Annotated in this window: 52 protein-coding genes, 3 pseudogenes and 1 riboswitch (2 of these 56 running past the window's edge); of the genes and pseudogenes, 45 read left to right on the top strand and 10 right to left on the bottom strand. The window is 66.8% G+C overall.

Features of this window, described 5'->3' with window-relative positions; all coding sequences use genetic code 11:
• From ccsB to msrQ, 3 genes are all read left to right on the top strand, one after another.
• A protein-coding gene (ccsB, locus tag U4Y88_RS33730) for a c-type cytochrome biogenesis protein CcsB (RefSeq protein WP_321789195.1) crosses the window boundary here: on the top strand, positions 1–913 show its 3' portion. 308 nt of this gene lie to the left of the window's left edge; only the last 913 of its 1,221 coding nucleotides appear in the window; its start codon lies off the left edge, out of view; it ends in the stop codon at positions 911–913.
• Between the two features lie 179 nt (positions 914–1,092).
• The gene (msrP, locus tag U4Y88_RS33725) at positions 1,093–2,103 is read left to right on the top strand and encodes a protein-methionine-sulfoxide reductase catalytic subunit MsrP (RefSeq protein ID WP_310631325.1); all 1,011 of its coding nucleotides are present in this window, start codon (positions 1,093–1,095) and stop codon (positions 2,101–2,103) included.
• 7 nt (positions 2,104–2,110) lie between these two features.
• Positions 2,111–2,833, top strand: coding sequence for a protein-methionine-sulfoxide reductase heme-binding subunit MsrQ (gene msrQ / locus U4Y88_RS33720; protein ID WP_321789193.1), 723 nt, complete (start codon positions 2,111–2,113; stop codon positions 2,831–2,833).
• Between the two features lie 78 nt (positions 2,834–2,911).
• On the opposite strand, the gene lysA is transcribed toward msrQ, so the two are convergent.
• Both lysA and lptM read right to left on the bottom strand, forming a co-directional pair.
• Positions 2,912–4,183 (bottom strand): diaminopimelate decarboxylase, encoded by a 1,272-nt coding sequence (gene lysA, locus U4Y88_RS33715; RefSeq protein WP_321789191.1) that lies wholly within the window; start codon positions 4,181–4,183, stop codon positions 2,912–2,914.
• Between the two features lie 23 nt (positions 4,184–4,206).
• On the bottom strand, positions 4,207–4,521 hold the full coding sequence (gene lptM, locus U4Y88_RS33710; protein WP_224018170.1) for an LPS translocon maturation chaperone LptM: 315 nt from the start codon (positions 4,519–4,521) through the stop codon (positions 4,207–4,209).
• Positions 4,522–4,574: 53 nt separating this feature from the next.
• On the opposite strand from lptM, the gene cyaY reads away from it, so the two are divergent.
• The gene (gene cyaY / locus U4Y88_RS33705; protein ID WP_065062754.1) at positions 4,575–4,892 is read left to right on the top strand and encodes an iron donor protein CyaY; all 318 of its coding nucleotides are present in this window, start codon (positions 4,575–4,577) and stop codon (positions 4,890–4,892) included.
• Positions 4,893–4,985: 93 nt separating this feature from the next.
• Here cyaY and U4Y88_RS33700 read toward each other — a convergent pair whose 3' ends face one another.
• Complete coding sequence (locus U4Y88_RS33700; RefSeq protein ID WP_224018174.1) at positions 4,986–7,424, bottom strand: penicillin-binding protein 1A; 2,439 nt, start codon at positions 7,422–7,424, stop codon at positions 4,986–4,988.
• 326 nt (positions 7,425–7,750) lie between these two features.
• Here U4Y88_RS33700 and U4Y88_RS33695 point away from each other — a divergent pair, with 326 nt between their 5' ends.
• From U4Y88_RS33695 to ugpQ, 8 genes and pseudogenes are all read left to right on the top strand, one after another.
• Positions 7,751–8,791 carry a pilus assembly protein PilM gene (locus U4Y88_RS33695; RefSeq protein ID WP_321789189.1) on the top strand — a complete coding sequence of 347 codons (1,041 nt, stop codon included), beginning with the start codon at positions 7,751–7,753 and terminating at the stop codon, positions 8,789–8,791.
• 11 nt (positions 8,792–8,802) lie between these two features.
• On the top strand, positions 8,803–9,447 hold the full coding sequence (locus U4Y88_RS33690) for a fimbrial assembly protein (RefSeq protein ID WP_321789187.1): 645 nt from the start codon (positions 8,803–8,805) through the stop codon (positions 9,445–9,447).
• Positions 9,444–10,334 (top strand): hypothetical protein, encoded by an 891-nt coding sequence (locus U4Y88_RS33685; protein WP_321789185.1) that lies wholly within the window; start codon positions 9,444–9,446, stop codon positions 10,332–10,334. Before U4Y88_RS33690 ends, U4Y88_RS33685 begins: the two co-directional genes overlap by 4 nt.
• On the top strand, positions 10,331–11,965 hold the full coding sequence (locus U4Y88_RS33680; RefSeq protein ID WP_321789183.1) for a type IV pilus secretin PilQ: 1,635 nt from the start codon (positions 10,331–10,333) through the stop codon (positions 11,963–11,965). Before U4Y88_RS33685 ends, U4Y88_RS33680 begins: the two co-directional genes overlap by 4 nt.
• A 221-nt stretch (positions 11,966–12,186) precedes the next feature.
• Positions 12,187–12,741 carry a shikimate kinase gene (locus U4Y88_RS33675; protein WP_224017153.1) on the top strand — a complete coding sequence of 185 codons (555 nt, stop codon included), beginning with the start codon at positions 12,187–12,189 and terminating at the stop codon, positions 12,739–12,741.
• A 52-nt stretch (positions 12,742–12,793) separates the two neighbouring features.
• A complete protein-coding gene (aroB, locus tag U4Y88_RS33670; RefSeq protein ID WP_224017150.1) occupies positions 12,794–13,885 on the top strand; it encodes a 3-dehydroquinate synthase in 1,092 nt (363 codons plus the stop codon).
• A gap of 292 nt (positions 13,886–14,177) precedes the next feature.
• Positions 14,178–15,311, top strand: a pseudogene (locus tag U4Y88_RS33665) (deoxyguanosinetriphosphate triphosphohydrolase); the annotation flags it as partial.
• A gap of 77 nt (positions 15,312–15,388) precedes the next feature.
• Positions 15,389–16,153, top strand: a complete 765-nt coding sequence (ugpQ, locus tag U4Y88_RS33660) for a glycerophosphodiester phosphodiesterase (protein WP_321789181.1) — start codon at positions 15,389–15,391, stop codon at positions 16,151–16,153.
• Positions 16,154–16,298: 145 nt separating this feature from the next.
• On the opposite strand, the gene U4Y88_RS33655 is transcribed toward ugpQ, so the two are convergent.
• Positions 16,299–16,676: a DUF883 family protein gene (locus tag U4Y88_RS33655; protein WP_224017136.1), complete on the bottom strand. Its 378-nt coding sequence runs from the start codon at positions 16,674–16,676 to the stop codon at positions 16,299–16,301.
• 410 nt (positions 16,677–17,086) lie between these two features.
• On the bottom strand, positions 17,087–17,800 hold the full coding sequence (locus tag U4Y88_RS33650; RefSeq protein WP_224017134.1) for an OmpW/AlkL family protein: 714 nt from the start codon (positions 17,798–17,800) through the stop codon (positions 17,087–17,089).
• Between the two features lie 185 nt (positions 17,801–17,985).
• Here U4Y88_RS33650 and U4Y88_RS33645 point away from each other — a divergent pair.
• From U4Y88_RS33645 to thpR, 4 genes and pseudogenes are all read left to right on the top strand, one after another.
• Positions 17,986–18,675 (top strand): annotated as a pseudogene (locus tag U4Y88_RS33645) (transposase); the annotation flags it as partial.
• 710 nt (positions 18,676–19,385) lie between these two features.
• Entirely contained in the window at positions 19,386–24,086 is a 4,701-nt protein-coding gene (locus tag U4Y88_RS33640) for a glutamate synthase-related protein (RefSeq protein ID WP_224017132.1), read from the top strand.
• Between the two features lie 102 nt (positions 24,087–24,188).
• Positions 24,189–25,655: a glutamate synthase subunit beta gene (locus tag U4Y88_RS33635; RefSeq protein ID WP_321789179.1), complete on the top strand. Its 1,467-nt coding sequence runs from the start codon at positions 24,189–24,191 to the stop codon at positions 25,653–25,655.
• 233 nt (positions 25,656–25,888) lie between these two features.
• Positions 25,889–26,485 carry an RNA 2',3'-cyclic phosphodiesterase gene (gene thpR / locus U4Y88_RS33630; protein WP_224017128.1) on the top strand — a complete coding sequence of 199 codons (597 nt, stop codon included), beginning with the start codon at positions 25,889–25,891 and terminating at the stop codon, positions 26,483–26,485.
• A gap of 30 nt (positions 26,486–26,515) precedes the next feature.
• Here the strand turns inward: thpR and U4Y88_RS33625 are convergent, their stop codons facing one another.
• From U4Y88_RS33625 to U4Y88_RS33610, 4 genes and pseudogenes are all read right to left on the bottom strand, one after another.
• The gene (locus U4Y88_RS33625) at positions 26,516–27,871 is read right to left on the bottom strand and encodes a D-amino acid dehydrogenase (protein WP_321789177.1); all 1,356 of its coding nucleotides are present in this window, start codon (positions 27,869–27,871) and stop codon (positions 26,516–26,518) included.
• Between the two features lie 172 nt (positions 27,872–28,043).
• Positions 28,044–29,294, bottom strand: a pseudogene (locus U4Y88_RS33620) (MFS transporter); the annotation flags it as partial.
• A gap of 355 nt (positions 29,295–29,649) precedes the next feature.
• Complete coding sequence (locus U4Y88_RS33615) at positions 29,650–30,420, bottom strand: SDR family NAD(P)-dependent oxidoreductase (protein WP_321789207.1); 771 nt, start codon at positions 30,418–30,420, stop codon at positions 29,650–29,652.
• Between the two features lie 2 nt (positions 30,421–30,422).
• Positions 30,423–32,180 (bottom strand): ABC transporter ATP-binding protein/permease, encoded by a 1,758-nt coding sequence (locus tag U4Y88_RS33610; protein ID WP_310632747.1) that lies wholly within the window; start codon positions 32,178–32,180, stop codon positions 30,423–30,425.
• A 346-nt stretch (positions 32,181–32,526) separates the two neighbouring features.
• A riboswitch (TPP riboswitch) is annotated at positions 32,527–32,640 on the top strand.
• Between the two features lie 238 nt (positions 32,641–32,878).
• Between U4Y88_RS33610 and U4Y88_RS33605 the strand changes: the two genes are divergently transcribed.
• The 28 genes from U4Y88_RS33605 to tatC all read left to right on the top strand — a co-directional run bounded on the left by U4Y88_RS33605 (position 32,879) and on the right by tatC (position 55,115).
• Complete coding sequence (locus U4Y88_RS33605) at positions 32,879–34,024, top strand: FAD-dependent oxidoreductase (protein WP_321789176.1); 1,146 nt, start codon at positions 32,879–32,881, stop codon at positions 34,022–34,024.
• A gap of 107 nt (positions 34,025–34,131) precedes the next feature.
• The gene (gene thiS / locus U4Y88_RS33600; protein WP_065062715.1) at positions 34,132–34,329 is read left to right on the top strand and encodes a sulfur carrier protein ThiS; all 198 of its coding nucleotides are present in this window, start codon (positions 34,132–34,134) and stop codon (positions 34,327–34,329) included.
• 73 nt (positions 34,330–34,402) lie between these two features.
• On the top strand, positions 34,403–35,215 hold the full coding sequence (locus tag U4Y88_RS33595; protein WP_321789174.1) for a thiazole synthase: 813 nt from the start codon (positions 34,403–34,405) through the stop codon (positions 35,213–35,215).
• Positions 35,215–36,327: a thiamine phosphate synthase gene (gene thiE, locus U4Y88_RS33590; RefSeq protein WP_321789172.1), complete on the top strand. Its 1,113-nt coding sequence runs from the start codon at positions 35,215–35,217 to the stop codon at positions 36,325–36,327. The genes U4Y88_RS33595 and thiE overlap by 1 nt, the downstream gene beginning before the upstream one ends.
• Before the next feature lie 168 nt (positions 36,328–36,495).
• The gene (locus U4Y88_RS33585; protein WP_224011974.1) at positions 36,496–37,317 is read left to right on the top strand and encodes an ABC transporter ATP-binding protein; all 822 of its coding nucleotides are present in this window, start codon (positions 36,496–36,498) and stop codon (positions 37,315–37,317) included.
• Positions 37,314–38,090: a lipid asymmetry maintenance ABC transporter permease subunit MlaE gene (mlaE, locus tag U4Y88_RS33580; RefSeq protein ID WP_321789170.1), complete on the top strand. Its 777-nt coding sequence runs from the start codon at positions 37,314–37,316 to the stop codon at positions 38,088–38,090. The genes U4Y88_RS33585 and mlaE overlap by 4 nt, the downstream gene beginning before the upstream one ends.
• A 128-nt stretch (positions 38,091–38,218) precedes the next feature.
• Positions 38,219–38,797, top strand: coding sequence for an outer membrane lipid asymmetry maintenance protein MlaD (mlaD, locus tag U4Y88_RS33575; RefSeq protein ID WP_065062821.1), 579 nt, complete (start codon positions 38,219–38,221; stop codon positions 38,795–38,797).
• Positions 38,798–38,808: 11 nt separating this feature from the next.
• Entirely contained in the window at positions 38,809–39,828 is a 1,020-nt protein-coding gene (locus U4Y88_RS33570) for a VacJ family lipoprotein (RefSeq protein ID WP_321789168.1), read from the top strand.
• A 237-nt stretch (positions 39,829–40,065) separates the two neighbouring features.
• The gene (locus U4Y88_RS33565) at positions 40,066–40,698 is read left to right on the top strand and encodes a phospholipid-binding protein MlaC (RefSeq protein ID WP_224011977.1); all 633 of its coding nucleotides are present in this window, start codon (positions 40,066–40,068) and stop codon (positions 40,696–40,698) included.
• Positions 40,695–40,967: a lipid asymmetry maintenance protein MlaB gene (locus U4Y88_RS33560; RefSeq protein ID WP_224011978.1), complete on the top strand. Its 273-nt coding sequence runs from the start codon at positions 40,695–40,697 to the stop codon at positions 40,965–40,967. The genes U4Y88_RS33565 and U4Y88_RS33560 overlap by 4 nt, the downstream gene beginning before the upstream one ends.
• 236 nt (positions 40,968–41,203) lie before the next feature.
• Entirely contained in the window at positions 41,204–42,139 is a 936-nt protein-coding gene (locus U4Y88_RS33555; RefSeq protein WP_224011979.1) for an ABC transporter ATP-binding protein, read from the top strand.
• Positions 42,136–42,900: an ABC transporter permease gene (locus tag U4Y88_RS33550; RefSeq protein WP_224011980.1), complete on the top strand. Its 765-nt coding sequence runs from the start codon at positions 42,136–42,138 to the stop codon at positions 42,898–42,900. Before U4Y88_RS33555 ends, U4Y88_RS33550 begins: the two co-directional genes overlap by 4 nt.
• A gap of 27 nt (positions 42,901–42,927) precedes the next feature.
• Positions 42,928–43,167: a BolA family protein gene (locus tag U4Y88_RS33545; protein WP_065062699.1), complete on the top strand. Its 240-nt coding sequence runs from the start codon at positions 42,928–42,930 to the stop codon at positions 43,165–43,167.
• Positions 43,168–43,275: 108 nt separating this feature from the next.
• Positions 43,276–44,538 (top strand): UDP-N-acetylglucosamine 1-carboxyvinyltransferase, encoded by a 1,263-nt coding sequence (gene murA, locus U4Y88_RS33540; protein WP_224011981.1) that lies wholly within the window; start codon positions 43,276–43,278, stop codon positions 44,536–44,538.
• Positions 44,535–45,233 (top strand): ATP phosphoribosyltransferase, encoded by a 699-nt coding sequence (gene hisG, locus U4Y88_RS33535; protein ID WP_065062697.1) that lies wholly within the window; start codon positions 44,535–44,537, stop codon positions 45,231–45,233. The genes murA and hisG overlap by 4 nt, the downstream gene beginning before the upstream one ends.
• A 66-nt stretch (positions 45,234–45,299) precedes the next feature.
• The gene (gene hisD / locus U4Y88_RS33530; RefSeq protein WP_321789166.1) at positions 45,300–46,619 is read left to right on the top strand and encodes a histidinol dehydrogenase; all 1,320 of its coding nucleotides are present in this window, start codon (positions 45,300–45,302) and stop codon (positions 46,617–46,619) included.
• 320 nt (positions 46,620–46,939) lie between these two features.
• Positions 46,940–48,016: a histidinol-phosphate transaminase gene (gene hisC, locus U4Y88_RS33525; protein WP_321789164.1), complete on the top strand. Its 1,077-nt coding sequence runs from the start codon at positions 46,940–46,942 to the stop codon at positions 48,014–48,016.
• A gap of 83 nt (positions 48,017–48,099) precedes the next feature.
• Positions 48,100–48,687 (top strand): imidazoleglycerol-phosphate dehydratase HisB, encoded by a 588-nt coding sequence (hisB, locus tag U4Y88_RS33520; RefSeq protein WP_224011984.1) that lies wholly within the window; start codon positions 48,100–48,102, stop codon positions 48,685–48,687.
• 262 nt (positions 48,688–48,949) lie between these two features.
• Positions 48,950–49,591, top strand: a complete 642-nt coding sequence (gene hisH / locus U4Y88_RS33515) for an imidazole glycerol phosphate synthase subunit HisH (RefSeq protein ID WP_224011985.1) — start codon at positions 48,950–48,952, stop codon at positions 49,589–49,591.
• 182 nt (positions 49,592–49,773) lie between these two features.
• On the top strand, positions 49,774–50,526 hold the full coding sequence (hisA, locus tag U4Y88_RS33510; RefSeq protein ID WP_224011986.1) for a 1-(5-phosphoribosyl)-5-[(5-phosphoribosylamino)methylideneamino]imidazole-4-carboxamide isomerase: 753 nt from the start codon (positions 49,774–49,776) through the stop codon (positions 50,524–50,526).
• Positions 50,527–50,657: 131 nt separating this feature from the next.
• Complete coding sequence (gene hisF, locus U4Y88_RS33505) at positions 50,658–51,431, top strand: imidazole glycerol phosphate synthase subunit HisF (protein ID WP_224011987.1); 774 nt, start codon at positions 50,658–50,660, stop codon at positions 51,429–51,431.
• Positions 51,432–51,434: 3 nt separating this feature from the next.
• Positions 51,435–51,851, top strand: coding sequence for a phosphoribosyl-AMP cyclohydrolase (gene hisI, locus U4Y88_RS33500; protein ID WP_224011988.1), 417 nt, complete (start codon positions 51,435–51,437; stop codon positions 51,849–51,851).
• Positions 51,848–52,216, top strand: a complete 369-nt coding sequence (locus U4Y88_RS33495; protein WP_321789162.1) for a phosphoribosyl-ATP diphosphatase — start codon at positions 51,848–51,850, stop codon at positions 52,214–52,216. Before hisI ends, U4Y88_RS33495 begins: the two co-directional genes overlap by 4 nt.
• Positions 52,217–52,334: 118 nt before the next feature.
• Positions 52,335–52,730 (top strand): hypothetical protein, encoded by a 396-nt coding sequence (locus U4Y88_RS33490; RefSeq protein WP_321789161.1) that lies wholly within the window; start codon positions 52,335–52,337, stop codon positions 52,728–52,730.
• Between the two features lie 37 nt (positions 52,731–52,767).
• Positions 52,768–53,148 carry a histidine triad nucleotide-binding protein gene (locus tag U4Y88_RS33485; RefSeq protein WP_310632565.1) on the top strand — a complete coding sequence of 127 codons (381 nt, stop codon included), beginning with the start codon at positions 52,768–52,770 and terminating at the stop codon, positions 53,146–53,148.
• Between the two features lie 225 nt (positions 53,149–53,373).
• The gene (tatA, locus tag U4Y88_RS33480; protein WP_224011991.1) at positions 53,374–53,610 is read left to right on the top strand and encodes a Sec-independent protein translocase subunit TatA; all 237 of its coding nucleotides are present in this window, start codon (positions 53,374–53,376) and stop codon (positions 53,608–53,610) included.
• Positions 53,611–53,681: 71 nt separating this feature from the next.
• Positions 53,682–54,263: a Sec-independent protein translocase protein TatB gene (gene tatB / locus U4Y88_RS33475; protein ID WP_224011992.1), complete on the top strand. Its 582-nt coding sequence runs from the start codon at positions 53,682–53,684 to the stop codon at positions 54,261–54,263.
• A 69-nt stretch (positions 54,264–54,332) separates the two neighbouring features.
• The gene (gene tatC, locus U4Y88_RS33470) at positions 54,333–55,115 is read left to right on the top strand and encodes a twin-arginine translocase subunit TatC (RefSeq protein WP_224011993.1); all 783 of its coding nucleotides are present in this window, start codon (positions 54,333–54,335) and stop codon (positions 55,113–55,115) included.
• Between the two features lie 130 nt (positions 55,116–55,245).
• Here tatC and U4Y88_RS33465 read toward each other — a convergent pair whose 3' ends face one another.
• Complete coding sequence (locus U4Y88_RS33465) at positions 55,246–56,466, bottom strand: Do family serine endopeptidase (protein ID WP_224011994.1); 1,221 nt, start codon at positions 56,464–56,466, stop codon at positions 55,246–55,248.
• 19 nt (positions 56,467–56,485) lie between these two features.
• On the opposite strand from U4Y88_RS33465, the gene U4Y88_RS33460 reads away from it, so the two are divergent.
• On the top strand, positions 56,486–56,629 hold the 5' end (the start) of the coding sequence (locus tag U4Y88_RS33460; RefSeq protein ID WP_224011995.1) for a Nif3-like dinuclear metal center hexameric protein. It continues 603 nt past the right edge of the window; only the first 144 of its 747 coding nucleotides appear in the window; it begins with the start codon at positions 56,486–56,488; its stop codon lies off the right edge, out of view.

The following is a 56,629-nucleotide window of genomic DNA, read 5'->3' as shown; positions in this document are numbered from 1 at the left end:
GTCGATCGGCGCGATCCAGATCTATCAGGGCGACCTCGCGCGCGCCGACCAGGCCTTCTTCCTCAAATACTTCCTCTCCAGCCAGTCGGCCATTCTGTGGATGAGCGCGCTGTTCGTGCTCGCCACGCTGTTCTACTGGATCGGCCTGCTCTCGCGCTCGCCCTCGGGCGGCTCGATCGGCTCGAAGCTCACCTGGGCGGCCGTGCTGATGGGCTTCACGGGCCTGATGGTGCGCTGGTACGAGTCCTACCTGATCGGCGCGGACGTCGGCCACATTCCCATCTCGAACCTCTACGAAGTGTTCGTGCTGTTCAGCCTGATCACGGCGCTGTTCTACCTGTATTACGAAAAGCACTACAACACGCGCGCGCTCGGCGCCTTCGTGCTGCTCGTGATCAGCGCGGCCGTGGGCTTCCTGATGTGGTACTCGATCTCGCGCGACGCGCAGCAGATCCAGCCGCTCGTGCCCGCGCTGCAAAGCTGGTGGATGAAGATCCACGTGCCGGCGAACTTCATCGGCTACGGCAGCTTCGCGCTGTCGGCGATGGTCGGCGTGGCCTACATCATGAAGGAGCGCGGCATGCTGGCGGACCGCCTGCCCGCGCTCGAAGTGCTCGACGACGTCATGTACAAGTCGATCGCCGTCGGCTTCGCGTTCTTCACCATCGCCACGATCCTCGGCGCGCTGTGGGCCGCGCAGGCGTGGGGCGGCTACTGGAGCTGGGACCCGAAGGAAACCTGGGCGCTGATCGTCTGGCTGAACTACGCCGCGTGGCTGCACATGCGCCTCATGAAGGGCCTGCGCGGCGGCGTCGCCGCCTGGTGGGCGCTCACGGGTCTGCTGGTCACGACCTTCGCGTTCCTCGGCGTGAACATGTTCCTCTCGGGGCTGCATAGTTACGGCAAGCTGTAACCGATCTTCGCCGCACAACGAACTAACCGCCGGACGCCACGCGCTCCGGCGGTTTTTTTTCGTCGCATGGGAAGGATTACGCGGCGCGTGCGTTTGCCTGGGTACAGGGCTCCGAACGATCCAGCGTGGAGCCGGTCGACACACAGGCAGGGCAGCAGACAGCAGACGAGGGCAACATCATGTGGACGAAGCGCAGCAGCAGGATCATCCTCACCGGCGACGACATCGCCGCAAGCGAGATCACGCCGCAAACGGTGTTCGAACAGCGTCGGCGGATGATGAAGGCGGCGGGCGCGCTGGCGCTCGGCGGCGTGACGGGCGGGCTCGGTCTGTTCGGCGCGCGCGATGCGTTCGCGCAATACGCGCCGGGCGACCCGAAAGCGATCAAGCTGGCCGCGAAGACCAACCCGAAGTTCGTCGCGCTCGACAAGGCCACGCCGTACAAGGACGTGACGACCTATAACAACTTCTACGAGTTCGGCACCGACAAGGGCGATCCGGCCGAGAACGCCCACACGCTGCGCCCGCGCCCGTGGAAGGTGAGCGTGGAAGGCGAGGTGAAGAACGCGAAGGTCTGGGACATCGACGACATCCTCAAGATCGCGCCGCTCGAGGAGCGCGTGTACCGTCACCGCTGCGTGGAAGGCTGGTCGATGGTGATTCCGTGGATCGGCATCTCGCTGTCCGAGCTGATCAAGCGCGCGCAGCCGACCGGCAACGCGAAGTACGTGCAGTTCATCACGCTCGCCGACCGCTCGCAGATGCCGGGCCTCGCCGAGCCGATTCTCGACTGGCCGTATTCCGAAGGCCTGCGCATGGACGAGGCGATGAATCCGCTGACGCTGCTGACCGTCGGCCTTTACGGCCAGGTGCTGCCGAACCAGAACGGCGCGCCGGTGCGCGTGGTGCTTCCGTGGAAGTACGGCTTCAAGAGCGCGAAGTCGCTCGTGAAGATCCGCTTCGTGGAGAAGCAGCCGCCGACGAGCTGGAACACCTACGCGTCGAACGAGTACGGCTTCTTTTCGAACGTGAATCCGAACGTCGATCACCCGCGCTGGAGTCAGGCGACCGAGCGGCGCATCGGCGAAGACGGTTTTTTCCAGCCCAAGCGCAAGACGCTGATGTACAACGGCTACGGCGATCTGGTGGCGTCGATGTATCAGGGCATGGATCTGCGCAAGAACTTCTGAGCACGCGATGGAGCACAACGTGAATTCGACGACCGACACCGCTGGACGCCGCGTGGGCGGCGGGCCGTCCGTGCGGGCGGCGCAAACGGCGAAAGTGCGCGCCGCGAGCGGCCCGCGCTGGCTGCCGTGGGCGAAAGGCGCGGTGTTCGTCGCCGCGCTGTACCCGCTCGCGCGCATCGTGCTGTTCGGCTTCACGGACCGGCTGGGCGCGAACCCGATCGAATTCATCACGCGCTCGACGGGACTCTGGACGCTCGTGTTCCTCTGCATCACGCTCGCCGTCACGCCGCTGCGCCGCCTCACGGGCTGGACCGCGCTGATCCGCTTTCGACGCATGCTCGGCGTCTACGCGTTCTTCTACGCGGCGCTGCACTTCACGACTTACATCTGGTTCGACAAATGGTTCGACGTGGCCGCGATGCTCAAGGACGTCGGCAAGCGGCCCTTCATCACGGTCGGTTTCGCCGCCTTCGTGCTGCTGATCCCGCTCGCCGTCACGTCGACGCGCGCGATGGCGCGCAAGCTCGGCCGTCGCTGGCAGACGCTGCATCGGCTGATCTACGCGATCGGCGTGCTCGCGATCCTGCATTTCTGGTGGATGAAGGCGGGCAAGCACGATCTCGCGCTGCCGAAACTCTACGGCGCGATCATGCTCGTGCTGCTGGGCTGGCGGATCGGCGCGTGGCTCGTCGCGCGCTTCAAGGCGGGCGGGCCGACACGCGCGACATGAGCGCCGCGGCTTCTCTGCCCGCGCAATGAAAAAAGCGACGCACACGGCGTCGCTTTTTCGTTTCACGCAGTCGGACGATCAGTCCGGCAGCAGATGCTCGCCCGCGAACAGTTGCGGCACCGTTTCGCGTTCGCGCGCGACGTGTGCGCGCGTGCCGTCGACCATGATTTCGGCGGCGCGCGGACGCGTGTTGTAGTTCGAGCTCATCGTGAAGCCATACGCGCCCGCCGAGCGGATCGCCAGCACGTCGCCCGGCGCGATCGCGAGCGTGCGCTCGCGGCCCAGCCAGTCACCGCTCTCGCACACCGGACCGACGATGTCCCACGTCTTCGTCTCGCCCGCGTGCGGCGCGACCGTCTCGATCGCGTGATACGCCTCGTACATCGCGGGGCGCGCCAGATCGTTCATGGCCGCGTCGACGATCGCGAAGTTCTTCTCCGCGCCCGGCTTGAGGAATTCGACCGTCGTCAGCAGGATGCCCGCGTTGCCGACCAGCGAACGGCCCGGCTCGAACCAGACTTCGCGCGACTTGCCCGTCTTCGCGCCATGCGCCTCGATGCGGTCGAGCACGGTGCGCACGAACGCGCCGATATCCGGCGGCGTCTCGTCGTCGTAGCGGATGCCGAGGCCGCCGCCCACGTCGATATGATGAATCGCGATGCCGTCCGACTCGATCTGGTCGACGAGTTCGAGCACCTTGTCGATCGCGTCGAGATACGGCGCGACTTCGGTGATCTGCGAGCCGATATGGCAGTCGATGCCCACGACCTGCAGATTCGGCATGGCCGCCGCCGCGCGATAGGTGGCGCGCGCGTCTTCGAAGGCGATGCCGAACTTGTTCGACTTCAGGCCCGTGGAGATGTACGGATGCGTCTTGGCGTCGACGTCGGGGTTCACGCGCAGCGAGACCGGCGCCTTCTTGCCCAGTTCGCCCGCGACGGCGTTCAGGCGGTCGAGTTCGGGAATCGACTCGACGTTGAAGCACTTCACGCCCGCTTCGAGCGCAAGGCGCATTTCGTCGGCATGCTTGCCCACGCCCGAGAACACCGTGTTCTGCGCCTTGCCGCCGGCGGCCAGCACGCGCGCCAGTTCGCCGCCCGAGACGATGTCGAAGCCCGCGCCTTCACGCGCGAACACGTTGAGCACGGCGAGGTTGCTGTTGGCCTTCACGGCCACGTGCACGCTCGCGCGGCGGCCCGCGCAGGCGTCGGCGTAGGCGTGCCACGCGGTGCTGAGCGCCGCGCGCGAGTAGACGTAGAGCGGAGTGCCGTGCTGCGCGGCGAGGTCGGCGGCGGACACGCCTTCGACGAAAAGCGTGCCGTCGACACGATGAAAAGCGGGCTGGGTCATGCGAGCGTCTGGTTGGGTCGGTGCTATTGAGCGGGCGCGGCGGCCGAGGCCGCTTGCGCGCCGCTGGCGGCCGCGGGCGCGGAATTCAGTTCAGGGTCGGTCGACAGCGACAGCGGCGTGCCGGTGGTATCGGGCACCGAGTCGGCCTGCGTGCCCGATGCCGCGTTCGGCGCGTTGTCGTCGGGCTGCGTTTCGAAATTCGGTTTCTGCGGGAGCGGCGGCACCGTGGGCATGTAGAGCGGCCCTTTCTGGCCGCAACCTGCGAGCGACGCGGCGCCGATCGCGAAAGCCGTTAGAATCGCGCCGGACGCCGAGATGCGGGATGCCAGAGCGCGCATCCTGGAATTGACACGCATAATTGTCCCTGAATGATTAACCGGTGGAGTTTAGCATGGCAGATAGTGACTACCTGAGCCGCGCGGAGGCCGTGCTGGCGGCCGTCGAGCGCGGTGTCGACGCGAGCGGGGCCGATATCGAGCTCGAGCGCAGCGGCAACGTTCTGACACTCGAATTCGAGAATCGCTCGAAGATCATCGTGAATCTGCAGCCGCCGATGAAGGAGATCTGGATCGCCGCGAAAGCGGGCGGTTTCCACTACCGTTTCATCGACGAGCAGTGGCTCGACACGCGCACGGGCACCGAGTTTTTCTCGGCGCTCACCGCCTACGCGACGGAGCAGGCGGGCGAGACGGTGACGTTCACGCCGTGAATCTGCGTTGAAGCGGCCGTGAATCTGTAGCGGCCGCATCAAGAAAAACGGGCACCCTCGGGTGCCCGTTTTGCGTTTGCAGCATCGGGTGAATCAGTGCTTGCGGAACAGATTCATGATGTCTTCCTTCTCCTGCGCATTGACGTGCGCGGGCTCGCTCTCGGCCGAACCTTGCGCGCCCTGCTCGCCGCTCGCCGCCGCGTCGAGCGCCGCCTGGCTGATGCCGACCGTGGAGACGAAGCCGTGGCCCGGCGTGGCGTCGGCGTAATAGAGTTCGTCGCCGAGCGTGACGATGCCGTCGGGCATCGGCATCTTGTACTCGGGCACGCCGTTGAGCGCCTTCTGCATGTAGTCGATCCACACGGGCAGCGAGAGGCCGCCACCGGTTTCGCGGTCGCCGAGGCTGCGCGGATTGTCGTAGCCGATCCACGCGATGGCCGCGAGCGTGTGCTGATAGCCCGCGAACCACGCGTCGCGCGAATCGTTGGTCGTGCCGGTCTTGCCGCCGAGGTCGGTGCGTTTGAGGACGTTCGACTTCGCGCCCGTGCCGCGCTGCGCGACGCTCTGCAGCAGGCTGTTCATGATGTACGCGTTGCGCGGATCGATCGCGCGCGGCGCGTTCTGCTCCGCCACGAGCGGCTGCGCCTGCGCGACCACCATGCCGCGCTGATCGGTGACTTCGGCGATCAGATACGGATTCACGCGATAGCCGCCGTTCGCGAACACGGCGTAGCCGCCCGCCATCTGCAACGGCGTGACGAGGCCCGCGCCCAGCGCCATCGGCAGATAGGCCGGATGACGCTCGGCGTCGAAGCCGAAGTGCGTGATGTACTGCTGCGCGTACTTCGTGCCGATGTGGTTGAGGATGCGGATCGACACGAGGTTCTTCGACTTCATGAGCGCCGTGCGCATGGTCATGGGGCCGTCGAAGCCGCCGCCGTAGTTCTTCGGCTCCCACGCCTGGCCGCCGGTTTCGGCGGCGCTGAAGAACAGCGGCGCGTCGTTGATGACGGTGGCCGGTCCGAGCCCCTTGTCGAGCGACGCCGAATAGATGAACGGCTTGAAGCTCGAACCCGGCTGGCGCCACGCCTGGGTGACGTGGTTGAACTTGTTCTTGTTGAAGTCGAAGCCGCCCACCAGCGCGCGGATCGCGCCGTCCTGCGGCACCACCGAGACGAACGCGCCCTCGATCTGCGGCAACTGCGTGATCGACCATTCGCCTGCGTTGTTGCGCGCCACGCGGATGATCGCGCCCGGGCGGATCTTCTGCGAAGGCTGCGCGCGCGCGGAGAGGTTGTACTGCGCGAAGCGCAGGCCGTCGCCGGTGATGCTGGCCGTGTTGCCGTCCATGAAGGTGGCCTGGACTTCCTTCGGGCTCGCCGAGGTGACCACGGCCGCGACGAGTTCGCCGTTGTCGGGGTGCTCGATCAGGGCGTCGTCGATGGCCTGTTCGCGGTCGTCGGCGTCGGCGGGCAGGTCGATGAAGGCTTCCGGGCCGCGATAGCCGTGACGCCGCTCGTAATCCATCAGCCCTTTGCGCAGCGCGCGGTAGGCGACGTCCTGATCGGCGGAATCGATGGTCGTGACCACGTTCAGACCGCGCGTGTAGGCCTCTTCGTGGTACTGCGCGTACATCATCTGACGCACCATTTCCGCCACGTACTCCGCGTGCACGCTGAACTCCTTGCCCTGGCCCTTCACGACCAGCGGTTGCGCGGCGGCGTCGTCGTATTGCTGCTGGGTGATGTAGTGCAGCTCCAGCATGCGCTCCAGGATGTACTCCTGGCGCACCTTCGCGCGCTTCGGATTGACGACCGGGTTATACGCCGACGGCGCCTTCGGCAGCCCGGCGAGCATCGCGCATTCGGCGAGCGTGAGGTCCTTGAGATCCTTGCCGAAGTACACGCGCGCGGCGCTCGCGAAACCGTAGGCGCGCTGCCCCAGATAGATCTGGTTCATGTAGACCTCGAGGATCTGGTCCTTCGAGAGCTTCGACTCGATCTTGTAGGCGAGCAGCATCTCGTAGATCTTGCGCGTGTAGGTCTTCTCGCTCGACAGGAAGAAGTTGCGCGCGACCTGCATGGTGATGGTGCTCGCGCCTTGCGACGCATGGCCGTTCGTCAGCGCGACGATGCCCGCGCGCGCGATGCCCGTGAGGTCGACGCCGCCGTGCTCGTAGAAGCGCGAGTCTTCGATCGCCAGAATCGCTTTCTTCAGATTGTCCGGCACGTCCCGGAAATGGACGACATCGCGCCGCTCCTCGCCGAATTCGCCGATCAGCACGTGGTCGCGCGTGTAGATGCGCAGCGGCACTTTCGGCCGGTAGTCGGTGAGCGCGTCGAGCGACGGCAGATTCGGCGTGGCGACGATCAGCGCGTAGCCGAGCACAAGCGCGACGCACGCGGCGCCGCCCGCGATCAGCACGACGAAGCCGATCAGCAGCTTGGCCCACCAGGGCCGCTTGCGCCTGGTCGGGGCGGGCGGCTCCGGCGGCGTGGACGGAGCGGACGAAGGAGGCTGGGCGTCTTGCATACGGTTACCGAAAAAACAGTCCCGCGATTATAGCCGTGCGTTCCGCGCGCTTTCGGAAAGCTTACGCGGCGCTTGAGGCGGGTCGTGTGGGTTCGTTCCCGGCGCGCGGCGCGCGTGCGGGACGGTGCCAGGAGAGCACCAACGCAGCACCAACGCAGCGGGACAGATGACTCACTCTAGCCGCGTCTCGTGGCGCGGAGAAGCATCCAGGTCGGATTCGACGCGAGATTGGCCGTTTGGCCGAGTGTTCGCGCGATCGGACCCTTCGCACAATCCCAGCAAGCGCCACGAACGGTTCGCGGCGCAACGCACACGGGAGGAATGCGATGAGCTTGCTCAATCCGCTGTTGTTGAATGCGCGCCGCTTTGGGGCGGGCGTGGACGTGAGCGCGCGCGGCATCACGCTGGTCGTGCTCAGTGAGCGGCTGTTCGGCGGCGCGCCGCTGCGCATCGAGTGGCTGGCGCACGCGCCGCTCGCGCGCGAGACGCTGGCGGGCACGGAGATCGCCGACCGCGCGGCGCTGGCGGCGGCGCTGCGCGAGCTGTTCGGCGCGCTGCCGCGGGCGTGCACGCAAGCCACGCTGCGCTGCGCGATGGCGCTGCCCACGGGCGCGACGCTGCTCGCTTCGGTGCCGCTCGCGCGGCTCGTGCCCGAGGCGGGCGCGGCGGCGTGGAAGAAGGACGTCTCGGGCCTTTACACCGAACTCGAACCGCTGGTGCTGGCCGAGGCCGAGCGCGTGGCGGGCATCGAGCGGCACGAACTGGCGGTCGACTGGCACGTGGGGCCGTTCGGGGCGATCGGTTCAGCAGGTTCATCGGGTTCATCGGGTTCCGGCGCGGCAGCGTTGCGCGAGGCGCGCGTGACGATCGCGGCCACGGCGCGCTCGCATCTGGAAGCGCGCATCGAGTGCGCGGCGATGGCGGGCATCACGCTCTGTGCGCTCGACGACGAAGCCCACGCGGCGCTGCGTGCGATGCGTCACGCGGCGGCGTTCGAATTGCCGCCGCACGAAACCTGGGCCGCGCTCTGGATCGGCGCCGCCGGCATTCACGGCTGGCTCGTCACCGACGAATGCGTCTCGCGCACCATGCGTTTTCCCGCGCTCGAATACGCCGATCTGGTCGAGGCGCTGCGCGATCTGGCAGGCGATGCGCAGGTCGGCTGCACGCTGGTGTCGGGCGATTTCTCGATGCTGCTCGGCGTGCAGTTCTCGCTCGCGGATATCGGCGACGTGCTCGGCAGCCCGGTGCTGCCGTTCGAATGCGCGCCGCTCGCCGACGCCGACCATCCGCTCGACGTCAGCCTGCTGCACGACCCGTCGTGCGTGGTGGCTTTCGGCCTCGCGCTGCGCGGGGTGAGCGAATGAGGCGGCGCGGTGTGGCGACAGTGGCGGCAGGGGAACTCGACGGTTTCAATCTGCTGCCGTGGCGACCGGGCGCGATGCGGCGCGTGCGTCGGCGACGCGTACTCGAATGGCTCGCGGCGGCGCTCGTCGGCGGCGCGTGCGGGTGCGCGGTCGCGGGTTGGCAGCACGTCGAGCAGGCGCGTATGCAGACGCAGCGCGCCGCACTGGCGCGTCAAATGGCGACGCTGGGCGCACCGCTGGCCGAAGCGCAGCGGCTTGCGCGCGAGGCCCGCGCGCGGCGTCTGGCGCTGAGCGAAGCGCTTGAGCGGGCGCGGCCATTCCGGCGGTTGTTCGCGCTCGTCGACGGGCTCGCGCGGGCGCGCACCGAGGGCGTCGCGCTCGAGCAACTGGCCCAGCACGGCGACGCCACCGAGTTGATCGCGAGCGCCGCCGACGAGGTCGCGGCGGCAGCGTGGCTCGAACGCTTGCGCGCGTTGTCCGAGGTCGAGGCCGTGAGCGTGCAGGAGATGAAGCGCGCGCAGGAGGCGGGCGGGGCGCGCACGCCACGCGGCGTCGCGCCGATTCACGTGGCGGCGCGGCTCGTCTGGAAGGGCGCGCTCGCGCCTGCTTCGGCTGTTGCGGCTGCTTCGGCTGTTGCGGCGAAGGAGGCGAAATGAACGGCGCGGCGATGTGGCGCGGCTGGCGGCCGCTGCACGCATGGACGCGAAGGCGGCGCGCGCTGGTTGCCGCGACGCTCGCATTGTTTGCCGCGCTGCTGAGCGGCGCCGCGTGTTTCTTCACCGATGCGGGCGGCGCACAGGCTGCCCGAGACGCGCTGACGCAAAGCGAGGCGCAACTTGCGGACGCGCGGCGCACGCTCGCGCGGCTGCCCGCTTTGCGGCGCGAGGCCGAAGGCTGGCCGCATGGTGCGGGGACGGAGCGCACGTCGCAAACGAACACGCACGCCGACGACATCCACGGCGTCTCCCAACTGGCCGCGCAAGCCGGACTCGTGCTGATCGCGCTGGAGCCCGCCGCGCCGGGCGGCGCGAAAGCGCAGGCCTTCCGCGCGACGAAGCTCGCGGCGCAGGGCGGTTTCGCGCAGCTTCGCGCGTTTCTCGAAGGCCTGGCCGAGTGGCCCGAACTCGCGGTGCCGGCGGATATCGTCGTCAAACGTAGCGGCGGCGTGCTCGCCATCGCGGCCACGCTGCACGTGTTCGACGGCTTGCCCGCCGTCGCGATCGAACCGGCCGAGGATGCCGAGCCGGGCGATGCGGCGCGCGATCCGTTCGCCAGCCGCTTTGCGCTCACTGCGGGCGGCGCTGCCGCGCCTGGCCTGGCTGGCGGGCCGGGCGTGCAGGGCGATCGCGCGCTGCGGCTCGCAGGCACGCTGACCGAGCGCGGGCGCGTGCTTGCGCTCGTCGAAACCGCCGAGGGCACGTTCGCCGTGCAGCCTGGCGCCTCGCTTGCGGGCGGGCGCGTGACGGGCGTCGGTGCTGAACGGGTTGTCCTGTCCGTCGATGGCGCGACGCAGGTGTTGAACTGGGCGGAGGACAGCCGATGAAACGCGCTCGCCTCGCCCCGTCACGATTCCGCTCCCTCGCGTGGCTGACGCTCGCGCCCGCGTTGGGCGCGCACGCGGCGCTGCCGCCATCAACGCCGCCGTTGCCAACGCCCGCGTGGCGCGCGGCGGCGCAGATGATCGCGCGTCACGAGGTGCCTCCGTTGCCAGAGGGCGATCAAGCCGATGCGCCCACGGGCTGGACCGCCAATCCGTTTTCCGCAGCGCAGGACGCGCCTGCCGATCCAGGCGATTCGGCCACGGACCCGCGCGCCGCCACGCCGCTATCCACGATCGATCCCGTGGCGGCGCCCGCCACTGCGCCCGCCGCCGCCGCGCCCGAACCGCTCGAAGGCCCGCCCGTGCCGCTGCCCGCGCCGTCGCGCCTCGCCGACACCGCGCCCAAGGACGACGGCCTGCCGCCCGATCGCCCGATCTCGCTCAATTTCCAGCGCGCGGAACTCACCGCCGTGCTGCACGCGTTCGCGCAGTTCACGCGGCTGAACATCGTCGCGAGCGAGCGCGTGCGCGGCCAGATCACGCTGCGGCTCGACCGCGTGCCGTGGCGCGCCGCCTTCGACCTGCTGCTCGAATCGAACGGCCTTGCGATGGAGCGTCACGGCGGCGTGCTCTGGGTCGCGCCCGCCGCGGATCTGGCGGCGCGCGAGCGGCAGCGTTTCGAGGCGCATGCGCGCGCCGCCGAACTCGAACCGCTCGCGAGCCGCGCGTTCGAACTGCACTACACGCGCGCCGAGGACCTGCGGCGGCTCCTGAGCGGTTCCGGCACGCAGCGCGCGCTGTCCAAACGCGGCGCGGCGGTCGCGGACGCGCGCACGAATCTGCTGTTCGTCACCGATCTGGCGGGGCGGCTCGATCAGATCGCCGACCTGATCCGGCGGCTCGACGCGCCCGCGCGGCAGGTGCTGATCGAGGCGCGTATCGTCGAAGGTGACGAAGGTTTGTCGCGCGAACTGGGCGTGCGGCTTGGCGTGACCCCGAGCGCGGTCGAGGGCACGGCGCGCGGTCTGCGCGGCAGCGCCGCCGACGGCACGCTCTACGATCTGGGCGCGGGCGCGATCAACGGCTTCGGGGCCGCGCAGCTCGGCCTCACGCTACTCGCCGCGCGCGCCACCCGGCTGCTGGACATCGAGTTGAGCGCGCTGGAGGCGCAGGGGCGCGGGCGCGTGGTGTCGAGCCCGCGCGTGGTGACCGCCGACCGCACCAAGGCCGTGGTCGAGCAGGGCACCGAGCTGCCGTATCAGGCCAAGGTCGGGCAAGGCGTGTCGGGCGTGCAGTTTCGGCGCGCAAGCCTGAAACTGGAGGTCGAGCCGCAGATCACGCCGGACGGCCGCGTGATCCTCGACCTCGACGTGGCCAAGGACAGCGTGGGCGAGCAGACCGCCGCAGGGCCGGCGATCAACACGAAACACGTGCAGACGCGCGTCGAAATCGAGGACGGCGGAACGGTCTCGATTGGGGGTATCGATGCGACTGACGACCGCGATGATGTGACGCGCGTGCCGCTCCTGGGCAAAATACCGTTTTTGGGCGCGCTTTTTTCGCATCGCGCGCATTGGGACAAACGCAGCGAACTGGTGGTGTTCATCACGCCGCGCGTCGTCGCCGGTGATTAGCGGTTGACTGGCGGTCGATCGGCGGCGATTTGCGGTGATTGGCGGCGGGCCCACGCGGATCGCCTCGCGTGCGCAGATCGCGCACGAACCGGCCCCAAATCGGCGGAAATTCGCGTGAAAATGGCGATGAATCCGCTTCGGGGCCGGATCGCACGGGCCGCAGGCTCGACAACGCCGCCGCTTTGCCAGTAAGCTGCGGCACCAACCTTTCGTAGGAAACGCTGCAAGTGCGGGACGCTAACGCCAATGTATTTTTCGTAGGGCTCATGGGCGCCGGGAAGACGACCGTGGGCCGGGCGGTCGCGCGCCGGCTTGAGCGTCCGTTTTTCGATTCCGATCACGAGGTCGAGGCGCGCACCGGCGCGCGCATCCCGGTGATCTTCGAAATGGAAGGTGAAGCGGGCTTTCGCGAGCGCGAAGCGCAGATGATCGACGAGCTGAGCGCGCGCGAGGGCATCGTGCTCGCGACCGGCGGCGGCGCGGTGCTGCGCCCGGAAAACCGCGCGGCGCTCAAGGAGCGCGGCTTCGTCGTCTACCTGCGCGCTCACCCGCACGATCTGTGGCTGCGCACGCGGCGCGACAAGAACCGTCCGCTGCTACAGACCGAAGACCCGAAAGGGCGGCTCGAAGCGCTCTACGAGCAACGCGATCCGCTGTACCGCGAGATTGCCGATTTCGTGATCGAGACCGGCCGGCCTTCGGTCAACGGGCTCGTCAACATGGTGCTGATGCAGCTCGACATGGCCGGCGTGCTGCGCGCCCCGGCGCGCGAGTAACGCGTCACGCAACCAAGCCGCGTTCCCCCATCAGCGCCTCACCACTGAACTACTGCCTGGCATGATTACCGTCAACGTCGAACTGGGCGACCGCGCCTACCCCATCCACATCGGCTCCGACCTCATCGGCCAGACGGCGCTGTTCGCGCCGCATATCGCCGGCAAGTCGGTGACGATCGTCACCAATACCGTCGTCGATCCGCTGTATGGCGACACGCTGCGCGCCGCGCTCGCGCCGCTCGGCAAGGACGTCAACACGGTCGTGCTGCCCGACGGCGAGGCGCACAAGAACTGGGAAACGCTCAATCAGATTTTCGACGCGCTGCTCACGTCGCGCGCCGACCGCAAGACCACGCTGATCGCGCTGGGCGGCGGCGTGACGGGCGACATGACCGGCTTCGCGGCGGCCTGCTACATGCGCGGCGTGCCGTTCATCCAGGTGCCCACGACGCTGCTTTCGCAGGTCGATTCGTCGGTGGGCGGCAAGACCGGCATCAATCATCCGCTCGGCAAGAACATGATCGGCGCGTTCTACCAGCCGCAGGCCGTGATCGCCGACATCGGCGCACTGCGCACGCTGCCGCCGCGCGAGCTGGCGGCGGGCGTGGCCGAAGTCATCAAGACGGGCGCAATCGCCGACGCCGAATTCTTCGAGTGGATCGAAGCGAACGTCGAAGCGCTCAACCGCTGCGAGCCCGAGGCGCTCGCGCACGCGGTCAAGCGCTCGTGCGAGATCAAGGCATCGGTGGTCGCCGCCGACGAGCGCGAAGGCGGTCTGCGCGCGATCCTCAATTTCGGCCACACCTTCGGTCACGCGATTGAAGCGGGGCTCGGTTACGGTGAGTGGCTGCACGGCGAGGCCGTGGGCTGCGGCATGGTGATGGCGGCCGATCTGTCGGTGCGCGTCGGCATGCTCGACGAGGCGTCGCGCGAACGGCTCGTGCGCGTGGTAGAAGCGGCGCATCTGCCGGTCGTCGCGCCGGCGCTCGGGGCCGAACGCTATGTCGATCTGATGCAGGTCGACAAGAAGGCCGAGGGCGGCGCGATCAAGTTCATTCTGCTCAAGCGCTTCGGCGAAACGCACATCGGCCGCGCGCCCGACGAAGCCGTGCAGGCCACGCTCGCCGCGACCGTCGCGCGCTGAGCGTGTCGCCGCGCGCGGCTCGCGCAACTTGCGCAACTCGCGGCGGCGCATTTTGCGGCGCAGTTGAGGGCGCATTTTGCGGCGTAGGCGAGGGTGCATTGAGCGACACACCCGGCGCGCATTCTGGACGCATCTAGCGACTTGGTAAGCGACGTAGCAAGCGATGCAGTCGGCGACGGAGTCGATGACGCAGTTCACGATTGAGTCGGCGACCCGCATCGCGATCTTTGCGGAGGAACCGTTGAGCGACACCCGCAGCAATCCTGGCGCGCCGTTCGCCGACGCGCTGAACGCCTCACCCGACGCGGGGCTCGCGCCCTACGCGGCGCACGCCTCGCAGTCGCGCGGCCGACGTCACACCGAAGCGCCGCCCGCCGCGCGCAGCGAATTCCAGCGCGACCGCGACCGCATCGTCCATTCCACGGCGTTCCGCCGGCTCGAATACAAGACTCAGGTCTTCGTGAATCACGAAGGCGATCTGTTTCGCACGCGGCTCACGCATAGCCTCGAAGTCGCGCAGATCGCGCGTTCGGTCGCGCGTCAGCTGCGCGTGAACGAAGATCTCGTCGAGGCCATTTCGCTCGCGCACGACCTCGGCCATACGCCGTTCGGCCATGCAGGCCAGGACGCGCTCAACGAATGCATGGGCGAGCACGGCGGCTTCGAGCACAACCTGCAAAGCCTCGCGGTCGTCGACGAACTGGAGGAGCACTACGGCGCGTTCGACGGCCTCAATCTCTGCTTCGAGACGCGCGAGGGCATTCTCAAGCATTGCTCACGCGAGAACGCGCGGCGTCTGGGCGAACTGGGCGAGCGCTTCCTGCTCGGGCGTCAGCCGTCCATCGAAGCGCAGATCGCAAATATCGCCGACGAAATCGCCTACAACAATCACGACGTCGACGACGGCCTGCGTTCCGGTCTCCTCACCATCGAGCAGCTCGCCGAAGTCGAACTCTGGCAGATGCACTACGACGCTGCGCGCGCCGAATATCCGCAGATCGACGGGCGTCGGCTGATACACGAAACCGTGCGGCGCATCATCAATACGCTGATCGTCGACCTGATCGGGCAGACGAGCCGCAATCTCGCCGAGCACGCGCCGCGCTCGCTCGACGAGGTGCGCGCCGCGCCGCCGCTCGTCGCGCACAGCGAGCGCGTCGCGGCGCAGGCGGCCGCGCTCAAGCGCTTTCTGTACCGCAACCTGTATCGCCACTATCGCGTGATGCGCATGGCGAACAAGGCGCGGCGCGTCGTGAAGGGGCTCTTTGAGGCGTTCACCGACGATCCGCGTCTGCTGCCGCCCGCGTACCAGATGCACGACGAGACTACGCAGCCGCGCCAGATCGCGCATTACATCGCGGGCATGACCGATCGCTACGCGCTCAAGGAATACCGCCGTCTGTTCGTGGTCGCCGACGACGTCTGACGAACGCACACAGCACACACGCAGAGCAAACGCAGAGCAAACGCAGAGCAAACGCAGAGTACACGCAGAGTACACGCATGGAACCGATGAAGACCTGGCCTTATCCGCGCGTGGCCGCGCATCGCGGCGGCGGCACGCTCGCGCCGGAGAACACGCTTGCGGCGCTGTGCGTGGGCGCGGGCTTCGGCCACACGATGGCGGAGTTCGACGTCAAGCTTTCCGCCGACGACATCGCCTTCCTGCTGCACGACGATACGCTCGATCGCACCTCGAATGGCAAGGGCGCGGCTGCGCAACTGCGTTATCGGCAGATCGCGGCGTTCGACGCGGGCAGCTGGCTCTCCGAACGTTTCGAGGACGAGCACATGCCGACGCTCGCCGAAGCGGCGCAGTGCTGTGGCGAGGAAGGGCTCGCGGCGAATGTGGAGATCAAGCCGTGTCCGGGTCGCGACGCGCAGACGGGCCGCATCGTCGGCGCCGAGGCCGCACGTCTGTGGGCGAAGCCGATGGCGGCGGGCGCGTTGCCGCCGCTGCTGTCGTCGTTTTCCGTCGCGGCGCTGGCGGCCGCGCGCGAGGCCGCGCCGGATCTGCCGCGCGGCCTGCTGGTCGAGCGCGTGCCCGACGACTGGCGCGAGCAGACCGCCGCACTCGGCTGCGTCTCGCTGCACGCGAGCCATCGTCATCTCGACGAAGCGCTCGTGGCCCGCATCAAGGACGCGGGCCTGTTCATCCTGGCCTACACGGTGAACGACCTCGAAACCGCGCAGCGCCTCGCGCGTTGGGGCGTCGACACCATCTGCACGGACCGCATCGATCTGATCGGCCCGCACGCGCTCGACTGAACCCTCATCGCGTTCACGCACGCGCCGCGCCGGCACGAACCGGCGCGCTCACGACGCAGCGCTTGCGCAGTGTCGCGCGGCGTGTGGCGCCGCGCCTCTCAGGTTCGCGCGGCCTGGCGGCCGCGCACGTCCAGCCTGATCCGACTTACCGGCAGCGCGCGAGAATCGCGCCGGCGACCAGCGCCACGCCGCCCACGATCGCAATCGCTTGCCATGGGTTCGCGTGCACGTAGTCATCGGCGTTATCCATCGCCTGGCTGGCACGCTCGCGCGTGGCGGCACGCGCGACTTCGAGCCGCTCGCGGGCCGCGTCGAGGCGTTTGCGAACGTCCGCGCGCAAGGCTGCGGCATCGGCCTGCGTGCCGTCGCCCAGCGTGGTTTCCAGTTCGGCGAGCAGGTCGCGTAGCTCGTCAGCGATGTCAGATGCGGCGCTGCGGCCGCGGCGCGCGATGCGGCGCGCGTGGCGGCCGGTGCGCGTCCAGGATTCTCCGAGGGCGTCACGCGTATTCGGAAATGCGCTCATGAATGGCTCCGTCTTGGAAAGCAGGTAAAAGGCTCGCGCCGTGCGCACGAAAAAGGGCATCACGGTCGAGGACTGGAGTTGAAGTATTGCGCAAATCCGGTGCCCGGCGCGCGAGCCTGCGCAGGCGAAACGACGCGCATGCCCGTCCGGCGCGGCTTTGCGGCGCATGGGCGCGACGACTGAAAGATAAATGATTACGGGGACAGCACGCTTTTTCCGAGAGGCATAGAATCAAGAAAAGCCCGTCGAAATGTCAGGAACATCTGGTGCTGATGTAAGGAGACGAGATGCGTGGGAGGCAAGACAACGCTGAGGCGTGCTGCTCTCCGTCGAGCGCCGCATGGGCGGGACGGAGAGCCAATCCGTGTCGCGCTGGATGGGCGCGTGCGGTTTCGTGCGCCGGGCGGCAATCAGAACATGTAACCAACTTTCAGGTACGTGACGAGCGGATTCAGATGGATCTTCGATTCCGCCTTGCGCGTCGTGCCGAGTTGGGTGGTGCTGGTGTAGGTGGCCGTCACGCTGACCGGGATGTACGACAGCGAGAAGCCGGCGAACCAGTGCTTGGTGAAGTTGTAGTTGAAGCCGGCATTAAATACGGGCGCCCAGGAACGATCCGTCGAAACACTGGTCGGACCCCCAAGTACGCCTTGTTCGAATGCGGCGTTGGTGATCTTCGCGTCGGTGAACCACACGTAAGTCGCGCCGAGGCCCACGTACGGACGGAACTTGGCGTCGGGTTTGTTGAAGTAGTACTTGAGGAGCAGTGCCGGGCTCCACTGGCGCGCGGAACCTACCTTGCCGTATGCGGAGAGGCTGCCGCCGCCCGAGATGTCGAACTTCGGCGGAATCCCGAGTTCGGCTTCGGCCGAGAGGCTGTCGGTGATGAAGTAACCGAGCGAGAAGCCCAGCGTATCCGCGGAACTGATGCTGGCGCCCGTGCCCGGGTAAGCCTGGTTGACCGTCGTGCCGCCCACGCTGTCGATCTTGAGCGGATCGCTCGAGTCTTGCGGCATGAGACGGAACCACCCCGTTGTTACGTAGAACGTGTTGGCCGATTGTGCGTACGCCCCCGACATGCCGGCGACCGCGAAAATCGCTGCCAGCGCCTGTTTTAATTTCATATGTGCTCCTCCATTAAAGGCCCGCACATTATGTACACAACGTTTGCAACAAACCATATGCGTTCGTTAGAAGTATCTCCCTAAGCGCCGCGCGCTTTCCGCCCGAGCCGCATGCCCGCGAGAGCGAGCGCCGGCGCGGCCTGGCGGGCATGCGGGTATTCACCAACGTACCAGGAAAATCGAGCATGGCACGGCTTGCACGTCTTTATGTTCCTGACCAGCCGCAGCATGTGATTCTGCGCGGACTGGATCAGCAGCCCGCTTTCGTCGACGACCAGGACTACGAACTGTTCATCGACTGCCTGAAGGCAGCGGCGCGCGATCACCACCTGGCGGTGCATGCGTGGGTCTTGATGCCCGGCGCGGTGCAGCTGCTCGTCACCCCCTCCGACGAATCGAGCCTTCCCAAGGCAATGCAGGCGGTCGGCCGACGTTACGTCGCGCACTTCAACCGGCGTTACGCGCGGCGCGGCACGTTGTGGGAAGGGCGCTACCGCGCGACCGTCATCGAGGGCGAGCGCTTCTTCCTGCTCGCGAGCCGCGTGGTCGAGCTCGCGCCGGTGCGCAATCACCTCGTCGCGACGGCGGAGGATTACCGCTGGTCGAGTTACCGACATCACATCGGGCTCACCGTCGACAGTCTGATCACCGACCATCCGCTGTACTGGGCGCTCGGCAATACGCCGTTCGAGCGGCAGCGCGCGTATCGCGAACTCTGCGAGCAGCCGCTCGACGAGCGCGAAAGCAATCAGCTGATGCAGGCGACGCTCAAGGGCTGGGTGCTCGGCGGCGACACCTATCGCGAATGGGCGGGGCGCACGGCCAACCGGCGCGTCTCGCCGCTGCCGCGCGGGCGGCCGCGCAAGGTCCGCGAAGCGCCGGGCACGACGTCGGGTGCCGCGCCCGCAGGTGCGGCGGCTGGTGCGGCTGGTGCGTCGGGAGCGCTCGGCGCGGCGGGCGCGGCTGCGGCGGGCACGGCGGCGGCCACCGCGGCAACTTCGGCGCCTTCGGCGGGCGCCCAACCGGGCGGGCAGACTTCGGCGCCTGGTGCGCACGAATCCGCCCCCAATTCAGCTTCGACGAGTCCCGCGCACCCAGGCGGCCACGGCGGCACGCACGCAAGCAGTGGTTCCGGCGCAACGCCAGGTACAAATCCGGGTGGCTCGACGGGCCATTCTGGCTCATCGACGGCGTCGGGCAGCGGCAGCGCCGCCAGTCCGTCATCGGCGCATGAGGAGCGCAAACCGGGCACCGGCACGCACTGATCGCTACATCGATCCATTACGGATCAACGGCTTACCTCCGAAAACGGCGACCGCGAACGCCGTTTTCTTTTGCCCTTTTATGATATGGCACTAATAAAAATACGGTGCAATGCACCAATCTGATAATTGGGGTCTAAACATGCAGTTTTATTTGCATGCCCTTGATTCGTCGCGTATATTCGCCTTTCGGCTCTCCTTGTCGCACAACGCGGGAAGCCAGCATCGCCCGCGCAACGCCGTACAGCGGTCACGCAAGCGGCGGGAAAAAACAAAGTACGGAATCAACGGCCATCCCCTGGCCTCTCTTGGACGGTGTCCCCATGAACGATCACCAGCAGCGCGACGCGGTGCCCGCCGCGCAAGGTCTCTATGACCCGCAAAACGAACACGACGCCTGTGGCGTCGGCTTCGTCGCCCATATCAAGGGCAAGAAGAGCCACGAAATCATTCAGCAAGGCCTGAAGATTCTCGAAAACCTCGACCACCGGGGCGCCGTCGGCGCCGATCCGTTGATGGGCGATGGCGCGGGCATCCTGATCCAGATCCCGGACGCGTTCTATCGCGAAGAAATGGCCAAGCAAGGCGTGACGTTGCCGCCGGCTGGCGAATACGGCGTCGGCATGATCTTCCTGCCGAAGGAACACGCTTCGCGTCTCGCCTGCGAACAGGAACTCGAGCGCACGGTGCGCGCCGAAGGCCAGGTCGTGCTGGGCTGGCGCGATGTGCCGGTCGACCACACGATGCCGATCTCGCCCACGGTCAAGGCCAGCGAGCCGCTGATCCGCGAGATCTTCATCGGCCGCGGCAAGGACGTGATGGTCACGGACGCGCTCGAGCGCAAGCTGTACATCATCCGCAAGACCGCGAGCCACCGCATCCAGGCGCTCAAGCTCAAGCACGGCAAGGAATACTTCGTGCCGTCGTGCTCGGCGCGCACGGTCGTCTACAAGGGCCTGCTGCTGGCCGGTCAGGTGGGCGTGTACTACCGCGACCTGCAGGACGAGCGCGTCGTCTCGGCGCTGGCGCTCGTGCACCAGCGCTTCTCGACGAACACGTTCCCGGCGTGGGAACTGGCTCACCCGTACCGCATGATCGCCCACAACGGTGAAATCAACACCGTGAAGGGCAACGTGAACTGGCTGAACGCCCGTACCGGCGCGATCGCCTCGCACGTCCTCGGCGACGACCTGCCGAAGCTCTGGCCGCTGATCTATCCGGGCCAGTCGGACACGGCGTCGTTCGACAACTGTCTCGAACTGCTGGTGATGGCGGGTTACCCGCTTGTCCACGCGATGATGATGATGATCCCGGAAGCCTGGGAACAGCACACGCTGATGGACGAGAACCGCAAGGCGTTCTACGAATACCACGCAGCGATGATGGAGCCGTGGGACGGCCCCGCTGCGATCGCCTTCACGGACGGCCGCCAGATCGGCGCGACGCTCGACCGTAACGGTCTGCGTCCGGCGCGCTACATCGTCACGGACGACGACCTGGTCATCATGGCGTCGGAAGCCGGCACGCTGCCGATCCCCGAGTCGAAGATCGTCAAGAAGTGGCGTCTGCAGCCGGGCAAGATGTTCCTGATCGACATGGAACACGGCCGCATCATCGACGACAAGGAACTGAAGGACAACCTCGCCAACGCCAAGCCGTACAAGAGCTGGATCGACGCCGTGCGCATCAAGCTCGACGAGATCGAGCCGAAGGCGGAAGACGTCGCGACCGCGCGCGCTGAAGCCGCTGCGCTGCTCGACCGTCAGCAGGCGTTCGGCTACACGCAGGAAGACCTGAAGTTCCTGATGGCGCCGATGGCGATGTCGGGTGAAGAGGCTGTCGGTTCGATGGGCAACGACTCGCCGCTGGCGGTCATGTCCAACAAGAACAAGACGCTCTACAACTACTTCAAGCAGCTGTTCGCGCAGGTCACCAACCCGCCGATCGACCCGATCCGCGAAAACATGGTGATGTCGCTCGTGTCGTTCATCGGCCCGAAGCCGAACCTGCTCGACACCAACAACATCAACCCGCCGATGCGTCTCGAAGTGTCGCAGCCGGTGCTCGACTTCAAGGACATCGCGAAGATCCGCGCGATCGAGCAGTACACGGGCGGCAAGTTCAGCAGCTACGAGCTGAACATCTGCTATCCGGTGTCGTGGGGCAAGGAAGGCATCGAAGCGCGTCTCGCGTCGCTGTGCGCGGAAGCCGTCGATGCGGTCAAGTCGGGCTACAACATCCTGATCGTGTCGGACCGCCGCGCGGACCGCGACAACGTCGCTATTCCCGCGCTGCTCGCCACCTCGGCGATCCACTCGCACCTCGTGCAGCACGGTCTGCGCACGAGCACGGGTCTCGTCGTGGAAACGGGCTCGGCGCGTGAAACGCACCACTTCGCGCTGCTCGCGGGCTTCGGCGCGGAAGCCGTGCACCCGTACCTCGCGATGGAAACGCTCGCGCAGATGGCGCAGGGCCTGAAGGGCGATCTGTCGTCGGACAAGGCCGTCTACAACTTCACCAAGGCAGTGGGCAAGGGCCTGCTCAAGGTGATGTCGAAGATGGGCATCTCCACGTACATGTCGTACACCGGCGCGCAGATCTTCGAAGCAGTCGGCCTCGCCGACGAGCTGATCGCCAAGTACTTCAAGGGCACGGCCTCGAAGGTCGGCGGCATCGGCCTGTTCGACGTCGCGGACGAAGCGATTCGCATGCACCGCGACGCGTTCGGCGACAACCCGGTTCTCGCGAACATGCTCGACGCGGGCGGCGAGTACGCGTATCGCGTGCGCGGCGAAGACCACATGTGGACGCCGGACGCGATCGCCAAGCTCCAGCACTCGGCGCGCAGCAACTCGTATCAGACGTACAAGGAATACGCGCACCTGATCAACGATCAGACCAAGCGCCACATGACCTTCCGCGGTCTGTTCGAATTCCGCCTCGACCCGGCGCGCGCGATCTCGATCGACGACGTCGAACCGGCGAAGGAAATCGTCAAGCGCTTCGCGACTGGCGCGATGTCGCTCGGCTCGATCTCGACGGAAGCGCACGCCACGCTGGCGGTCGCGATGAACCGTATCGGCGGCAAGTCGAACACGGGTGAAGGCGGCGAAGACGAGAAGCGCTATCGCAACGAACTGCGCGGCATTCCGATCAAGAACGGCGACACGATGCGTTCGATCATCGGCGAGGAAGTCGTCAAGGACATCCCGCTGAAGGACGGCGACTCGCTGCGTTCGAAGATCAAGCAGGTTGCGTCGGGCCGCTTCGGCGTGTCGGCGGAATACCTGTCGTCGGCGGACCAGATCCAGATCAAGATGGCGCAGGGCGCGAAGCCGGGCGAAGGCGGTCAGCTGCCGGGCCACAAGGTTTCGGAGTACATCGGCAAGCTGCGTTACTCGGTGCCGGGCGTGGGCCTCATCTCGCCGCCGCCGCACCACGACATCTACTCGATCGAAGATCTGGCGCAGCTGATTCACGATCTGAAGAACGTGAACCCGGTTTCGTCGATCTCGGTGAAGCTGGTGTCGGAAGTGGGCGTGGGCACGGTGGCAGCGGGCGTGGCGAAGGCCAAGGCCGACCACGTCGTGATCGCGGGCCATGACGGCGGCACGGGCGCATCGCCGCTCTCGTCGCTCAAGCATGCGGGCACGCCGTGGGAACTGGGTCTCGCGGAAACGCAGCAGACCCTCGTGCTGAACCAGCTGCGCGGCCGTATCCGCGTGCAGGCCGACGGTCAGATGAAGACGGGCCGCGACGTGGTGATCGGCGCGCTGCTCGGCGCGGACGAATTCGGCTTTGCGACGGCGCCGCTCGTCGTGCAGGGCTGCATCATGATGCGCAAGTGCCATCTGAACACCTGCCCGGTCGGCGTCGCGACGCAAGATCCGGTGCTGCGCGCGAAGTTCTCGGGCCAGCCCGAGCACGTCGTCAACTTCTTCTTCTTCATCGCTGAAGAAGTGCGCGAAATCATGGCGCAACTGGGTATCCGCAAGTTCGACGATCTGGTCGGCCGCGCGGATCTGCTCGACACGCGCCGTGGCGTCGAACACTGGAAGGCGAAGGGTCTCGACTTCTCGCGCGTGTTCTACCAGCCGCAAGTGGGCGACGAAGTCGCACGCAAGCACGTCGACACGCAAGACCACGGTCTGGACCGCGCGCTCGATCACACGCTGATCGAGAAGGCGAAGGCCGCGATCGAGAAGGGCGAGCACGTCTCGTTCATCCAGCCGGTGCGCAACGTCAACCGTACGGTCGGCGCGATGCTCTCGGGCGTGGTGGCGAAGCAGTACGGCCACGACGGCCTGCCGGAAGACTCGATCCACATCCAGCTCAAGGGCACGGCGGGTCAGAGCTTCGGCGCGTTCCTCGCACGCGGCATCACGCTGGATCTCGTCGGCGACGGCAACGACTACGTGGGCAAGGGCCTTTCGGGCGGCCGCATCATCATCCGTCCGACCAACGACTTCCGCGGCAAGTCCGAAGAAAACATCATCTGCGGCAACACGGTGATGTACGGCGCACTCGAAGGCGAAGCCTTCCTGCGCGGCGTCGCGGGCGAGCGTTTCGCGGTGCGTAACTCGGGCGCGACGGCGATCGTCGAAGGCACGGGCGACCACGGCTGCGAATACATGACGGGCGGCACGGTGGTCGTGCTCGGCGAAACGGGCCGTAACTTCGCGGCGGGCATGTCGGGCGGTATCGCCTACGTGTTCGACCCGGAAGGCACGTTCGCCGGCAAGTGCAACAAGGCGATGGTCGCGCTCGAACCGGTGCTGCAACAGGCCGAACAGGAACGCACGGTCGACCGCGCACTGTGGCACGCAGGCCAGACCGACGAAGCGCTGCTCAAGGGACTCGTCGAGCGTCACTTCCAGTTCACCGGCTCGCCGCGTGCAAAGGCGCTGCTGGAAAACTGGGACGCGGCGCGCCGCCAGTTCGTGAAGGTGTTCCCGACGGAATACAAGCGCGCACTGGGCGAAATCGGCGCGAAGAAGGCAAACCAGGAAGTGCTGGCCGCCTGATTCCGCGAAGACGATTCCAAGACGATGATGCGCCCGCCGCGCACCTGATGCGGCGGCGGGCGCGGTCCCCCTCACTGAATAGATTAGATAGACGAGAACCACATGGGTAAGGCAACCGGTTTTCTCGAGTTCGAGCGCCAGCATGAGGCGTACGAAGCACCGCTCACGCGTGTGAAGCACTACAAGGAATTCGTGGCGGCGCTCTCCGACGCCGACGCGAAGGTCCAGGGCGCTCGCTGCATGGACTGCGGCATCCCGTTCTGCAACAACGGCTGCCCGGTCAACAACATCATTCCCGACTTCAACGACCTCGTGTTCCGCCAGGACTGGAAGAGCGCGATCGAAGTCCTGCACTCGACGAACAACTTCCCCGAGTTCACGGGCCGTATCTGCCCGGCACCCTGCGAATCGGCGTGTACGCTCGGCATCAACAACGACCCGGTCGGCATCAAGTCGATCGAGCACGCGATCATCGACAAGGCCTGGACCGAAGGCTGGGTCGCGCCGCAAGTCGCGAAGCACAAGACGGGCAAGAAGGTTGCCGTCGTCGGTTCGGGCCCCGCGGGTCTGGCTGCGGCGCAGCAACTGGCGCGCGCCGGTCACGATGTGACCGTGTTCGAAAAGAACGACCGCATCGGCGGCCTGCTGCGCTACGGCATCCCCGACTTCAAGCTGGAAAAGTGGCTGATCGACCGCCGCATGCGCCAGATGGAAGCCGAAGGCGTGACGTTCCGCACCAGCGTGTTCATCGGCAAGGGCGACCTGCCGGCGTGGATTGGCAACACGGCGAAGGAAACCATTTCGCCGGACGAGCTGAAGGATCAGTTCGACGCCGTGGTGATCGCGGGCGGTTCGGAAACGCCGCGCGACCTGCCGGTGCCGGGCCGCGAACTCGAAGGCGTCTACTACGCGATGGAGTTCCTGCCGCAGCAGAACAAGGTCAACGCGGGCGACAAGCTGACGGACCAGCTGGTGGCGAAGGGCAAGCACGTCGTCGTGATCGGCGGCGGCGATACGGGCTCGGACTGCGTGGGCACGTCGAACCGTCACGGCGCAAAGAGCGTCACGCAGTTCGAACTGCTGCCGCAGCCGCCGGAAGTCGAGAACAAGCCGCTCGTGTGGCCGTACTGGCCGGTCAAGCTGCGCACCTCGTCGTCGCACGAGGAAGGCTGCTCGCGTGACTGGGCGGTCGCGACCAAGCGCCTCGAAGGCAAGAACGGCAAGGTCGAGAAGCTGATCGCCGCGCGCGTCGAGTGGAAGGACGGCAAGATGGTCGAAGTGCCGGGCTCGGAATTCGAAATGAAGGCCGATCTGGTGCTGCTCGCGATGGGCTTCACGCAGCCGGTTTCGCCGGTGCTCGAAGCGTTCGGCGTCGACAAGGATGCGCGCGGCAACGTGCGTGCCTCGACCGAAGGCGAGAAGGCGTACTACACGTCGGTCGACAAGGTGTTCACGGCAGGCGATATGCGCCGTGGCCAGTCGCTGGTGGTGTGGGCGATCCGTGAGGGCCGTCAATGTGCGCGCTCCGTCGATGCGTTCCTGATGGGTAGCACGGAGCTGCCGCGTTAAGCGGCGTCGCGCTGCGCTAAATCCAGCGCGTCCGTCGCCAGGACAGGACGCGCGGGAGACGGCAGGAGACACATGCCAGGAAGCCGGGCACCCTTCGGGGTGACCCGGCTTTTTTTTCGTCTGGAGCCCGCGCGCGTGCGGATGTTTGCGGGTTGTCACGGGCGTACCGCGCCGCGCGGGCGCGCTACCATGTGTCGATTGTCGATTGTCCGACCGTTCGAGGACTGCCGATCATGTCCGAAGCCCGGGAAGCCAACGCAGACGCAGGAAGACACGCCAGCAGCAAGGACGCCGATCAATGGCGGCGCTGCTTCATCGCGCTCGCGCCCGATGCGCCGTCGCGCGACGCGCTCGCCGCGCTCGACGTGCCGCCCGATGCGCGGCGCGTGCCCTACGCGCAACTGCACATGACGGTGGCGTTCATCGGCGCGATGTCGTTCGCGCAGGGCGAGGCGCTGTCCGGGCGGCTCGCGCAACGGGCCGCGACGCTGGCCTCGCCGTTTCCGGCCGCGCCGGTCACCCGTATCGAATGCTGGCCCGCCCGCGCGCAGCCGCGTCTGATGGTGGCCGTGCTGCCGATGTCCGAGGCGTTCACGGCGCTCGACTGGGGCGTGCGTTCGTCGATGGGCGAAGTGGGGTTGTCGCTCGATGCGCGCGCGTTTCGTCCACATGTGACGCTCGCGCGCTTCACTCGCGATGCGCGCGCCGCGCCGCCCGCGGCGGACGGCGACGGCTTGCCGCCGCTGCGCTTCACCTCGCTCGTGCTGTATTCGAGCACGCTGGCGAAGCAGGGCGCGAAGTATGAGGCGCTGGCGAGTGTGACGCTTTAAACGAGGCTCCAACGCCTCGCACGTTCAGCTTTATCGCCGATACCGCGCCAACGTCAGCCCATCGAGATCGATCTCCGGCGCGTGCCGCGTCACGAGATCGGCGACCACGCGGCCCGAGCCCATCGACATCGCCCAGCCCGTCGAGCCGTGGCCCACGTTCATCCACAGACCGTCGACGCCTGACGCGCCCAGCAGCGGCGCGCCGTCCGGCACCATCGGCCGCCTGCCGACCCAGAATTGCGCCGACGACGGCGTGGCCGCGTGCGGGAACCAGTCGTCGAGCACTTTCATGAGCGTTTGCAGCGCCTGCTCGCGCAGCGTCGTGCGATGGTTGCCGAGTTCCGCCGTGCCCGCCACGCGCAGATAAGGCCCGAAACGCGTGATCGCGGTCTTGAGCGACTCGTCCATGAGCGCGGCGCGCGGCGCCTTGTGCTCGTCGACCACCGGCAGCGTGGCCGAATACCCCTTCACCGGATAAAGCGGCACGCGCACGCCCAGCGGCGCGACGAGCGCCGCGCTTTCCACGCCGAGCGCGACCACCACGGCGTCGGCGGCCAGCGTTTGCGGCGAGGTGTCGGCGGCGGGTTCGGCGCGATCGGCGGGGCGCAGCACTTCGGCGGGCGCGCGGCGCTGCTCGCGGCGGTTGCGCGCCTCGCGGCCCGGCACGGCGCGCACGCGCACGCCCGTCACCTTGCCGCCCGCGGCTTCGAGCGCGAGCACTTCGGTATCGAAGACGAACTTCACGCCGCGCGACTCGCACACGGCGCGCAGCTCGCGCGTGAAGCGCGCGCAGTCGCCTGCTTCGTCGTCGGGGAGATAGACGCCCGCGACCGGCTTCACGCGCGACCACGCGAGGCCCGGCTCGATCTGCGCGCAGGCGTCGGCGTCGAGTTCGCGATACGCGATGCCCGCGTCGCGCAGCACGTTCAGCGCGGGCTGCGCGAGTTCGACGTCGTAGTCGCTGCGAAAGAGTTGCAGATAGCCCTGGCTGCGGCCGTACTCGAACGCATGCTGCGCGCGAAACGCGTGCAGGCATTCGCGGCTGTAATAGGCGATGCGCTGCATGCGCTGCTTGTTGACGCGAAAGCGCGCGAGGTCGCATTCGCGCAGCCAGCGCGCGATCCAGCGCCATTGGGCGGCGTCCAGCGCGGGCCGGAAGATCAGCGGCGAAGTGGGCTTGAGCAGATACTTGATGAGCTTGGCCGGCATGCCCGGCGCGGCCCACGGCGTGACGTAGCCGGGCGCGATCACGCCCGCGTTGCCGAAGCTCGTGCCGAGCGCGACGCCCGGCTCGCGCTCGATGACCGTGACGTCGCAGCCTCGTTCGCTCAGATAGTACGCAGTAGCGACGCCGATCACACCGGCGCCGAGGACGATCGTTTTCATGCCGGTCGTATTGGGAGGGACGGGAGGTATTGCAGCATGTTCGGGCTCATCGTGCAGTGGAGTCCGCAGGCGGCTGGCTAGTCGTTTGGGCGGGCGTTTTAGTGCGTGAGTCGGCGTGCATATCGGCGTGCATATCGCCATGCATATCGGCGGCGCTCGAAGCATCGTCCGGCGCACCGTGATCGCCCAGCACCTTGCCCTTCGTTTCCGGCAGGCACAGCGCCGACACGATCACGAGCAGATAGCCCGCGCCCGCCACCGCGCCGATCGCTTTCACGAGCGTCGTGGTCTGCGCGAGCGTGCCGACGAGAATCGGAAAGAACGAGCCGAGGCCGCGTCCGAGGTTGTAGCAGAAGCCCTGTCCCGAGCCGCGGATCGCGTTCGGATACAGCTCCGAGAGATACGCGCCGACGCCCGCGAAAATCCCCTGCACGACGATGCCGAGCGGAAAGCCGAGCGCGAGCATCGCGGCATCGGTGATCGGCAGCATCGTGTAGGCCATGCCGAGCGCGAACGAGCCGATCGCGAACAGGATGAACGAGGCGCGCCGGCCGATCTTGTCGCAGAGAATCGCGCCGACGATATAGCCCGTGAACGAGCCGACGATCAGCACGATCAGATAGCCGCTCGTGTTGAACACGGACAGATGGCGCACCGTCTTCAGATAGGTGGGCAGCCACGTGGTGATCGCGTAGTAGCCGCCGAGCATGCCGGTGCACAGCGCGCTGCCGAGCAGCGTGGTCGCGAGATGCGCGGGCGCGAAAATCTGCAGGAAGTGGCCCTGCACGTCGCCGGCCTCGCGCGCGCGGCGCGTTTGCAGGAACACCTCGGGATCGCTCACGTTGCGGCGCACGTAGAGAATCCACAGCGCGGGCAGGATGCCGATCCAGAAGCACGCGCGCCACGCGTATTCCTCGGGCAGCAGCGCGAAGAACGCCCAGTAGAGAATCGCCGCCGCGCCCCAGCCGAACGACCAGCTGCTCTGCACGGTGCCCACGGCCTTGGCGCGATGCTGCGGCGAGCGGATCGTCTCGGCCATCATGATCGTGACGACCGACCATTCGCCGCCGAAGCCGATGCCTTGCAGCGTGCGCGTGGCGAGCAGTTGCCAGAACGAGTGCGTGAAGCCGGAGAGGAACGTGAAGAGCGCGAACGTGGCGATGGTCCATTGCAGCACGCGCACGCGGCCGTAACGGTCGGCGAGGATGCCCGCGAGCCAGCCGCCGATCGCCGACGAGATCAGCGAGCTGGTGGCGATCATGCCGGCTTCGCTTTTCGTCATGCCCCAGGCGGCGATGAGTGTCGGGATCAGGAACGAGTAGATCATGAAGTCGAACGCATCGACGGCGTAGCCGCCGAAGCCCGCGTAGAGCGTGCGGCGCTCGCGTGCGTTCAGTTCCTTGAACCATTGAAATGCTGCCATCGCGCGTCGTCCCCAGATTGTTGTGCGCGCCACGACCGGCGTGGCGACGGGTGGCGAAAGCGGCGTCCGGTGGGTCGGGCCGCTGGCGATGCGTCGAGGCGCGCGTTGATGGCGGGCCGCCGATGCTCGAACGGCGCTATTTTACGGTGCGACAGGCTGCCGCGGCCAGGGAAGCCGTAAGGAAGCCGGGCATTGTGTGCGCTTTCGCTCGCGAATTCGCGCGATGGTGCACGCGTGTTCGCGTCGCGTGCGAATTGCGTGGGCGATGTTTGCGCTGCGTGCGCGGTTTGCGGCGGCGGTGATTCGCTAGCGAGCGAATGAATGGAGCGGGCTACGCGGGATCGGCGTGAAGCGATCAGCCCAGCGTCAGTCCGCCGTCGACGTGGATGGTCTGGCCGGTGATATGACGCGCGGCGTCCGAGAGCAGGAAGGCGATGAGTTCGGCGACGTCGGCGGGATCGGCCACGCGGCCCAGCGGTGTCGCTTCGGCGGCGCGTGCCCAGGCAGGCGCGTTTTCGGGCGTGGGGCCGGCGTCCTTGCGCGTATAGCCGGGCGCGACGCAATTCACGCTCACGCCGTGCGGCGCGAGTTCGGCGGCGGCAGTTTTCGCGAGCGATTCGAGCGCGGCCTTCGCGGCGGCGGTGGCCGCGAACGGCGCGTCGGCGCGATAGCGATGCGCGACGAACGAACTGACCGCCACCACGCGGCCGCGCGCCGAACGCAGGAGCGCCGGCCGGGCCGTGCGCACGAGCGCCGCGAACGCGGCGGGCATGGCGGCGAAGGCGTCGGCGAGCGCGTCGGCGTCGAGTTCGGCCAGCGTCTGACGCCGCGCGTGGCCCGCGTTGGCGACGAGTTGATCGAGCGCGCCGAAGCGTTCGAGCGTGGTGTCGATCAGTCGCGCGGCGGCGAGCGTTTCGGCGAGATCGGCACAGGCCGTCGCGCAGAGTGCGCCGTGCGTTTCGCACGTTTGCGCGACCTCGGCCAGGCGCGCGCGCGAGGCTTCATCGGCGCCGCGTGCGTGCAGCATCAGCGACACGCCAGGCGCGGCGAGCCGGCGCGCGAGCGCCGCGCCGATGCCCGAGCCCGCGCCCGTGATCAGGACGACGCGCGCATGATCGGCCGCGATAGTCACGCGGCCACGCGCTCCTCAGGCGAGCGCGCGATTTCGAGCGTCTCGTCGTGATACATCGAGAGCGATTCGCGATGCGCGACGCTCACGATCGCCGCCTTCGGCAGACGCTCCATGAACAGCTTGTAGAGACGGCTTTCGTTGTCGGGATCGAGCGCGCTGGTCGCTTCGTCGAGGAACAGATAGTCGGGCTTGTGCAGCAGCACGCGCGCGCCCGCGAGACGCTGCTGTTCGCCCGGCGAGAGCACGCGCGTCCAGTGCGCCGATTCTTCCAGACGGTCGACGTAGCCTTCGAGACGGCACGCGCGCAGCGCTTCGCGGCATTCCTCGTCGCTGTAGGCGTCGGCGTGCGCGGGGTAGGTGAGCGCCGCCTTGAGCGTGCCGATCGGCAGATAGCTTTGCTGCGGGATGAACATCATGCGCGCATCCACGGGCGCGTCGATCGAGCCTTCGCCGAACGGCCAGAGGCCCGCGAGCGCGCGCATCAGCGTGCTCTTGCCCGCGCCCGACGGGCCGCGCACGAGCCAGCGCGAACCCGGCTTGATGGCGATGTCGCGCACTTCCGAGAGCGGCTGGCCGTTGGGTAGCGCGAGCTTGAGGTGCCCGGTGCTCAACTCGCCCGCATCGACGTAATGCAGATTGATGCCGCCGTGCTCGGTGGCCGGCGAGACGGTTTCCTTCAGACGCGGCGAATGCACCACGCGCGAGAATTCACGCAGACGATTCACGGTAGCGCGCCATTCGACGAGGCTCGCGTAACTGTTGATGAACCACGAGAAGCAGTCGCTCACGGTGCCGAAGGCCTGCGAGATCTGCATCAGCACGCCGAACGTGAAGGCGCCCGCGAAGTAGCGCGGCGAGGCCACGACGATCGGGAAAATGATCGCGATCTGGCCGTAGAAGCTCAGCACGAAGGTGAGGCGCTTCGTGTACTTCATCACGCGCCACCAGTTTTCGCGGATGTGCTCGAAGAGGCCCTGCGCATTGTCGCGCTCGGTTTTCATGCCGTCGTAGAGCGCGATCTGCTCGGCGTTTTCGCGCAGGCGGATGAGGCCGAAGCGGAAGTCCGCTTCCACCTTCTGTTGCTGATAGTTGATCGACACGAGCGGATGGCCGACCTTCTGGATCACGACCGAGCCGAACACGGCGTAGAGCGCGGCGGCCCAGACCATGTAGCCGGGAATCGTGATGGGCGTTGCGCCGAGCGAGAAGGTGAGCGCGCCCGCGATCGACCACAGGATCGTGATGAACGAGACCAGCGTGACGATCGTCGAGAGCAGATCCAGCGTCAGCGAGAGCGTGGTGGTGGCGAACGATTGCAGGTCGTCGCTGATACGCTGGTCGGGGTTGTCGGCGAGACGGTCGCGCTCGATGCGGTAGAACGCGCCCTGTTCGAGCCATTCGTTCATGAAGCGCGTCGTGAGCCACTGGCGCCAGCGGAAGCCGAGCATCTGGCGCAGATACCGCCCATAGACCGCGAGGATGATGAAGCCGAACGCGAGCGCCGTGAAGATCATCAGCAGATGCGGGAACTGCTTGACGTCCTTGTTTTGCAGGGCGTTGTAGAAGTCCGCGTTCCAGCTGTTCAGGCGCACGTTGATCCACACGACGGCGAGATTCATCGCGATGATCGCGACGAGCAGGCCCAATGCGATCCAGCGTTCCTCGGAGACCCAATAGGGCTTGATGAGGCTCCAGGCCGTGATCTTGTGATGCTCGTTCTGATCCGGCGTGGCGCGGGGAGTGGGGTTGGTCATGAGCGTCCTGATGTTGTGCCCTGATGGCGGTTGCCTGGCGATTCTGTCGCGAGCCGCTTAAGTGAGTCTTAATGCCACGCGGGTCCCATTCTCTCACCGCCCGCGCACGGCAGGGCGGCTTCCGGGAGATCGGGGCATTGTGCCAGAGCGCCGCTTGCACGCCCCGCTCCGAAGGGCCAGGACAGCACGGAAACGATGAGGAAAACGCATGAATGCGCCCGTGCCGGCGCACAGGAATTGACCCATGAAAAACCGTGATAAATCGCCCGCAATGCAGCATTTGAAGCACCCAAACCGGCCTGCTGGGCGGTTTGCGGCGCGCGCGTCTTTTGTGGTCTAATGACCGCTGACGAAACAGGGGTGCTTCACCGGTATGCCGGGCATGCCGCAGTGAGGCTGAGAGAGACCCTTCGCACCCGATCCGGGTAATACCGGCGCGGGAAGTTTCCGGAAAGTCTTGCTGGCGCTGTTTTTATGGGTCCGTTCCTCCGGTTCGGGCACGGGCGTCCAGATTCCCGCCGGGCAACGCGTGCAGCGCAGCTTCCATTTCGCGCGCATCGTTTGCACGGCCGGCCTTGCCAGCCGGTTTCGTCCTTGGGTACGCATGCTTCTTGCCGTACGGAAAGGATACGATGACCGCACCTTCTTCATCTCAAACAGTTCGCTCCCCGATTACGGCGACTTCGCCGCTTGCTTCGGTGTCCTCTGCCGTGCCCGATTTCGCCGTCGTCGGCGGCGGCCTGTGCGGACGTCTCGTCGCGTGGCGTCTCGCGGGCGCGGGGCATCGCGTGGCGCTTTACGAGCGCGGCGGCCCCGAAGGCGGCGAAGCCGCGGCCTGGGTCGCGGCGGCCATGCTCGCGCCGCTCGCGGAAGCCGCCGTCGCCGAACTGCTGATCACCGAACTGGGCGTCGAATCGCTCGACACCTGGCCGCGCATTCTCGCCGAGCTGCCCGAGCCCGTGTTCTTCCAGCGCAACGGCACGCTCGTGGTCTGGCATCACGCCGACCGTACCGAAGCGCCGCTGTTCGAGCGCCGCGTGCGCGCCAACGCGCCGCGCGCGCTCGCCGACGCGCATTTCATGACGCTCCAGGGCGCGCAGCTCGACGCCGCCGAACCGGCGCTCGCCGGGCGTTTCGCGCGCGGCTGGCTGCTCGACGGCGAAGGCCAGCTCGACAACCGCCAGGCGCTGGCCGCGCTCGCTGCGGGCCTCGCGCAGCGCGGCGTGCAAACTCACTGGAATACGACCGTCGATGATGCGAATCCGCCGCCCGCACGCGTGACGATCGACTGCCGCGGACTCGGCGCCAAGCCCGTGATGCCCGCGCTGCGCGGCATCCGCGGCGAGGTCGCGCGCGTGCACGCGCCGGGTATCGGCCTGACGCGTCCGGTGCGCCTGCTGCATCCGCGCTATCCGCTCTATATCGCGCCGAAGCAGAACGACGTGTACGTGATCGGCGCGACCGAGATCGAAGGCGAGGACCGCTCGCCGGTGAGCGTGCGCTCGGCGCTCGAACTGCTGAGCGCGGCCTTCGCCGTCCATCCGGCGTTCGGCGAGGCGCGCATTCTCGAACTCAATTCGCAGTGCCGCCCGACCTTGCCCGACCATCGTCCCGCGCTCTATTGGGACGGCGAGAACACGCTGCGCGTGAACGGCCTGTATCGCCACGGTTTCATGATCGCGCCCGCCGTCGCCGACGAAGCGGTGCGCGTGGCCGAAGCGCTGCTGGCCGGACGCATTCAGGACGCCGATGGATTCGAGGCGCTGCGCGGCGAATCGCGCTGGGCGTCGATGCTGCACGACCGCCGCGCCGAAGTCGCGCAGCACGCGCACGAACCGGCCTGAGCCGCGCGCGGGCCACGCACACGAACACGGCACGCACACGCCGCACAGAACCACGAAGGCGCGCCGCTTGCGCCGCGCCTGAATCAAACGTAGTCAGACGAATCGTTATGGACATTCAGATCAATCAGAAGCCGCTCACGCTCCCCGAGGGCGCGACCGTCGCCGACGCGCTGGTCGCGTTCGGCGCGCGTCCGCCGTTCGCCGTCGCCGTGAATGGCGATTTCGTGGCGCGCGCCCAGCATGGCGCGCGCGCGCTGTCGGCGGGCGACCGCCTCGACGTCGTGAGCCCGGTGGCCGGCGGCTGATCCGCCGATCCGCGCGCCTGCGAAGGCCCGCGAACGCCACCGCCGCCCACGCTACCCGACAAGGATTCCTGTCATGACCACCCAACCGAGCGCCGACGCGCTCACGCTCTACGGCGAAACTTTCCAGAGCCGCGTGCTGCTCGGCACGTCGCGCTATCCGTCGCTGCAATCGCTGTCCGATTCGATGGCCGCCGCGCGCCCCGGCATGATCACCGTCGCGCTGCGCCGCCAGATGAACGAAGGCGGCGCGGAAGCCGGTTTCTTCGATCTGCTCAAGCGCCACGGCGTGCCGCTGCTGCCGAACACGGCGGGCTGCCTCACCGTCAACGAAGCCGTCACCACGGCGCACATGGCGCGCGAGGTGTTCGACACCGACTGGATCAAGCTCGAACTGATCGGCGACGACTACACGCTCCAGCCCGATCCGGTCGGCCTGATCGAAGCCGCCGCGCGGCTCGTGAAGGATGGCTTCAAGGTGCTGCCGTACTGCACCGAAGACCTCGTGATCGGCCGCCGTCTGCTCGACGCGGGCTGCGAGGCGCTGATGCCGTGGGGCGCGCCGATCGGCACCGGCAAGGGCGTGATCAATCCGTACGGCCTGCGCGTGCTGCGCGAGCGGCTGCCCGACGTGCCGCTGATCGTCGATGCGGGCCTCGGCCTGCCGTCGCACGCGGCGCAAGTGATGGAGTGGGGCTTCGACGGCGTGCTGCTGAACACGGCGGTCGCGCAGGCGACGCATCCCGATGCGATGGCGCGCGCGTTCGCGCTGGGCGTGGAGGCGGGCCGCAGCGCGTATCTCGCCGGACCGATGGCCGAGCGCGAAGCCGCCGTCGCGAGCACGCCGGTCGTCGGCATGCCGTTCTGGCACCAGGATGGAGGCAAGTAATGAGTGAAACGTTGCATTTTCAGGACCGTGAACTGTTCTGGCCGCCCGCCGACGCGCTGACCGCGACGGCGGAGCGCATCCGCGCGCGTCTGGGCGACTGGGCGGCGACGCAGGCGCCGTGGCGCATCTGCCTGACGCCGCCCGACGCGCCCAACGGCGGCGATCTGATCGTCGTGACCGACGCCGCGCCGCATCTCGCGAACATCGCGCGCTGGATGACCGAAGGCGCGGGCGTGATCGAAGCCGCCGGCGACGATCCGCAGCAGGCGCGCGTGACGCTGCATCTGGGCGGCGAGCGCTACGCGCTCGAAGGCGCGCTGGCCGAGGACTGGATTCCGGCGCTGGCGGCGTTCCTCGACTGCGGTTTCGATCCGCACGACGCGCTCGTGCTCGCGCTCGCCTGGCGCGACGGCGACGAGCAGAACGCCGACGCCTGGCCGGTCGACATCGCGCGCTTCCCGCGCGTGCTCGGCCTGCCCGACGCGCCCGCGCAGCCGTTCGCGCCGTGCCCGGCGCGGCTCGGCCTGTATCCCGTGCTGCCGACGGCCGACTGGGTCGAGCGCGTGCTCGACTACGGCGCGACGACCGTGCAGCTGCGCAGCAAGCAGCCCGAATCGCCGGAACTCACGCGCGAGATCGAGCGCTGCGTCGCGGCGGGCCGCAAGCACGATGCACAATTGTTCATCAACGATCACTGGCAGGCCGCGCTCGCCGCGGGCGCCTACGGCGTGCATTTGGGGCAGGAAGATCTGCGCGAAGCCGACCTGAACGCGATCGCGGCTTCGGGCACGCGGCTCGGTCTGTCGACGCACGGCTATTTCGAGATGCTGACGGCGCTGCACTTCCGCCCGAGCTACATCGCCTGCGGCGCGGTGTTCGCCACCACGACCAAGCAGATGCCGACCGCGCCGCAAGGTCTCAAGCGTCTCGCGCGCTATGTCCAGCTGCTCGACGGCGTGGTGCCGATGGTCGCGATCGGCGGCATCGACGCCGCTGCCTTGCCCGCCGTCCTCGCCACCGGCGCCCCGTGTGCGGCCGTCGTGCGCGCCGTCACGGAAGCCGCAGATCCGGCTGCCGCCGTTGCTGCATTGCGCAACGCGTTTACGCAATAATGGTCCGCCTCGTTGCCGGTCGCGCCCCTGTTGCGTGACCGGCGCGAGGAGCGAGCAGCGGGGCCTTTCACGGCCTTTCCGCCTGCATCAAGCGGCTTGGGCGCATCACGGCAGCAATTCCACGATGGCCCTATAATCCCGCCTTCGTGTAAATGGACTGTCAGCCACGTGCCCCCAAACTCTGAGACCCTTCTGGAGCTGCGCGACGTCGACTTCGGTTACGGCGATCGGCTCGTCCTGTCCGGGCTGAACATGCGCTTCGGGCGCGGCCAGGTCATCGCGGTCATGGGCGGCTCCGGCGGCGGCAAGACCACGGTGCTGCGCCTGATCGGCGGCCTCGTGCGCGCACAGCGCGGCCAGGTGCTGTTTCACGGCCAGGACGTCGGCGCGCAAACGCGCGACGGCCTCTACGCCTTGCGCCGCAAGATGGGCATGCTGTTCCAGTTCGGCGCGCTGTTTACCGACATGTCGGTGTTCGATAACGTCGCGTTCGCCCTGCGCGAGCACACCGACCTGCCCGAAGAACTGATCCGCGACCTCGTGCTCATGAAGCTCAACGCCGTGGGCCTGCGCGGCGCGCGCGACCTCGCGCCGTCGGAAATCTCGGGCGGCATGGCGCGCCGTGTGGCGCTCGCGCGCGCCATCGCGCTCGACCCCGAACTCATGATGTACGACGAGCCCTTTGCGGGACTCGACCCTATTTCTCTCGGCATCACCGCGAACCTCATCCGCACGCTCAACGACGCGCTCGGCGCGACGTCGATCCTCGTCACGCACGACGTGCCCGAGTCGTTCGCGATCGCCGACTACGTGTATTTCCTCGCGAACGGCAAGGTGCAGGCGCAGGGTACGCCCGACGAACTGCGCGCCTCGACCGATCCGATCGTGCGCCAGTTCATCGACGGCGCGCCGGACGGTCCGTTCCGTTTTCACTACCCGACGAACGTGCCGCTCGGCGCGGACTTCGGCATTGGCGGAGACCGCTCATGACCGGCGCCATCAGTTCGGTCGGCCGCGCGGTGCTCGAGAGCATCACGCGCGCGGGCCATGCCACGCGTTTTTTCGTGCGCCTCGTGCTGGAATTCTTCCCGCTGCTGCGCCGTCCGCGTCTTGTCACGAAGCAGATCCACTTCGTCGGTAATTATTCGCTGCTGATCATTGCGGTGTCGGGCCTGTTCGTCGGCTTCGTGCTCGGTCTGCAGGGCTATTACACGCTCAATCGCTACGGTTCGGAGCAGGCGCTCGGTTTGCTGGTCGCGCTCTCGCTCGTGCGCGAGCTCGGTCCGGTGGTCACGGCGCTGCTGTTCGCCGGTCGCGCGGGCACCTCGCTCACGGCCGAAATCGGCCTGATGAAAGCGGGCGAGCAGCTCACGGCCATGGAAATGATGGCGGTGGACCCGGTGCGCATCGTGGTGGCGCCGCGCATGTGGGCGGGCGTGATCGCCATGCCCATTCTGGCGGCCATCTTCAGCGCGGTCGGCATTCTGGGCGGTTACGTGGTGGGCGTGCTGCTGATCGGCGTCGATTTGGGCGCGTTCTGGTCGCAGATGCAGGGCGGCGTCGATGTCTGGACCGACGTCGGCAACGGCGTGATCAAGAGCATCGTGTTCGGATTCGCCGTGACCTTTACCGCGCTGTATCAGGGTTACGAGGCGAAACCCACGCCCGAAGGCGTGTCGCGCGCGACCACCAAGACGGTGGTGTACGCGTCGCTCGCGGTGCTCGGCCTCGACTTCCTGCTCACCGCGCTGATGTTCAGCTAAAGCAAAGCGCTCCGGCGTCTCGCGCACCGAACGGATCGGGCGCGGGCGGCGGGGCGGCGCGGCAGGCGCAGCGGCATTCCGGGTTTCCGGGCCGTGCGCCGCCGCAACGGATTCTCATTGGGATGACGATGAAAAAGACTGCTCTCGACTTCTGGGTCGGCCTGTTCGTGGTGCTGGGTTTCATTGCGCTGCTGTTTCTCGCGCTGAAGGCCGGGAACATGAGCTCGCTCTCGTTCCAGGCGACTTACCCCGTGAAGCTCAAGTTCGACAATATCGGCGGCCTCAAGCCGCGCGCGCCCGTCAAGAGCGCGGGCGTGACCGTGGGCCGGGTGGCGTCGATCGGCTTCGATTCGAACACGTACCAGGCGCTGGTCACGATCAATCTCGACCAGCAGTATCAGTTTCCGAAGGATTCGTCCGCGAAGATCCTGACCTCGGGTCTGCTCGGCGAGCAGTACATCGGACTCGAACCGGGCGGCGACACGGAAATGCTCAAGGCCGGCGACACCATCTCGATGACGCAGTCGGCCATCGTGCTCGAAAACCTGATCGGACAGTTCCTCTACAGCAAGGCTGCCGACTCGGGCGCGTCGAAATCGGGTAACAGTGGAAGTGGGGCCGCAAATGGTCCGGCAGGCGGGGATAGCGCCGCGCCGGTCCAGGCACCCGCGCCGGCAGCAGCCGGCTCGGGCGCGGCGGCGCAATAAGGAGAAAAACGATGATGACCACACGCATGCGCGCCGTTTCAATCGGTGTCGCGGCGCTCGCCCTCACGGCGTGCTCGACGGTGCAGACGCCGTCGAAGGACGATCCGTGGGAAGGCTTCAACCGCACCGTCTACACGTTCAACGACAAGGTCGACCAGTACGCGCTCAAGCCCGTCGCCAAGGGCTACGTGAAGATCACGCCGCAGCCCGTGCGTGACAGCGTGACGAACTTCTTCGCCAATATCGGCGACGTCTACAACGCGGCCAACAACCTGCTGCAGCTGAAGATCACCGACGGCGTCGAGGACATCATGCGGATCGTGATCAACACGGTCTTCGGTGTCGGCGGTCTGTTCGACGTGGCGACGCTCGCCAAGCTGCCCAAGCACAACCAGGACTTCGGCCTGACGCTCGGCCACTACGGCGTGCCCGCCGGTCCGTATATCGTGCTGCCGCTGTTCGGGCCGAGCACGGTGCGTGACGGCGTGGGCCTCGTGGGCAACTACTTCATCAATCCGCTCACCTATGTCGATCCGGCAGCGCTCTCGTGGGGCCTCTACGGCCTGAACGTGGTGAGCACGCGCGCGAATCTGCTGGGCGCGAGCGACCTGCTGGAAGGCGCGGCGATCGACAAGTACTCGTTCGTGCGCAACACCTACCTGCAGCGCCGCCGCTATCTGCTCTCGGACGGCCACGCGTCGTCGGATAGCAGCCTGCCCGATTACGGCGACACGCCGCCGCCGAACTACGAAGACGCCGACCAGGGCGCAGCCCCGGCAGCGGGCGCGTCGGGTGCCGCGGCGGCGGTGCCGGCGTCGGGCGCGGCACGTGCTGCTACGCCCACGGCGGCCAGCATGGCGCCCGCCGCACCGGAAGGCGCCTCGGCGGCGGTCGGCGCGCCGGCCACGCTGGAAGGACCGGCAGGCGCGGCGGCCGAACCGGCTTCGGCCGCTTCGCAAACCACCGTACCGGGCGGCGATGTCGTGCCGCCGGCGCGCATCGGTTTCCCGAGCTTGCTGCGTCTGCGCTGAACGGCCGGACAAACGGCCGGACGAACCGCCGCGCAGGCGGCTCGCACCGGGCGGACGCCGGTTTCCCGGCGTCCGGGGCGCTCAGATCCGACGTAACAAGCTGAAACGCTTGTCGCAATTTCCTGGCACTCTTTGACTCAGTGCGATAGAACTCGCGTGCTATCGTTGGCTCGAATCTCAGGCGCGATTCGCGGCTCACCGCCCGACATCGCGCCTCCCCAACTTGCAGGACTCGCTATGAAAAAATTCTTGTTGTTCCCGATTTTCGCCATGTTTTTCGCGTTTGCCGGCACGGCGTCCGCGCAGACCGTCGACACCAGCAACCCCGACGCGATGGTCAAGACGATCACGCAGCAGGTCATGGACCAGATCAAGGGTGACAAGTCGATCCAGTCCGGCGACATCAGCAAGATCACGCAACTGGTCAACGAGAAGATCCTGCCGTACACCGACTTCCGCCGCACCACGCAGCTCGCAATGGGCCGCAACTGGCGCACGGCGACGCCGGAGCAGCAGCAACAGGTCATCGAACAGTTCAAGACGCTGCTGATCCGCACGTACTCGGGCGCGCTCGCCCAGGTCCGCGACCAGCAGATCGAATACAAGCCGTTCCGCGCGAACCCGGACGACACCGATGTCGTGGTCCGTTCGACCGTTATGAACAACGGCCAGCCGATCGAGCTCGACTACCGCCTCTACAAGACGGCGCAAGGCTGGCGCGTGTATGACATCAACGTGCTCGGCGCATGGCTGATCCAGGCGTACCAGCAGCAGTTCCAGGAAAAGATCCAGCAGGGCGGCGTGCAAGGTCTGATCACCTTCCTCACGCAGCGTAACCAGCAGCTGGCTTCGGGCAAGGCCGCTTCGTGAGCGAACGCTTCGCCACCGGCGCCACGCTGACCCACGAGAGCGCGAAGGCCGCGCTCTCGGCGGGTCTCGCGCAGATCGCGTCGGGCGCTACCGCCGTCGACTGCGCGTCGCTCACGCAGTTCGATTCGTCCGCGCTCGCCGTGCTGCTCGCCTGGCAGCGCGCCGCGACTCAACGCGGCGCCACGCTGAGCGTCGTCAATCTGCCCGCCGCGCTCGCGTCCCTCGCGCGCGCCTATGGCGTCGATTCGCTTCTCCACGAGCGACATTGACGCGCGACGGCGCCTCGCCGCCGTCGCGTCCTCTTCAAGTCAACGCCAGGCCCAGGCCGGGCTTTCCGACTTGGCCTATAATCAAATGTTTTTTGGGCGTTGCCCCGGCTCGATCGGGGAGCGCAGACGGGCAGACGGCGGGCAGCAGGCGGCCTGTGCCGTCCCCAATTCCGGTCTTCCCCGCAGCATTGATGAACTTACCGGCCGCGCCGTTTACCACGGGCGGCGTCTGAGTCATGCCAGCCATAGAAATCCGCAACGTCAAGAAGCGCTACAAAGAGCTTCAGGCGCTTAAAGGCGTCAGCTTCACGGTCGAAGAAGGCGAGTTCTTCGGGCTGCTCGGCCCGAACGGCGCGGGCAAGACGACGCTCATCAGCGCGCTTGCCGGCCTCGCGCGTGCCGACGAAGGCACCATCGAAGTCCGCGGCCACGACGTCGTCACCGATTACCGCAACGCGCGCCGCAATCTCGGCGTCGTGCCCCAGGAACTGGTGTTCGATCCGTTTTTTACGGTGCGCGAAACGCTGCGCATCCAGTCCGGCTACTTTGGTCTGCGCAATAACGACGCGTGGATCGACGAAGTCATGGCCAATCTCGACCTCACCGAGAAAGCCGACGTCAACATGCGCGCGCTGTCGGGCGGCATGAAGCGCCGCGTGCTGGTCGCGCAGGCGCTGGTGCACCGTCCGCCCGTGATCGTGCTCGACGAGCCCACGGCCGGCGTCGACGTCGAACTGCGCCAGACGCTCTGGAAGTTCATCGCGCGCCTGAACCGCGAAGGGCACACGATCGTGCTCACCACGCACTATCTGGAAGAAGCGGAAGAACTCTGCGACCGCATCGCCATGCTGCGACGCGGCGAGGTCGTGGCGCTCGAACGCACGAGCACGCTGCTGCAGCGCTTCGCGGGCACGCAGTTGTTCCTGCGTTTCTCGGAAGGCGCGCTGCCCACCGAATTGCGCGCGCTCGAAGTCGATACCTCGAATCTGCCGAACGGCGGCGGCAATCAACATCTGCTGCGCCTGAACAGCTACGACGAGGTGGAGCGCATCCTCTCGCTGTGCCGTGCGAACGGCTGCAAGCTCGAAGAAATGGAAGTGCGCAAGGCCGATCTCGAAGACGTCTTCGTGCAGGTGATGAACGGTCCGGAAGTGATCGAGGGGCTCGCATGAGCGGCTATAGTGGTTTCAGTACGCTTTTTTACAAGGAAGTGCTGCGGTTCTGGAAAGTCGCGTTCCAGACCGTGCTCGCGCCGGTCATCACCGCGCTGCTCTATCTGACGATCTTCGGCCACGCGCTGCGCGGCCATGTCGAGGTTTATCCGGGCGTCGAGTACACGAGCTTCCTGATTCCGGGCCTCGTGATGATGAGCGTGCTGCAGAATGCGTTCGCGAATTCGTCGTCGTCGCTGATCCAGTCGAAGATCACGGGCAATCTCGTATTCGTCTTATTGCCGCCGCTGGCCGCCTGGGAGATGTTTGGCGCCTACGTGCTCGCCTCGATCGTGCGCGGCCTCGCCGTCGGCGCGGGCGTGTTCGTCGTGACGATCTGGTTCATTCCGATGAGCTTCGCCGCGCCGCTCTACATCATCGCCTTCGCGGTGCTCGGCTCGGCGATTCTCGGCACGCTCGGCCTGATCGCCGGCATCTGGGCCGAGAAGTTCGACCAGCTCGCGGCGTTTCAGAACTTTCTCATCATGCCGCTCACGTTCCTTTCGGGCGTGTTCTATTCGACGCATACGCTGCCGCCGGTGTGGCGCGAAGTGTCGCGGCTCAACCCGTTCTTCTACATGATCGACGGCTTCCGCTACGGTTTCTTCGGCTTGTCCGACATTAACCCGCTCGTGAGCCTCGCGATCGTTTTCGTCTTTTTCGTGGTGCTGGCCACGCTCGCGATGCGTCTGCTCGCAAGCGGCTACAAGCTGCGCCACTAAGTGCAATTCAGGCAGGAGCCTTTCACCATGTTGTCTTCGGAACAGCTCAAGCAATACATCCTGGCCGGGCTCGCGTGCGAGCATCTGGAGGTCGAGGGCGACGACGGCACGCACTTTTCCGCGGTCGTCGTTTCGTCGGCCTTCGAAGGCAAGCGTCTGATCCAGCGCCATCAGCTCGTCTATGCGGCGCTCGGCGACCGCATGCGTGCGGAAATCCACGCGCTCAGCATGAAGACGCTCACGCCCGCCGAATGGCAGAACGCATAATCTGGAATCTCAGTGCGAATTACCCAGGATAAAGGCGCCGCAGCCAGCGGCGCCGTTCAACACGACGCAGCGCCGCAAGCCGGCCGCACCGATCAGGAAACCTCAGGCATGGACAAACTCGTCATCGTCGGCGGGCAGAAGCTCGCGGGGGAAGTCACCGTTTCCGGTGCGAAGAACGCCGCGCTGCCCATTCTCTGCGCCGGTCTGCTGAGCGCGGAACCCGTCCAGCTCGACAACGTGCCCGACCTTCAGGACGTGCGCACGACGCTCAAGCTGCTCAACCAGATGGGCGTGCGCACCGAACAGGACGGCGCGCGCGTGCAGCTCGACGCCTCGAACGTGAACAACCTCGTCGCGCCGTATGAGCTGGTCAAGACCATGCGCGCCTCGATCCTCGTGCTCGGGCCGCTCGTCGCGCGCTTCGGCGAGGCGAAGGTGTCGCTGCCGGGCGGCTGCGCGATCGGCGCGCGTCCGGTCGACCAGCACATCAAGGGCCTGCAGGCGATGGGCGCCGAGATCAGCATCGAGCACGGCTTCATCGAAGCCCGCGCGAAGCGCCTGAAGGGCGCGCGCATCGTGACCGACATGATCACGGTCACCGGCACGGAAAACCTGCTGATGGCCGCCGTGCTCGCCGATGGCGAGACCATCATCGAAAACGCCGCGCGCGAGCCGGAAGTGGGCGACCTCGCACACCTGCTGGTGGCGATGGGCGCGAAGATCGAAGGCATCGGCACCGACCGCCTCGTGATTCAAGGCGTGGAGAAGCTCCACGGCGCGCAGCACACGGTCATTCCCGACCGCATCGAAGCGGGCACGTTCCTGTGCGCGGTCGCGGCCGCGGGCGGCGACGTCATGCTGCGCAACGTGCGTCCGCACACGCTCGACGCGGTCACGGACAAGCTGCGCGAAGCGGGCGTGACGATCGAAGAGGGCGACGACTGGATGCGCGTGCGCATGCAAGAACGCGCGCGCGCCGTCAATCTGCGCACCTCGGAATACCCGGCGTTCCCGACCGACATGCAGGCGCAGTTCATGGCGCTCAACACGATCGCCGACGGCACCTCGCAGGTCGTCGAGAACATCTTCGAAAACCGCTTCATGCACGTGCAGGAACTGAACCGCCTGGGCGCGCACATCACGATCGACGGCAAGACCGCGCTGATCGCGGGCGTCGAAAAGCTCTCGGGCGCGAAGGTCATGGCGACCGATCTGCGCGCGTCGGCGAGCCTCGTGATCGCGGGTCTGTGCGCCGAAGGCGAAACGCTGATCGACCGCATCTATCACCTCGACCGTGGCTACGACCGCATGGAAGCGAAGCTCACGAAGATCGGCGCGGACGTCAAGCGCATCAAGGGGAGCGAAGCATGAGCACGGTTGAATCCCGGCCGACGCCGGCCGCCGCCTCCAGCGCGCCGCTGACGCTCGCGCTCTCGAAGGGCCGCATCTTCGAAGAGACGATGCCGCTGCTGGCCGCCGCGGGCGTGCACGTGGCCGAAGACCCGGAAACCTCGCGCAAGCTGATCCTGCCGACCACCGATCCGAACCTGCGCGTGATTATCGTGCGCGCGACGGACGTGCCCACCTATGTCGAGTACGGCGCGGCCGACTTCGGCGTGGCGGGCAAGGACGTGCTCAACGAGCACGGCGGCGGCGGGCTCTATCAGCCGGTCGATCTCGACATCGCGCGCTGCCGTCTGTCGGTGGCCGTGAAGGCGGGCTTCGACTACGCGAACGCGGTGCGCCAGGGCGCGCGCCTGCGCGTCGCGACCAAGTACACCGAAGCGGCGCGTCAGCATTTCGCGGCCAAGGGCGTGCACGTCGACCTGATCAAGCTCTACGGCTCGATGGAACTGGCGCCGCTCGTCGGCCTCGCCGACGCGATCGTCGACCTGGTCAGCACCGGCGGCACGCTGCGCGCCAACAATCTGGCCGAAGTCGAGGAGATCATGCCGATCTCGTCGCGTCTCGTCGTCAATCAGGCGGCGCTCAAGCTCAAGCGCGCCGCACTGCGGCCGTTCCTCGACGCGTTCGAACGCGCGTCGCGCGGCGAGCAGGCCGCATAAGCAGTCCGCGCGCCGCGCGCCTCGTGTGAGGCGCCGCGCGCACAACCGATACGGATGGATACCAGCATGGCTATCACGATGCGCAAACTCGATTCCAGCGCCGAAGGTTTCAAGAAGGCGCTGCACGCGGTGCTCGCTTTCGAGGCGAGCGAGGACGAGGCCATCGAGCGCTCGGTGGCGCAAATCCTCGCCGACGTGAAGGCGCGCGGCGACGTCGCCGTGCTCGAGTACACGAACCGCTTCGACCGCCTGAGCGCCACGAGCGTCGCGGCGCTCGAACTGCCGTTCAGCGAACTCGAAGCGGCGCTCGAAAGTCTCGAACCGAAGCAGCGCGCGGCGCTCGAAGCGGCGGCGGCGCGCGTGCGCGGCTACCACGAGAAGCAGCGCATCGAGTGCGGCTCGCATAGCTGGCAGTACACCGAATCGGACGGCACCGTGCTGGGCCAGAAGGTCACGCCGCTCGACCGCGTCGGCCTGTATGTGCCGGGCGGCAAGGCGGCGTATCCGTCGTCGGTGCTGATGAACGCGATTCCCGCGCGCGTCGCGGGCGTGCGCGAGATCGTCATGGTCGTGCCCACGCCGGACGGCGTGAAGAACCCGCTCGTGCTGGCGGCGGCGCTGATCGCCGGCGTCGACCGTGTGTTCACGGTCGGCGGCGCGCAGGCCGTGGCGGCGCTCGCCTACGGCACGCAAACCATTCCGGCCGTCGACAAGATCTGCGGCCCGGGCAACGCGTATGTGGCGTCGGCCAAGCGCCGCGTGTTCGGCACGGTCGGCATCGACATGATCGCCGGTCCGTCGGAAATTCTCGTGATCTGCGACGGCACGACCGATCCGCGCTGGGTCGCGATGGATCTGTTCTCGCAGGCCGAGCACGACGAACTCGCGCAGTCGATCCTGCTGTGCCCGGACGAAAGCTTCATCAAGCGCGTGGAAGCGGCCATCAACGAACTGCTGCCCACCATGCCGCGCGCGGAAGTGATCGCCACGTCGCTCACGAACCGCGGTGCGCTCGTGAAGGTGCGCGACATGTCCGAAGCCTGCGCGATCGCCAACGACATCGCGCCGGAACACCTGGAAATCTCGGCGCTGGAGCCGCAGAAGTGGGGCGCCGAAATCCGCCACGCGGGCGCGATTTTCCTCGGCCGCTACACGAGCGAAAGCCTCGGCGACTACTGCGCGGGCCCGAATCACGTGCTGCCTACGTCTCGTACCGCACGTTTCTCGTCGCCGCTGGGCGTCTATGATTTCATCAAGCGTTCGAGCCTGATCGAAGTCAGCGCGGAAGGCGCGCAGACGCTGGGCGAGATCGCCGCGGAACTGGCCTACGGCGAAGGGCTGCAAGCGCATGCGCGCAGCGCCGAATACCGCATGAAGCCAGTCTGATGACGCCGGCCTGATCCAGGGCCGGGCGGCGCCGTCGAGTCCGGTTCGCGGCGCCGCAGCGTGCCTTGTGCCGGGCTCGATGGTTGGAAATCCGAACTAACCGGCTGGGCCATCGCCGCCGGCGATTCGACGAGATTCGACGAGATTCGCTGAAGTTTGCCGACGTTTGTCGACGTTTGCCGAACCGCCCGCCCGCGGCGGACACGAAAACAACGCGAGACCAACGCTAAACCAACGATAACCAGAACGGCCACGCAGCCTCGCGCTGCGAACGAGCCGTTCGTGCCGGCTTGCCGCCCCGGGCGCGCGAGTCTTCCGACATGACGACACCTCAAGATCTGATCCGCTCCGACGTGCTCTCAATGACGAGCTATCCGGTGCCCGACGCCTCCGGCTTCGTGAAGCTCGACGCGATGGAAAACCCGTTTGCGCTGCCCGCCGATCTGGCGGCGAAGCTCGGCGAGCATCTCGCGGGCGTCGCGCTGAACCGTTATCCGGCGCCGCGTCCCGAGGCGCTGCTCGCGCGGCTCAAGGGCGCGCTGCGCGTGCCGTCCGAGTGCGACGTGCTGCTCGGCAACGGCTCGGACGAGATCATCAGCATGATCACGATGGCGTGCGCGAAGCCGGGCGCGAAGGTGCTCGCGCCGGTGCCGGGCTTCGTGATGTACGCGATGTCGGCGAAATTCGCGCAGCTGGAGTTCGTCGGCGTGCCGCTCAAGGCAGATTTCACGCTCGATACCGAAGCGATGCTCGCCGCCATCGCCGAGCACAAGCCGGCCGTGATCTGGCTCGCGTATCCGAACAATCCGACCGGCACGCTGTTCGACGACGCCGATATCGAGCGCGTGATCGCGGCCGCCGCCGCCGCGGGCTCGCTCGTGGTGATCGACGAGGCATATCAGCCGTTCGCGCAGGCGAGCTGGCTGCCGCGCGCGGGCGCGTTCTCGAACGTGGTCGTGATGCGCACGATGTCCAAGCTGGGCCTCGCGGGCATCCGTCTGGGCTATCTCGTGGGCCGCTCCGCGTGGCTCGACGAATTCGACAAGGTGCGCCCGCCGTACAACGTCAACGTGCTGACCCAGGCGACCACCGCGTTCCTGCTCGATCACCTCGACGTGCTCGACGCGCAGGCCGCGCAACTGCGCGCGGGACGGGCGCAACTGGCCGCCGAAGTGGCGAAATTGCCGGGCGCCGAAGTGTTCCCGAGCGCCGGCAATTTCCTGCTGGTGCGCGTGCCGGATGCCCACGCCGTGTTCGATACCCTGTTGACCGCGCGGGTTTTGATCAAAAACGTGAGTAAAATGCACCCATTGCTGGCGAATTGCGTGCGCCTGACCGTCGGGACCCCCGACGAAAACGCGCAGCTGGTCGCCGCCCTGAAGCTTGTGCTCAAGTGAATCGTCCCCACTGTTCACCGTATTCCGAAGCTCGCTTCGTTCTCTAAAAACCCTCCTGTACGGGCTGTTTGAAGGAAATTGCCATGCGCGTCGCGCAAGTCGTTCGCAACACCAGCGAAACGCAGATCAGCGTGAAAATCAATCTGGACGGCACCGGTGAGCAAAAGCTCAAGACCGGCGTGCCGTTTCTCGACCACATGCTCGACCAGATCGCACGACACGGTCTGATCGATCTCGAAGTCGAGGCGCATGGCGACACGCATATCGACGACCACCATACGGTCGAAGACGTCGGCATCACGCTGGGCCAGGCGGTCGCGCAGGCGATCGGCGACAAGAAGGGCATCCGCCGCTACGGCCATGCCTACGTGCCGCTCGACGAGGCGCTCTCGCGCGTCGTGGTCGACTTCTCGGGCCGTCCGGGCCTGGAGTTCCACGTGCCGTTCACGCGCGCGCGCATCGGCACCTTCGACGTCGACCTGTCGATCGAATTCTTCCGTGGCTTCGTCAATCACGCGGGCGTGACGCTGCACATCGACAACCTGCGCGGGCTGAACGCCCACCATCAGATGGAAACCGTGTTCAAGGCTTTCGGCCGCGCGCTGCGCCAGGCCGCCGAGTTCGACGAGCGCCAGGCCGGCAAGATTCCGTCGACCAAGGGCAGCCTGTAAGCGGTGCCGGGTGGCGCCGGCCGGTGCGATGCGCCAGCCGATGTGCCAATTAAAGTGCCAACTAAAGTGCCAACTAAAGGCGCGCCGCGGTGGCAAGGCGTACATTGACGGGTCTGAACGGTCGCGGCGGCTCGCGCGCCGCGCATGCGGCTTGCGGTACCACGAAGCCGACCGGGCAAAACCAGGCTTACCAGGCAACATCCGGGCACGAACAGGCAGCCGCCTGATCACGCCCAACATGGCCGACGCGGCCTGAATCGAGATGAAAACTTCAATTGCGATTGTGGATTATGGGATGGGCAACCTGCGTTCGGTCGCCCAGGCGCTGAAGCAGGCCGCGCCGGAAGCCGACGTGCAGATCGTCGAGCGTCCCGAAGCGATCCGCGCAGCCGACCGCGTCGTGCTGCCGGGCCAGGGCGCGATGCCCGACTGCATGCGCAGTCTCGCCGAGTCGGGCCTGCAGGATGCTGTGCTCGAAGCCGCGCGCAGCAAGCCGCTGATGGGCGTGTGCGTGGGCGAGCAGATGCTGTTCGACTGGAGCGCGGAAGGCGACACGAAGGGCCTCGGCCTGTTGCCGGGCAAGGTCGTGCGCTTCGACCTCGCGGGTCAGCTGCAGGACGACGGCTCGCGCTTCAAGGTGCCGCAGATGGGCTGGAACCGCGTGCGCCAGGCGCGCGCGCATGCGCTGTGGGACGGTGTGCCCGACGAAAGTTTCTTCTACTTCGTGCACAGCTACTACGTAGTGCCGGACGATGCGTCGCACACGGTTGGCGAAACCCCTTACGGCGCGGCCTTTACCTCGGCGGTGGCGCGGGATAACATTTTCGCCACCCAATTCCACCCGGAAAAGAGTGCGGCGGCGGGCTTGCGCGTCTATCGCAACTTCGTCGACTGGAACCCCTGATTTCGAACGCGGCGCGCTCCGGGGCGCGCCGGGGCCTGGCCCACGAGGCCGCCCCGTGCCGATCCCCGTTGGCAAGGCCACCGAAAGAGTTGTACTAAACTAGCGAAACGGCGTCGGATCGGGCCTTTTATCCACCGAAGCCGGCTGATTTCAACCTCATTCCCAGATATTCCCCGATTGCTATGCTGCTGATTCCGGCCATCGATCTCAAAGACGGTCACTGCGTACGCCTGAAACAAGGCGATATGGACCAGGCGACGATTTTCTCCGAGGAACCGGCGGCCATGGCCCGACATTGGGTCGAGCGCGGCGCGCGCCGTCTGCACCTCGTCGATCTGAACGGCGCGTTCGCCGGCAAGCCGAAGAACGAAGACGCCATTCGCGAAATCATCCGCGAAGTGGGTGACGCGATCCCCGTGCAGCTCGGCGGCGGCATCCGCGACCTCGACACCATCGAGCGCTATCTCGACGACGGCCTCTCCTACGTGATCATCGGCACCGCCGCGGTCAAGAACCCGGGCTTCCTCCAGGAAGCGTGCACGGCGTTCGGGGGCCACATCATCGTCGGCCTGGACGCCAAGGACGGCAAGGTCGCCACCGACGGCTGGAGCAAGCTCACGGGCCACGAAGTCGTGGATCTCGCGCGCAAGTTTGAGGACTACGGCGTCGAGTCGATCATCTACACCGACATCGGCCGCGACGGCATGCTGCAAGGCATCAACATCGAAGCCACGGTGCGCCTCGCGCGCGCGGTGAAGATTCCGGTGATCGCGAGCGGCGGCCTGTCGAATCTCGCCGACATCGACGCGCTCTGCGAAGTGGAAGACGAGGGCGTTGAAGGCGTGATCTGCGGCCGCGCGATCTACTCGGGCGACCTCGATTTCGCGGCGGCGCAAACGCGCGCGGACAGCCTGCGCGAATCGGACGACGCGTAAGCGTCGCCCCCACGGCCTCCGCGAGCGGAGGCCTTTTGCTTTTTGCCGCTCGCGGCCCGAAAGCGGCCCAGGGCGGCGCCGCATCCGCCGCCGCGCCCGACGGACACTAACCTGGCATCACCGGCAAGATCATGGCTCTACCCAAACGCATCATCCCCTGTCTCGACGTGACGGCCGGACGGGTCGTCAAGGGTGTCAACTTCGTCGAACTGCGCGACGCGGGCGACCCCGTCGAAATCGCGCGCCGCTATGACGATCAGGGCGCCGACGAACTCACCTTCCTCGACATCACCGCCACCTCCGACGGGCGCGACCTGATCCTGCCGATCATCGAAGCGGTGGCGTCGCAGGTCTTCATTCCGCTGACGGTCGGCGGCGGCGTGCGCGCCGTGGCCGATGTGCGGCGCCTGCTCAACGCGGGCGCGGACAAGGTCGGCATGAACTCGTCGGCGGTCGCCAATCCGCAACTGGTGCGCGACTCGGCCGACAAGTACGGCTCGCAGTGCATCGTGGTCGCGATCGACGCCAAGCGCACCTCCGCGCCGGGCGAACCGGCGCGCTGGGAAGTGTTCACGCACGGCGGCCGCAAGGCCACCGGCATCGACGCCGTCGAATGGGCGCGCAAGATGGCCGAATTCGGCGCGGGCGAAATCCTGCTCACGAGCATGGACCGCGACGGCACCAAGAGCGGCTTCGACCTCGACCTCACGCGCGCCGTCTCGGACGCGGTGCCGGTGCCCGTGATCGCCTCGGGCGGCGTGGGCGGCCTGCAGGATCTGGCGGATGGCATCGTCAAGGGCCACGCCGACGCGGTGCTCGCAGCGAGCATCTTCCACTACGGCGAGCACACGGTCGGCGAGGCGAAGCGCTTCATGGCCGACCAGGGCATTTCGGTGAGGATGTAAGCCATGACGACCGCATCGATCGAACAAGCCGGCTGGCTCGACAAGATCAACTGGGACGCCAACGGCCTCGTGCCGGTGATCGCCCAGGAAGCCACCAGCGGCGACGTGCTGATGTTCGCGTGGATGAACCGCGAGGCGCTCGCCAAGACCGTCGAGCTGCGCCGCGCGGTGTACTTCTCGCGTTCGCGCCAGCGCCTGTGGTTCAAGGGCGAGGAATCGGGCCACGTGCAGCACGTGCGCGAGATTCGCCTCGACTGCGACGAAGACGTCGTGCTGCTCAAGATCGAGCAGGTGTCGGGCATCGCCTGCCACACGGGCCGCCACTCGTGCTTTTTCCAGCAATTCGAAGGCACTGTCGACGAGGGCCGCTGGGTCGCCGTCGATCCCGTGCTGAAAGACCCCGAGCACATCTACAAATGACGCAACTGAACACCAACGACACCTTGCTGCGCCTCGCGGCGGTGATCGACAGCCGCAAGGGCGGCGATCCCGATGCTTCCTACGTCGCGCGCCTGTTCCACAAGGGCGACGACGCGGTGCTCAAGAAGGTCGGCGAAGAGGCGACCGAAGTCGTGCTGGCCGCCAAGGACGTGCGCCAGGGCGGCGCGCCCAAGGCGCTGGTCGGCGAAATGGCCGATCTGTGGTTCCATTGCCTCGTGACGCTCTCGCATTTCGACCTGAGCCCCGCCGATGTGTTGGCGGAACTCGAGCGCCGCGAAGGCCTTTCGGGCCTCGAAGAGAAGGCGCTGCGCAAGAGCCAGGAGCGCGAGTCGAACGGCGACTGACGGCAACTGACACGGGCCCGCGCGGGTCCGGGTCGCACTGGCGCGCATGCCGCCGGGCACACCGGCGGCGCTTGCCCACCCACGCGGCGCGCGCGCCGCACATCAGGGGAGACGCAACATGTCCACGACGCCCGGCGGCTATCCGCCTCCAGTGGTGCGCGAACCGATCGACGCGGACCGCCTGCGCAGTCTGCGCACCCTCACGCATGTGCTCTACGGCCTCTACGCGTTCTACTGGCTCACCGGCGGCGTGACCGTGCTGGTCGCCATCATCATCAATTACCTCAAGCGCGACGAAGCGGCGGGCACGCCCTACGAGCAGCATTTCACCTGGCAGATCCGCACCTTCTGGCTCGGGCTGGCGGGGCATCTGATCGGTATCGCGCTGTTTTTCGTGCTGATCGGCATTCCAATTTTGTGGGCTGTCGCGATCTGGACGTTGTACCGTATCATCAAAGGCTGGCTGTATCTGCACGACAGCAAGCCGCTGCGCGATCCGCGCGCGTGGGTGTGATCGGCGGGTTGTCGGGTCCGCGCATTTCGGGAGCATCATGAGCCAAGGTGACAGCCACGACCGCAGCACCTGTCTGTTCTGCAAGATCGCAGACGGGGCGATTCCGAGCACGCGCGTCTACGAAGACGACGAATTCGTCGCTTTCCGGGACATCCGGCCCGCGGCGCAGACGCACGTGCTGGTGATCCCGCGCGAACATATCGCGACGCTCGCCGATTGCGGTGAAAAGGACGCACCGCTGCTTGGTAGAATGTTCGTGCTGGTGGCGCGTCTCGCGAAGGATCTCGGCGTGTCGTACACCGGCGGTGAAACCGGTTTTCGCACCGTCGTGAACACGGGGCCCGGCGGCGGTCAGGAGGTCTACCACCTGCACGCGCATTTGCTGGCCGGGCCGCGTCCGTGGCAACGCATGGGCTGAAGGCGCGTCGCGTGCATCACCGATGAGTGACGCACGAGGCAGGCACGAAGCGCATTGAGCAGATAAAGCAACAACGCCCGCTGAAAAAGGGTGGCATGCCATGCAGCCGCCACACCTCGCAGGCACTATTTACTATCGGACCGGTTTTTACGCAGCGCGCCTCGGCGCGCCAACGTTTTCACGCTGCGCACGAGGCGCGGCGCGGGGTTAAGGAGAGTTTTGATCATGGGTTCGTTGAGCATCTGGCATTGGCTGATTGTGTTGTTGATCGTGGCGCTCGTCTTCGGCACGAAGAAGCTGCGCAATATCGGCAGCGACCTCGGCGGTGCGGTCAAGGGTTTCAAGGAAGGCATGCGCGACGGTGAGGAAGCTCCCGACGCGGCCAAGCGCGAGCTGCCGAAGAACGGCGGCACGGTCGACGTCGACGCCAAGGACAAGACCTCGAGCAACGACCTCCGCTAAGCGCGGTGGTCGTCTGCTTGCCGTGTCTGTTTCGCTTTTTCCTGCTCCAAGGCTGACGGAAAGCTCCATTCATGCTTGATCTGGGTCTCACGAAGATGGCGCTGATCGGCGTCGTCGCGCTGGTCGTTCTCGGACCGGAGCGCCTGCCGCGCGTCGCGCGCACCGCAGGCGCGCTGTTCGGGCGCGCGCAGCGTTACATCAACGACGTCAAGGCCGAAGTCACGCGCGAGATCGAACTCGACGAACTGCGCCGCATGAAGGGCGAGTTCGAACAGGCTGCGCAGAACGTCGAGAAGAACGTTCACGAGAATCTGCGCCAGCACGAAACCGAGCTCAACGACGCCTGGAACCAGGGTACGAGCGTGTCGCCCAGCATCGCGGGCGGCGCGGACCCGGCTGCCGTCACGGCGCAAAGCGCGGTGTCCGGCACGTCCGGTAGCGCGGGTTTCGCCGACGGTTCGTCAGCCTCCACGTGGCGTTCCGGCGACGCCGGCGCGTCCACGGCGAAGCGCAAGAACTGGCGCGTGAAACAGACGGGCACGCCCGTGTGGTACAAACGCGCGACGCTGCGGCGCACGCGCGTGCAGTCGGGCGCGGCGCGCGTCGCGCAGCACACGCCGGCCAGCCTGCGCCGGCCCACGCGTTTCTTCTGACGCGCATTCACCGATTCCGATGCCGCAGCCGCATTCGAACTTCCCCATCTCCAACCCCCGAGGGCCGGTGTGAGCGACCCCCAGCAAAACCAGGGCGAGGGCACTGAAGAGACCTTCATCTCGCACCTCGTCGAACTCCGCGACCGTATCATCCGCGCGGGCATTGCCGTCATCGTCGTGTTCGTCGGGCTCGTCTACTGGGCGCCCGACATCTTCAGGCTGCTCGCGCGTCCGCTCATGCAGAACCTGCCGCGCGACGGCAAAATGATCGTCACCGACGTGACCGGCTCGTTCTTCGTGCCGATGAAAGTGACGATGCTCGTCGCCTTCGTGATCGCGCTGCCTGTCGTGCTTTATCAGATCTGGGCGTTCGTCGCGCCGGGGCTCTATCAGCACGAGAAGAAGCTGGTCGTGCCGCTCGTGGCGAGCAGCTACACGCTGTTCCTGTGCGGCATGGCGTTCGCGTACTTCGTGGTGTTTCCCACGATCTTCCGCGTGATGGCGCACTACAACGCGCCGCTCGGCGCGGAGATGACGACCGATATCGACAATTACCTGAGCTTCGTGCTCACGATGTTCATCGCGTTCGGCGTCACTTTCGAGGTGCCGATCATCGTCGTGCTGCTCGTGCGCATGCACGTGCTCACGGTGAAGAAGCTCAAGGAAATCCGTCCGTATGTGATCGTGGGCGCGTTCATCGTCGCCGCCGTGGTGACGCCGCCGGACGTGTTCTCGCAGCTGATTCTGGCGCTGCCGCTGATCATCCTCTACGAAGCGGGCATCATCGCGGCGCGCGTTTTCATCGGCACCGGCGAAAGGAAGACCGCCGACGAGAGCGAAGCGACAAGCTGACGTCGCGCGACATCCCCGCAGAACACAAAGGCCGCGAACGGTGACGTTCGCGGCCTTTGTGTTTCTGGCGCCGGGTTGCCCGGGCGAGGCGAGCCGCGCGTGCGGCCTTCGCCCCGCGGTAAGTAGAACCTCAACCGCCTTCGTCGTCGCCTTCGCCGTCTTCGTTGGCGGGGTGCTTGGGCGGCGGCGGGCGCTTGCCGATCATCACGTCGAGGTCCATGTCCTTGTTCTTGCGCACGAGGTGGACCTTCGCGTCGGTGCCCGGCTTGATCTGCGCGATCACGTTCAGCAGGCGCGTGGTGTCGGTGATGGCCTCGCCGTTCACCGAAAGCAGGATGTCGCCCGGCTTGATGCCGGCCTTGTCGGCGGGGCCGCCTTGCAGCACGCCCGCGACGATCGCGCCCGACTTCTCGTTGATGCCGAACGATTCGGCGATCTCGGGCGTCAGATCCTGCGGCTCCACGCCGATCCAGCCGCGCGTGACCGAACCGGTCGTGATGATGCTTTCCAGCACGCTGCGCGCCGTGGACACGGGAATCGCGAAGCCGATGCCGAGCGAGCCGCCCGAGCGCGAGTAGATGGCCGTGTTGATGCCGAGCAGATTGCCGCTCACGTCGACGAGCGCGCCGCCCGAGTTGCCGGGATTGATCGGCGCGTCGGTCTGGATGAAATTCTCGAACGTGTTGATGCCGAGGTGATTGCGGCCCAGCGCGCTGATGATGCCCATCGTGACCGTCTGGCCCACGCCGAACGGGTTGCCGATGGCTAGCACGACGTCGCCCACGCGGGCCTGATCCATCCGGCCGAGCGTGATCGTGGGCAGGTTCGGCAGATTGATCTTGAGCACGGCCAGATCGGTTTCCGGGTCGATGCCGATCACCTTGGCGTTGGTGGTGCGGCCGTCGGAGAGCGCGATTTCGATCTGATCCGCGCCGTCGATCACGTGCTGGTTCGTTAGAATGTAACCGTCTGGACTGACAATGACGCCCGAACCGAGATTCGCCGCGGGCTGTTGCTGCTGCTTGCGGTTGTTGTTGCGATCGCCGAAGAAGTAGCGGAACAGCGGGTCGTTCTGGCGCGGATCGGGCGGCAGCGAGCCGTCCTTGCTGGAGAACACGTTGACGACCGCGGGCATGGCCTTCTGGGCGGCGTCCGCATAGGACCCCTGGCTGCCACCGCCGCCGCCGATGCCCGGCGCCACTTCGCGTAGCGCGACGATGGGTTCGGCGAGCTGTTTGCCGAGTTGCCCCTGGTGCTGAAGCCACTGCGGCTTGAGCGTCGCGATGATGAACATCAACGCCAGCAGGACCGTCACCGCCTGGGCGAAGAACAGCCAAAAGCGTCTAAGCATCTGAAGATTAGAGGATTATATGGATCGGATCGAACTGGAATTGTATCTGAACAATCTTCTGGAAACCGGGCGGTTCAAGGACTACTGCCCCAATGGCCTGCAAGTGGAAGGGCGGCGGCGCGTGCAGAAGATCGCGACCGGCGTGACCGCCTCGCTGGCCTTT

This window comes from Paraburkholderia sp. J94, assembly GCF_905220285.1.
In the GTDB taxonomy this organism is placed as follows: domain Bacteria; phylum Pseudomonadota; class Gammaproteobacteria; order Burkholderiales; family Burkholderiaceae; genus Paraburkholderia; species Paraburkholderia tropica_A.
This window is presented reverse-complemented; position numbering and strand designations above follow the sequence as displayed.

What these genes read in the sequence shown, in the direction of transcription:
- hisA (WP_224011986.1), top strand. Translation starts at nt 49,774, where the DNA reads ATGCTGCTGATTCCGGCCATCGATCTCAAAGACGGTCACTGCGTACGC.
- mlaE (WP_321789170.1), top strand. Translation starts at nt 37,314, where the DNA reads ATGACCGGCGCCATCAGTTCGGTCGGCCGCGCGGTGCTCGAGAGCATC.
- thiS (WP_065062715.1), top strand. Translation starts at nt 34,132, where the DNA reads ATGGACATTCAGATCAATCAGAAGCCGCTCACGCTCCCCGAGGGCGCG.
- U4Y88_RS33555 (WP_224011979.1), top strand. Translation starts at nt 41,204, where the DNA reads ATGCCAGCCATAGAAATCCGCAACGTCAAGAAGCGCTACAAAGAGCTT.
- U4Y88_RS33465 (WP_224011994.1), bottom strand. Translation starts at nt 56,466, where the DNA reads ATGCTTAGACGCTTTTGGCTGTTCTTCGCCCAGGCGGTGACGGTCCTG.
- tatB (WP_224011992.1), top strand. Translation starts at nt 53,682, where the DNA reads ATGCTTGATCTGGGTCTCACGAAGATGGCGCTGATCGGCGTCGTCGCG.
- murA (WP_224011981.1), top strand. Translation starts at nt 43,276, where the DNA reads ATGGACAAACTCGTCATCGTCGGCGGGCAGAAGCTCGCGGGGGAAGTC.
- lysA (WP_321789191.1), bottom strand. Translation starts at nt 4,183, where the DNA reads ATGACCCAGCCCGCTTTTCATCGTGTCGACGGCACGCTTTTCGTCGAA.
- lptM (WP_224018170.1), bottom strand. Translation starts at nt 4,521, where the DNA reads ATGCGCGCTCTGGCATCCCGCATCTCGGCGTCCGGCGCGATTCTAACG.
- U4Y88_RS33565 (WP_224011977.1), top strand. Translation starts at nt 40,066, where the DNA reads ATGAAAAAATTCTTGTTGTTCCCGATTTTCGCCATGTTTTTCGCGTTT.
- U4Y88_RS33650 (WP_224017134.1), bottom strand. Translation starts at nt 17,800, where the DNA reads ATGAAATTAAAACAGGCGCTGGCAGCGATTTTCGCGGTCGCCGGCATG.
- hisH (WP_224011985.1), top strand. Translation starts at nt 48,950, where the DNA reads ATGAAAACTTCAATTGCGATTGTGGATTATGGGATGGGCAACCTGCGT.
- U4Y88_RS33570 (WP_321789168.1), top strand. Translation starts at nt 38,809, where the DNA reads ATGATGACCACACGCATGCGCGCCGTTTCAATCGGTGTCGCGGCGCTC.
- U4Y88_RS33595 (WP_321789174.1), top strand. Translation starts at nt 34,403, where the DNA reads ATGACCACCCAACCGAGCGCCGACGCGCTCACGCTCTACGGCGAAACT.
- U4Y88_RS33700 (WP_224018174.1), bottom strand. Translation starts at nt 7,424, where the DNA reads ATGCAAGACGCCCAGCCTCCTTCGTCCGCTCCGTCCACGCCGCCGGAG.
- mlaD (WP_065062821.1), top strand. Translation starts at nt 38,219, where the DNA reads ATGAAAAAGACTGCTCTCGACTTCTGGGTCGGCCTGTTCGTGGTGCTG.
- msrQ (WP_321789193.1), top strand. Translation starts at nt 2,111, where the DNA reads ATGGAGCACAACGTGAATTCGACGACCGACACCGCTGGACGCCGCGTG.
- hisB (WP_224011984.1), top strand. Translation starts at nt 48,100, where the DNA reads ATGCGCGTCGCGCAAGTCGTTCGCAACACCAGCGAAACGCAGATCAGC.
- U4Y88_RS33485 (WP_310632565.1), top strand. Translation starts at nt 52,768, where the DNA reads ATGAGCCAAGGTGACAGCCACGACCGCAGCACCTGTCTGTTCTGCAAG.
- U4Y88_RS33655 (WP_224017136.1), bottom strand. Translation starts at nt 16,676, where the DNA reads ATGAGCGCATTTCCGAATACGCGTGACGCCCTCGGAGAATCCTGGACG.
- U4Y88_RS33695 (WP_321789189.1), top strand. Translation starts at nt 7,751, where the DNA reads ATGAGCTTGCTCAATCCGCTGTTGTTGAATGCGCGCCGCTTTGGGGCG.
- hisI (WP_224011988.1), top strand. Translation starts at nt 51,435, where the DNA reads ATGACGACCGCATCGATCGAACAAGCCGGCTGGCTCGACAAGATCAAC.
- msrP (WP_310631325.1), top strand. Translation starts at nt 1,093, where the DNA reads ATGTGGACGAAGCGCAGCAGCAGGATCATCCTCACCGGCGACGACATC.
- U4Y88_RS33490 (WP_321789161.1), top strand. Translation starts at nt 52,335, where the DNA reads ATGTCCACGACGCCCGGCGGCTATCCGCCTCCAGTGGTGCGCGAACCG.
- U4Y88_RS33625 (WP_321789177.1), bottom strand. Translation starts at nt 27,871, where the DNA reads ATGAAAACGATCGTCCTCGGCGCCGGTGTGATCGGCGTCGCTACTGCG.
- U4Y88_RS33550 (WP_224011980.1), top strand. Translation starts at nt 42,136, where the DNA reads ATGAGCGGCTATAGTGGTTTCAGTACGCTTTTTTACAAGGAAGTGCTG.
- U4Y88_RS33610 (WP_310632747.1), bottom strand. Translation starts at nt 32,180, where the DNA reads ATGACCAACCCCACTCCCCGCGCCACGCCGGATCAGAACGAGCATCAC.
- thiE (WP_321789172.1), top strand. Translation starts at nt 35,215, where the DNA reads ATGAGTGAAACGTTGCATTTTCAGGACCGTGAACTGTTCTGGCCGCCC.
- hisG (WP_065062697.1), top strand. Translation starts at nt 44,535, where the DNA reads ATGAGCACGGTTGAATCCCGGCCGACGCCGGCCGCCGCCTCCAGCGCG.
- hisD (WP_321789166.1), top strand. Translation starts at nt 45,300, where the DNA reads ATGGCTATCACGATGCGCAAACTCGATTCCAGCGCCGAAGGTTTCAAG.
- U4Y88_RS33495 (WP_321789162.1), top strand. Translation starts at nt 51,848, where the DNA reads ATGACGCAACTGAACACCAACGACACCTTGCTGCGCCTCGCGGCGGTG.
- hisF (WP_224011987.1), top strand. Translation starts at nt 50,658, where the DNA reads ATGGCTCTACCCAAACGCATCATCCCCTGTCTCGACGTGACGGCCGGA.
- U4Y88_RS33685 (WP_321789185.1), top strand. Translation starts at nt 9,444, where the DNA reads ATGAACGGCGCGGCGATGTGGCGCGGCTGGCGGCCGCTGCACGCATGG.
- thpR (WP_224017128.1), top strand. Translation starts at nt 25,889, where the DNA reads ATGTCCGAAGCCCGGGAAGCCAACGCAGACGCAGGAAGACACGCCAGC.
- U4Y88_RS33640 (WP_224017132.1), top strand. Translation starts at nt 19,386, where the DNA reads ATGAACGATCACCAGCAGCGCGACGCGGTGCCCGCCGCGCAAGGTCTC.
- U4Y88_RS33680 (WP_321789183.1), top strand. Translation starts at nt 10,331, where the DNA reads ATGAAACGCGCTCGCCTCGCCCCGTCACGATTCCGCTCCCTCGCGTGG.
- cyaY (WP_065062754.1), top strand. Translation starts at nt 4,575, where the DNA reads ATGGCAGATAGTGACTACCTGAGCCGCGCGGAGGCCGTGCTGGCGGCC.
- hisC (WP_321789164.1), top strand. Translation starts at nt 46,940, where the DNA reads ATGACGACACCTCAAGATCTGATCCGCTCCGACGTGCTCTCAATGACG.
- U4Y88_RS33545 (WP_065062699.1), top strand. Translation starts at nt 42,928, where the DNA reads ATGTTGTCTTCGGAACAGCTCAAGCAATACATCCTGGCCGGGCTCGCG.
- U4Y88_RS33635 (WP_321789179.1), top strand. Translation starts at nt 24,189, where the DNA reads ATGGGTAAGGCAACCGGTTTTCTCGAGTTCGAGCGCCAGCATGAGGCG.
- tatA (WP_224011991.1), top strand. Translation starts at nt 53,374, where the DNA reads ATGGGTTCGTTGAGCATCTGGCATTGGCTGATTGTGTTGTTGATCGTG.
- ugpQ (WP_321789181.1), top strand. Translation starts at nt 15,389, where the DNA reads ATGGAACCGATGAAGACCTGGCCTTATCCGCGCGTGGCCGCGCATCGC.